At 61.0% G+C, this 45759-nt stretch carries 37 protein-coding genes, 2 rRNA genes and 1 pseudogene (1 of these 40 running past the window's edge); 33 read left to right on the top strand and 7 right to left on the bottom strand.

Going from position 1 to position 45759, the window contains the following annotated elements; translation table 11 throughout:
- A 5S ribosomal RNA gene (gene rrf / locus EIY72_RS30300) occupies positions 1-80 on the top strand; the annotation flags it as partial.
- A 105-nt stretch (positions 81-185) separates the two neighbouring features.
- Positions 186-301: ribosomal RNA gene (gene rrf / locus EIY72_RS03490) — 5S ribosomal RNA — on the top strand.
- A gap of 156 nt (positions 302-457) precedes the next feature.
- On the opposite strand, the gene EIY72_RS03485 is transcribed toward rrf (EIY72_RS03490), so the two are convergent.
- Positions 458-1162, bottom strand: a complete 705-nt coding sequence (locus EIY72_RS03485) for a GntR family transcriptional regulator (RefSeq protein ID WP_093227992.1) — start codon at positions 1160-1162, stop codon at positions 458-460.
- 196 nt (positions 1163-1358) lie between these two features.
- On the opposite strand from EIY72_RS03485, the gene lapG reads away from it, so the two are divergent.
- Together lapG and lapD are read left to right on the top strand one after the other, a co-directional pair.
- The gene (gene lapG / locus EIY72_RS03480) at positions 1359-2051 is read left to right on the top strand and encodes a cysteine protease LapG (protein ID WP_093227989.1); all 693 of its coding nucleotides are present in this window, start codon (positions 1359-1361) and stop codon (positions 2049-2051) included.
- 14 nt (positions 2052-2065) lie between these two features.
- Positions 2066-4012 carry a cyclic di-GMP receptor LapD gene (gene lapD, locus EIY72_RS03475; RefSeq protein ID WP_093227987.1) on the top strand — a complete coding sequence of 649 codons (1947 nt, stop codon included), beginning with the start codon at positions 2066-2068 and terminating at the stop codon, positions 4010-4012.
- 31 nt (positions 4013-4043) lie between these two features.
- On the opposite strand, the gene EIY72_RS03470 is transcribed toward lapD, so the two are convergent.
- Positions 4044-4382, bottom strand: coding sequence for a tryptophan synthase subunit beta (locus EIY72_RS03470; protein WP_093227984.1), 339 nt, complete (start codon positions 4380-4382; stop codon positions 4044-4046).
- Positions 4383-4951: 569 nt separating this feature from the next.
- On the opposite strand from EIY72_RS03470, the gene bcsQ reads away from it, so the two are divergent.
- The 9 genes from bcsQ to EIY72_RS03425 are packed head-to-tail and all read left to right on the top strand — an operon-like array spanning position 4952 to position 19713.
- A complete protein-coding gene (gene bcsQ / locus EIY72_RS03465) occupies positions 4952-6124 on the top strand; it encodes a cellulose biosynthesis protein BcsQ (RefSeq protein WP_093227982.1) in 1173 nt (390 codons plus the stop codon).
- On the top strand, positions 6121-8343 hold the full coding sequence (gene bcsA, locus EIY72_RS03460; RefSeq protein WP_093227980.1) for a UDP-forming cellulose synthase catalytic subunit: 2223 nt from the start codon (positions 6121-6123) through the stop codon (positions 8341-8343). The genes bcsQ and bcsA overlap by 4 nt, the downstream gene beginning before the upstream one ends.
- On the top strand, positions 8343-10613 hold the full coding sequence (bcsB, locus tag EIY72_RS03455) for a cellulose biosynthesis cyclic di-GMP-binding regulatory protein BcsB (protein WP_093227977.1): 2271 nt from the start codon (positions 8343-8345) through the stop codon (positions 10611-10613). The genes bcsA and bcsB overlap by 1 nt, the downstream gene beginning before the upstream one ends.
- Positions 10614-10620: 7 nt before the next feature.
- Positions 10621-11862 carry a cellulose synthase complex periplasmic endoglucanase BcsZ gene (gene bcsZ, locus EIY72_RS03450; RefSeq protein ID WP_093227975.1) on the top strand — a complete coding sequence of 414 codons (1242 nt, stop codon included), beginning with the start codon at positions 10621-10623 and terminating at the stop codon, positions 11860-11862.
- Positions 11838-15776, top strand: coding sequence for a cellulose biosynthesis protein BcsC (locus EIY72_RS03445; RefSeq protein WP_093227972.1), 3939 nt, complete (start codon positions 11838-11840; stop codon positions 15774-15776). The genes bcsZ and EIY72_RS03445 overlap by 25 nt, the downstream gene beginning before the upstream one ends.
- Before the next feature lie 15 nt (positions 15777-15791).
- Positions 15792-16460, top strand: coding sequence for an SGNH/GDSL hydrolase family protein (locus EIY72_RS03440; RefSeq protein WP_093227969.1), 669 nt, complete (start codon positions 15792-15794; stop codon positions 16458-16460).
- Positions 16460-17128 (top strand): alginate O-acetyltransferase AlgF, encoded by a 669-nt coding sequence (locus EIY72_RS03435; RefSeq protein ID WP_093227965.1) that lies wholly within the window; start codon positions 16460-16462, stop codon positions 17126-17128. Before EIY72_RS03440 ends, EIY72_RS03435 begins: the two co-directional genes overlap by 1 nt.
- Positions 17129-17146: 18 nt before the next feature.
- On the top strand, positions 17147-18562 hold the full coding sequence (locus tag EIY72_RS03430) for an MBOAT family O-acyltransferase (RefSeq protein ID WP_093227962.1): 1416 nt from the start codon (positions 17147-17149) through the stop codon (positions 18560-18562).
- 11 nt (positions 18563-18573) lie between these two features.
- On the top strand, positions 18574-19713 hold the full coding sequence (locus EIY72_RS03425; RefSeq protein ID WP_093227959.1) for an alginate O-acetyltransferase AlgX-related protein: 1140 nt from the start codon (positions 18574-18576) through the stop codon (positions 19711-19713).
- 167 nt (positions 19714-19880) lie between these two features.
- Here EIY72_RS03425 and EIY72_RS03420 read toward each other — a convergent pair whose 3' ends face one another.
- Positions 19881-20960: an RHS repeat-associated core domain-containing protein gene (locus EIY72_RS03420; protein ID WP_231985611.1), complete on the bottom strand. Its 1080-nt coding sequence runs from the start codon at positions 20958-20960 to the stop codon at positions 19881-19883.
- Positions 20961-21172: 212 nt separating this feature from the next.
- Here EIY72_RS03420 and EIY72_RS03415 point away from each other — a divergent pair, with 212 nt between their 5' ends.
- The 5 genes from EIY72_RS03415 (at position 21173) to EIY72_RS03395 (ending at position 28139) form a co-directional block, all read left to right on the top strand.
- Positions 21173-22093 carry a LysR family transcriptional regulator gene (locus EIY72_RS03415; protein ID WP_093227952.1) on the top strand — a complete coding sequence of 307 codons (921 nt, stop codon included), beginning with the start codon at positions 21173-21175 and terminating at the stop codon, positions 22091-22093.
- 162 nt (positions 22094-22255) lie between these two features.
- The gene (locus EIY72_RS03410) at positions 22256-23788 is read left to right on the top strand and encodes an MFS transporter (protein WP_093227949.1); all 1533 of its coding nucleotides are present in this window, start codon (positions 22256-22258) and stop codon (positions 23786-23788) included.
- 27 nt (positions 23789-23815) lie between these two features.
- Positions 23816-24886 carry an HlyD family secretion protein gene (locus tag EIY72_RS03405; RefSeq protein WP_093227946.1) on the top strand — a complete coding sequence of 357 codons (1071 nt, stop codon included), beginning with the start codon at positions 23816-23818 and terminating at the stop codon, positions 24884-24886.
- A complete protein-coding gene (locus EIY72_RS03400; RefSeq protein WP_093227944.1) occupies positions 24883-26454 on the top strand; it encodes an efflux transporter outer membrane subunit in 1572 nt (523 codons plus the stop codon). Before EIY72_RS03405 ends, EIY72_RS03400 begins: the two co-directional genes overlap by 4 nt.
- A 191-nt stretch (positions 26455-26645) precedes the next feature.
- Positions 26646-28139, top strand: coding sequence for a glycosyltransferase family 39 protein (locus EIY72_RS03395; RefSeq protein WP_093227941.1), 1494 nt, complete (start codon positions 26646-26648; stop codon positions 28137-28139).
- Positions 28140-28148: 9 nt separating this feature from the next.
- Here the strand turns inward: EIY72_RS03395 and EIY72_RS03390 are convergent, their stop codons facing one another.
- Entirely contained in the window at positions 28149-28907 is a 759-nt protein-coding gene (locus tag EIY72_RS03390) for a slipin family protein (RefSeq protein ID WP_093227940.1), read from the bottom strand.
- 2 nt (positions 28908-28909) lie between these two features.
- Positions 28910-29443: an NfeD family protein gene (locus tag EIY72_RS03385; RefSeq protein WP_093227938.1), complete on the bottom strand. Its 534-nt coding sequence runs from the start codon at positions 29441-29443 to the stop codon at positions 28910-28912.
- Positions 29444-29642: 199 nt separating this feature from the next.
- Between EIY72_RS03385 and EIY72_RS03380 the strand changes: the two genes are divergently transcribed.
- Both EIY72_RS03380 and EIY72_RS03375 read left to right on the top strand, forming a co-directional pair.
- The gene (locus EIY72_RS03380) at positions 29643-30104 is read left to right on the top strand and encodes an aminoacyl-tRNA deacylase (RefSeq protein WP_093227935.1); all 462 of its coding nucleotides are present in this window, start codon (positions 29643-29645) and stop codon (positions 30102-30104) included.
- A gap of 116 nt (positions 30105-30220) precedes the next feature.
- A complete protein-coding gene (locus tag EIY72_RS03375) occupies positions 30221-30466 on the top strand; it encodes a DUF2789 domain-containing protein (protein WP_093227932.1) in 246 nt (81 codons plus the stop codon).
- A gap of 7 nt (positions 30467-30473) precedes the next feature.
- Here EIY72_RS03375 and EIY72_RS03370 read toward each other — a convergent pair whose 3' ends face one another.
- Positions 30474-30752 carry a type II toxin-antitoxin system RelE/ParE family toxin gene (locus tag EIY72_RS03370; protein WP_093227929.1) on the bottom strand — a complete coding sequence of 93 codons (279 nt, stop codon included), beginning with the start codon at positions 30750-30752 and terminating at the stop codon, positions 30474-30476.
- Positions 30749-31027, bottom strand: a complete 279-nt coding sequence (locus EIY72_RS03365) for an antitoxin of toxin-antitoxin stability system (protein WP_093227926.1) — start codon at positions 31025-31027, stop codon at positions 30749-30751. The genes EIY72_RS03370 and EIY72_RS03365 overlap by 4 nt, the downstream gene beginning before the upstream one ends.
- A gap of 199 nt (positions 31028-31226) precedes the next feature.
- Here EIY72_RS03365 and EIY72_RS03360 point away from each other — a divergent pair, with 199 nt between their 5' ends.
- The 13 genes and pseudogenes from EIY72_RS03360 to EIY72_RS30295 all read left to right on the top strand — a co-directional run.
- Entirely contained in the window at positions 31227-31655 is a 429-nt protein-coding gene (locus EIY72_RS03360) for a MarR family winged helix-turn-helix transcriptional regulator (protein ID WP_093230760.1), read from the top strand.
- Entirely contained in the window at positions 31652-33724 is a 2073-nt protein-coding gene (locus EIY72_RS03355) for an FUSC family protein (protein WP_093227923.1), read from the top strand. The genes EIY72_RS03360 and EIY72_RS03355 overlap by 4 nt, the downstream gene beginning before the upstream one ends.
- Positions 33721-33930, top strand: a complete 210-nt coding sequence (locus EIY72_RS03350) for a DUF1656 domain-containing protein (RefSeq protein ID WP_093227920.1) — start codon at positions 33721-33723, stop codon at positions 33928-33930. Before EIY72_RS03355 ends, EIY72_RS03350 begins: the two co-directional genes overlap by 4 nt.
- Positions 33927-34814: an efflux RND transporter periplasmic adaptor subunit gene (locus EIY72_RS03345; RefSeq protein WP_093227917.1), complete on the top strand. Its 888-nt coding sequence runs from the start codon at positions 33927-33929 to the stop codon at positions 34812-34814. The genes EIY72_RS03350 and EIY72_RS03345 overlap by 4 nt, the downstream gene beginning before the upstream one ends.
- A complete protein-coding gene (locus EIY72_RS03340) occupies positions 34811-36259 on the top strand; it encodes an efflux transporter outer membrane subunit (RefSeq protein ID WP_093227914.1) in 1449 nt (482 codons plus the stop codon). Before EIY72_RS03345 ends, EIY72_RS03340 begins: the two co-directional genes overlap by 4 nt.
- A 93-nt stretch (positions 36260-36352) precedes the next feature.
- A complete protein-coding gene (locus EIY72_RS03335; protein WP_093227911.1) occupies positions 36353-36988 on the top strand; it encodes an NADH:ubiquinone oxidoreductase subunit N in 636 nt (211 codons plus the stop codon).
- A 223-nt stretch (positions 36989-37211) separates the two neighbouring features.
- Positions 37212-38717: a YdgA family protein gene (locus EIY72_RS03330; protein ID WP_093227908.1), complete on the top strand. Its 1506-nt coding sequence runs from the start codon at positions 37212-37214 to the stop codon at positions 38715-38717.
- Between the two features lie 183 nt (positions 38718-38900).
- Positions 38901-39461, top strand: coding sequence for a YbhB/YbcL family Raf kinase inhibitor-like protein (locus EIY72_RS03325; protein WP_093227906.1), 561 nt, complete (start codon positions 38901-38903; stop codon positions 39459-39461).
- Positions 39462-39562: 101 nt separating this feature from the next.
- Positions 39563-39775 carry a hypothetical protein gene (locus EIY72_RS03320; RefSeq protein ID WP_093227904.1) on the top strand — a complete coding sequence of 71 codons (213 nt, stop codon included), beginning with the start codon at positions 39563-39565 and terminating at the stop codon, positions 39773-39775.
- Positions 39776-40113: 338 nt separating this feature from the next.
- On the top strand, positions 40114-41682 hold the full coding sequence (locus tag EIY72_RS03315; RefSeq protein WP_093227902.1) for an arylsulfatase: 1569 nt from the start codon (positions 40114-40116) through the stop codon (positions 41680-41682).
- Between the two features lie 153 nt (positions 41683-41835).
- On the top strand, positions 41836-43335 hold the full coding sequence (locus EIY72_RS03310) for an MltF family protein (protein ID WP_093227900.1): 1500 nt from the start codon (positions 41836-41838) through the stop codon (positions 43333-43335).
- Between the two features lie 176 nt (positions 43336-43511).
- Complete coding sequence (locus EIY72_RS03305; RefSeq protein ID WP_093227898.1) at positions 43512-44828, top strand: OmpP1/FadL family transporter; 1317 nt, start codon at positions 43512-43514, stop codon at positions 44826-44828.
- Between the two features lie 324 nt (positions 44829-45152).
- Positions 45153-45759 (top strand): annotated as a pseudogene (locus tag EIY72_RS30295) (HAMP domain-containing protein) (its annotated part continues 425 nt past the right edge of the window); the annotation flags it as partial.

The raw sequence follows: 45759 nt of genomic DNA, 5'->3' as shown, positions 1-45759 counted from the left end.
ATCCCGAACTCAGAAGTGAAACGATGCATCGCCGATGGTAGTGTGGGGTTTCCCCATGTGAGAGTAGGTCATCGTCAAGATTAAATTCCGAAACCCCAATTGCGAAAGCAGTTGGGGTTTTGTTTTTAGTAGAAGTCACCGATTTTGCTGGCACGTTACCGCGTAACGGGCTGGTCACAGAATTTCTTGACGACCATAGAGCGTTGGAACCACCTGATCCCATCCCGAACTCAGAAGTGAAACGATGCATCGCCGATGGTAGTGTGGGGTTTCCCCATGTGAGAGTAGGTCATCGTCAAGATTGAATTCCGAAACCCCAATTGCGAAAGCGGTTGGGGTTTTGTCATTTCAGGGCTGGCAAGAGCCCACGAATGAGCGGCACAAAAAAAGCCCGCCTCTGAATTTGGAGGCGGGCTTTTTGCCGACTTGACAGCAACAAGCCACCGACTGGCTCAATTCAAGAGCGTCTGGCCAGGGCTTCGGGACTGTTGAGGTAGAGCGTGATGACCTCCACCGCCCGGTTGAGGTGATGGGTGAGCAGCGTCACCGATTGCTCGACATCGCGCTCCTGCGCGGCTCGCAGCAATGCACGGTGATCGTCCTGGGACAGTTCGCCCAAGCCCATGGCTTCAAGGTTGAAACGCAGGAAGCGCTCTTCTTCATTCAAGCCGTCTTCGACCAGCCTCAACAACCGTCGATTGGGCGCTCGGGAATACAGCGTCATGTGGAAAAGGCGATTGAGCCGACCAATTTCGCTGTAGTCACGCTCGGATTCCAGTTCATTGATGTAGCGCGTGGCCTCTTCGATGTCGGCGTCCTGGAGCAACGGAATCGAGAGGCGCAGGGCTTCCGACTCGAGCAGAATGCGCAACGCGTAGGTTTCTACCGCATCACCCTGAACCAGCGGAGCGACCACGGCGCCTTTGTGGGCGATCACGTTCAGCAGTGCTTGTGCTTCGAGTTGACGCAAGGCTTCGCGAACAGGCATGCGGCTGACGCCAAACAGGTCTGCCAGGTCTTGCTGACGCAGGGCGGCGCCACAGGGGATGCGCCCATCCAGTATTGCCGAGCGCAGCGTTTCTTCGATCACCGAGCGTGCCAGGTGCGCCGGAATTGGCCCATCGACCATGATACTGCTCAGCGGGTTGGGCTTTTGTGTCACTACTACGCACCCTGATTGACTGAAGAATTTTGGATCCAACGGACACTAGTAACTGCCTGACTGCTTGTCAATCTGCGAATGGGATGTCCTGTTGACAGTTTAGCGCGCCACCCGTGATCTCAGCGTGCCGTTGTCATTTTCCGGGCTAACCTACACCATCAAGTGATTCCCACTGGTCTCTTGCGGATGCCTGGCCTTGGCCGCACGTTTAGCGATTCCCCGAATGTTGCGCTGGCTGTGCAGCGCATTGCTGCTGGCCGGCGTGCTGCTGGGCGGTTTGCATGCCGATTGGGATTTTTCCCAGATCAGCCGTCGGGCGCAGGCATTGTACGGGCCTTTAGGTGAAGGCCAGCAGCGCATAAACGAATGGCAAAACCTGTTGGCTACCCAGAAACAGCTCGGCGAGCTGGAGCAGCTTAATGTGGTCAACCGTTTCTTCAACAAGGAACTGCGCTATGTCGAAGACATCGACCTCTGGCATCAGGAGGACTACTGGGCAACACCCATCGAAGCCTTGTGGAAAGGCGCTGGAGACTGTGAGGACTACGCTATCGCCAAGTACTTCAGCCTGCGTCATCTGGGCGTTGCAAGTGAAAAGCTGCGCATTACCTACGTAAAGGCATTGACCCAAAACCGCGCGCACATGGTGCTGACTTACTACGCGCGCCCGGACGCCATGCCGCTGGTACTGGACAGCCTGGTCGATGCCATCAAACCGGCCAATCAACGAACGGATCTTCTGCCCGTCTACGCTTTCAATGCAGAAGGGCTGTGGCTGCCGGGTGCCAAGGGCAATCAGAAAGTAGGCGATACCAAGCGTCTGTCCCGCTGGCAGGATGTGCTGAAAAAAATGCAGGCCGAAGGATTTCCGGTCGAGACGACTAACTAGGAGCATGCCATCAGATGTCATTGTTCAAGCAGCTATTGATCGCTATCTGTCTGTTCCTGGTCGTCGCCTTCACTGGAAGCTTCATGGTCAGCCTGGAAAGTTCGCGTACCCAGTACGTCAATCAGTTGCGCTCCCATGCACAGGACGCCGCGACGGCGCTGGCGTTGTCCCTGACACCGAATATCGATGACCCGGCAATGGTCGAGTTGTTGGTCAGTTCGATTTTCGACAGTGGTTATTACGCAAGCATTCGCGTGGTGGATCTCAAGACTGACAAGACGCTGGTCGAACGCAGTGGAATTACCGCGGTCACCAGTGTGCCGGACTGGTTCGTCAAACTGATCGGCCTGGAGCCGGCCGGTGGCGATGCGATTGTCAGTCGCGGCTGGGAGCAGGCGGCGCGGGTTGAAGTGGTCAGCCACCCGATGTTTGCGCTGGCCAAATTGTGGCAAAGCGCATTGGGCAGTCTGGGCTGGTTGCTGCTCTGTGGCGCGGTCAGTGCGGCGCTCGGAGCCTTGCTGCTACGGCGGCAACTCAAGCCTCTGGATTACATGGTCCAGCAGTCACACGCCATTGCCCGTCGCGAATTTCTCAGCCTGCCGGATTTGCCCCGCACTCCTGAGCTGCGCCGCGTGGTACTGGCAATGAACCAGATGGTTGAGAAGCTCAAGGCGTTGTTTCAGGAGCAGGCTGAGCGCAGCGAAAAGCTGCGTGCCGAGTCGTATCAGGACAACCTGACCGGGCTGGCTAACCGACGTTATTTCGAGATGCAGTTGAACGCGCGGGTGAGCAATCCGGAGCAAGCCAGTTCAGGTTATCTGTTGTTGCTGCGGATCAAGGACCTGGCCGGTTTGAACCAACGCCTCGGCGGGCAGAACACCGATGCGTTACTGATCGCGGTCGGCCAGCAACTGTCACGGGAATGCGCGAAATACCCGGAAACCCAGAACCTGGTCACCCGCATCCGCGGGGGCGAATTCGCGGTGCTGGCGCCGGGCCTGGTGCGTGAAGAGGCATTGCAACTGGCGCAGCACCTCGATTCCGCGATGGCCAGCTTGCACGCGACCGGTGCCACCGACGTGGCAACGGTTGCGGCCATCGGTCTGGCGCCCTTTGTTCATGGTGACACGCCGCAAACGGTGCTCGCCCTGGCCGATCAGGCGCTGGCCCAGGCTGAAGGCCAGGCCGATGTGAACTGGGTATGCCTGGATCGCGAGGCGATCACCCACGTCGGCGATGATCACCACGCCTGGCACGATTTGCTCGAGCAGGCTTTGGTGAATCGGCAGTTCAAGTTGCATTTTCAGGCCGTCGTCGCCACGCAGGACACTAGCCTGGTGCTGCATTACAAGGTGCTTTCGCGATTGATCGATGACAAGGGCCAGAGCATTCCCGCCGGGCGCTTCCTGCCTTGGCTCGAGCGCTTTGGCTGGGCCGCAAGACTCGACCGGCTGATGCTGGAACTGGTGCTGGAGCAGATGGCTGGCCATCAGGAGTCGCTGGCGCTGAACCTGTCTTCAGCAACGCTGGAGGATCCGCAGGCACTCAATGCACTCTTCGAATTGCTGCGCGCGCATTCTGATCTGGGGCCACGGCTGACCCTGGAAATAGGCGAGGAACAGTTGCCCGAACAGGCCATGCTGGAAACCCTGACGCGGCGGCTGCGTGAGCTCGGGTTCTCCTTGAGCCTGCAGCATTTCGGCGGGCGTTTCAGCATGATCGGCAATCTGTCGCGGCTGGGGCTGGCCTACCTGAAAATCGACGGCAGCTACATCCGCGCGATCGACAAGGAGGGCGACAAGCGCCTGTTCATCGAGGCGGTGCAGCGGGCGGCGCACAGCATCGACCTGCCGTTGATTGCCGAGCGGGTCGAAACCGAAGGGGAGCTGTCGGTCATTCGCGAGATGGGCGTTTACGGTGCCCAGGGTCGGCTGTTCGGTGAGCCCAAGGCATGGGCGTGATCGCAATCGGGCAGGCCTGACAGGCAAGATGTCAGATCAGGCCATCCTCGTCTTCGCCAACCAGTTGGCTAAGGCCGCCCAGCGCTTCCCGCGCCTGTGAGCGGTCCATGAGTTTGGCTTGCGCGGCAGCGGGCAAGTCGGTGACGCGGATCACGCCTTTATCAATCAGCACTTGAATCAAGTCATCGAGTACCCGGATCATTTCCGGGTCGCTTTGCTTGAGGCGTTTCAGGTTGGAGGCCAGTTTCCGTTCGGCCAGCCAATCCTTGATCTCCGGGTGGTCGGCCGGCAGGGTTTCTGTCGCTTCGGCATAGGCCTGAGCTTCCACGCGCAGCAGTTGGCCTTGCGCATCGCGTTGCACGTAGAACATGGCGTCTCCCTCGAACGTTAACCCGCATTTTCCTGTCAGCAGCATAGCCAACGCCGCGTCAGTAAAGCGCATGGCGGGTCGGTCATGCACCGATATTTCCATGGTTTGCATTCAGCTTTTGAAGTGCGTCGCTTTACTTGCAACTAAGATATTGATTTGAAACATATATGTGTTAATTGAGAAATTGCGCCAACTAGGCGTAGTTCAAATGGTCCACTAATTGCTTTGATCGCCAGCACATTTTGCCGGTTGCCGTCCGTCCCCCGAGCTGCCATCTGGCGTAAATCGTGTGCGTCGTTTCAACCCTTGCCGGATAATCCCGCGCCGCTCGCGCAGGCCATATTCTGCGCGGGCTCCAGCGACCCCGGAGTGTGATGAAAACGACCTGCGCCAAATTAAAACAAGTGTGTTATGTCAAAAATATGGCGATAAAAAAGGTTTTTTTAATCGCGTCTAAATATTACACTTGCAGCATTCAAAATATTGACGATATCATTTTGATAGCTCGCTTCGATGGATCCTCTCGAGCTATCTGTTACTCAATGTGCCAGCGCCTCGGATAGTCTCTTATGAATCGTACAGACGATATATCGAACCTATTCAACAGGTTCGGAGCAAGTGCGGACAGTTATCTTGAGTTCAGTAGCCAGTTTGACTACAAGGAAAAACCGTTGACGCTGGTGCCAACGGCTTCCGAGCCTGTGCCTGCGCCCGTTTCCGCACCTGTTTCAGTGATCGAAGCTGAACCGCAGGTGAATGCCGTCAATGAACTGCCGCTCGTAGCATGCACAGACGTTGTCGAAAAGGGCAGCGAACTCAAGCTGTTCAAGCCCGTGCAACCTGCCGCACCGCTTCGCCAGTTGCTGGCTGAAGTCGCCCTTGCACGTCAGGCCGAAGCGCAGGCGCGCAATGAGGTTGCACTGAGCCAGGTGTTGCACCACGACCGCCCGACCAAGACACGTGCGCATGTCATTGCGCTGGTTTCGGCCAAAGGCGGCGTGGGCAAAAGCACCCTGGCGTCGGCGCTGACGACGGTCATGCGCCTGGACGGTGGGCAAACCATCGCCATCGACCTCGATCCGCAAAATGCCCTGCAGCACCACTTGGGCGCCGAGCCCGATGTCGCCGGCATGGGCAACGCCAGCCTCATGGGCGAAAACTGGAAGTCGCTGCTGCTCGACGGTTCCGCCGGCTCATTGCTGCTGCCGTACGGCGCACTGAGCGAAGACGAGCGCCGTACGCTCGAGCGTTATCTGGACAACGATCGCTACTGGCTCGCCCGCCAACTGGCAAGCATGGAGCTGGGCGAAAACGATGTGGTGATCATCGACACGCCGCCAGGTCGTACCCTCTACCTCGACCAGGCGCTGATGGTGGCCGATCAGGTGCTGGTCGTCGCAACGGCCGACGCCGCCTGTTTTGTCACGCTGGATCAGATGGAGCGCGTCTTGGGCGAGCGCATGGCGCAGGGCCAGGCGCCGCTGTGCAGCTACGTGATCAACCAGTTCGACAGCTCCCGTGAGTTCTGCCGCGACATGCAGGAAGTGATCAAGCGTCGCCTGGGTTCGCATTTGCTCGGTGCGGTGGCGCTCGACCACGGGGTTGGCGAAGCGTTGGCTTATGGGCACAACCCGATGCTGGACATGCTGGCCACCCAGGCCTGCCGAGACATGTTGGCGCTGAGTCATACGCTCAAGGCTCAGATGAAATCCATGGTTGTTGCAGAGTCCTACGCGTCGTGATCAATCCATCGACTCCAGAACCGGTCACGCCTACCCGGTTGCAGCGCTGGGCACAGTCGGCTTCCGAGCGCCTGGAGGGCCTGCCGCAGACGTTGCGTCGCGCGCTGAACCTCGGCGTGATGGTGCTGTGCGGCCTGTTGGCACTGTTCATCATTACGGTGCCCTTCGACCTCTACTCTCAGTGCCTTTTCGCCCTGGGCTGCTTTATCACCGCCCTGGTACTGCGCAAGGTTCCCGGGCGCCTGACGGTGCTGATCCTCATCGGATTGTCGCTGACCGCGTCGCTGCGCTACCTGTACTGGCGATTGACCTCCACCCTCGGTTTCGAGGGCTGGGTCGACATGTTGTTCGGCTATGGCCTGGTCCTGGCCGAGCTGTACGCGATGATCGTACTGGTGTTCGGCTACGTACAAACTGCCTGGCCACTGCGGCGCAAACCGGTGCTCATGAGCGGCCCGCCGAGCGAATGGCCGACGGTCGACGTGTTCATTCCGTCGTACAACGAAACCCTCGATATCGTGAAGGTCACCATCTTCGCCGCGCAGGCCATCGACTGGCCGCAGGACAAGTTGCGCGTGCATGTCCTCGATGACGGGCGCCGCGAAGACTTCCGCGAGTTCTGCGAGCAGATCGGCGTGGGCTACATCGTTCGCGACAACAACCGCCACGCCAAGGCCGGCAACCTCAACGAAGCGCTGAAGGTCACCAGCGGCGAATTCGTCACGATCTTCGACGCCGACCACGTACCCACCCGTTCTTTCCTGCAGGTGTGTGTCGGCTGGTTCATCAAGGACCCGAAGCTGGCGATGCTGCAAACGCCGCACTTCTTCTTTTCCCCCGACCCGTTCGAGAAGAACCTCAACACCTTCCGTTCCGTTCCGAACGAAGGCGAATTGTTCTACGGACTGGTGCAGGACGGTAATGACCTGTGGAACGCGACCTTCTTCTGCGGTTCCTGCGCCGTGATCCGCCGCGCGCCATTGCTGGAAATCGGTGGCGTGGCCGTCGAGACCGTGACTGAGGATGCCCACACCGCACTCAAGCTCAACCGCGCCGGCTACAACACCGCGTACCTCGCGATCCCGCAGGCGGCCGGTCTGGCTACCGAAAGCCTGTCGCGACATATCAGCCAGCGGATTCGCTGGGCGCGTGGCATGGCGCAGATTTTCCGTACCGACAATCCGTTCTTCGGTAAGGGCCTGAGCTTCGGTCAGCGCCTGTGCTACGTGAACGCGATGCTGCACTTCTTCTACGGTCTGCCGCGGCTGGCGTTCCTGACCGCGCCACTGGCCTTCCTGTTTTTCGACGCGCAGATCTTCCACGCCTCGGCGTTGATGATCACCGCCTACGTGCTGCCGCACATCCTCCACGCGAGCCTGACCAACTCCAGTATCCAGGGGCGTTTCCGCCACTCGTTCTGGAACGAGGTCTACGAGACCGTGCTGGCCTGGTACATCATGGGGCCGGTGCTGATGGCGCTGGTCAACCCCAAGTTCGGTGGCTTCAACGTGACCGACAAGGGCGGCGTGATCGACAAGAAATACTTCGAGTGGAAACTGGCCCGCCCCTACATCGTGTTGCTGACTCTGAATGCCGCTGGCCTGATCTACGGCATCGTGCGTTTGATGGAAGGCGCCGAAGGTGCGACGACCACCATCCTGATCAACCTGGCGTGGACCGTTTACAACCTCATCATCACCAGCGCCTCGGTGGCGGTGGCCAGCGAGACTCGTCAGGTGCGGTCCGAGCCGCGGGTGGCCGCAGCACTGCCGATGCGCCTGACCCGTGCCGACGGCACTTCGCTCGACGGCGTGACCCAGGACTTCTCGCAAAAAGGCCTGGGTTTCCGTTTGCCGGAAGGGGTGAGCATTCCCAAGGGCGAGCGTGTGCAGATCTCGTTGTTCCGCAACGACCGCCTGAGTGTGTTCCCGGCCGTCGTCGTGTTCAGTCGCGACGGGTTGCTGGGCGCGCAATTCGATCAGCTGACCCTGCGTCAGCAAAGTGAACTGATACGTCTGACGTTCTCCCGCGCCGACACCTGGGCTGCGACCTGGGGCGGTGGGCAGGTCGACACGCCATTGGCCGCTCTGCGCGATGTCAGCGGCATCGGCATGCGCGGTATCTACGAACTCTTCAAAGCCACGGCCATGGAAGTGCGAAACCTGTTTCGCAGTCGCCGCGCCACCCCGTCCACCCTGGATAACGTTCTGGACAAGTGATGAACTCGAAGTCTTTCGCTTTCGGTAACCTGCGCGATTCGCGTCGCACGCTGGCACGCCTGACGTGCGCCTTGCTGGCCGTGGGTGGCAGCGCTGCGGCACTGGCCGAGACCACGGCGGCAGATGTCGCCCCCGGCGCCAACAGCTACAGCGTGACCCTCAAACAGCTGGGTCGGAACTATCCGATGAGCCTGCGCGGAGTGGAGTCCACCGACAGCGTCAACTTCGATGTGCGTGCCGACTCCATCGTCACCGGCGCCAAACTGAAGCTGCAATACACCTATTCGCCGGCGCTGCTGGCGGATCTGTCGCAGATCAACGTCATCGTCAACGATGAAGTCGCGGCGAGCCTGCCGTTGCCCAAGGAAAATGCCGGGCAGTTGCAGACCCAGGAAGTCACCATCCCGCCGCAACTGATCACCGAATTCAACCGCTTGAGCCTGCAGTTTGTTGGTCACTACACCATGAGCTGCGAAGACCCGACGCATTCGAGCCTGTGGGCAAAAATCAGCAATTCGACCGAGCTGAGCATCGACGTGTCGCCGCTGGCCTTGCCCAATGACCTGTCGATCATGCCGCTGCCGTTCTTCGATCGCCGCGATGCGCGGACCTTGAACCTGCCGTTCGTGTTTGCCGCCGCCCCCGACAACGCCACCCTGGAAGCCGCCGGTGCCCTGTCTTCGTGGTTCGGCGCCCAGGCCAGCTATCGCGGTGCGACCTTCTCCACGCGCTTCAACCAGATCCCGGCCCATGGCAACGCCGTTGTCCTGCTCAGCGGCCCTGACGCCCTGCAGATTGGCGGCTTGAGCCTGCCGGCGGCCAAGGGCCCGACCCTGAGCGTGATGGCCAACCCGAACGACGCCAATGGCAAACTGCTGGTGATCACCGGGCGTGACGCGGCTGAACTCAAAACCGCCGCCACGGCATTGGTGCTGGGCAGCCAGGCCATGTCCGGCAGCAGCGTGGTGATCGATCGCCTCGACACCGTGCAGCCGCGTAAACCGTACGATGCGCCGAACTGGTTGCCGAGCGATCGCCCGGTCAAGCTCGGTGAATTGCTGCCGGCCAAGCAATTCAACGTCTCGGGCTACAACCCGGGCGACATTACCGTGCCGCTGAACTTCCCGCCTGACCTGTTCACCTGGCGTGATGAAGGGGCGGCGCTGAACCTGAAGTACCGCTATACGCCGCAGGAAAAATCGAGCAATTCGTCGTTCATCGTCAGCTTCAACGACGGCCTGATTCAGTCGCAGAACCTGCTGTCCCAGGACAAGCTCGACAGCGGCGTGCTCAGTGCCCTGAAACTCAACGACACGCTGAACCGCGAGACCCGGGTGCGCCTGCCGCTGAACTCGGTGGCCCTGCAATCGCGCCTGCAACTGCGCTTCATGTTCGATTACATCAAGCAGGGCGAGTGTGGCGACATCATCATCGACAACATGCGTGGCGCGGTCGATCCGGAATCGACCCTCGACCTGACCGGTTACGACCACTTCATGGCCATGCCGAACCTCGGCGTGTTCAAGGACGCCGGCTTCCCGTTCACCCGTCTGGCCGACCTGTCGCAAACCGCCGTGGTACTGCCGGACAACGCTGGCGCGCCTGAACTGGATGCCTACCTGACCGTGCTCGGTCGCTTCGGTCAGTCCACCGGCTACCCGGCCACGGGCGTGCTGGTTACCCAGGCGGCACAGGTTGCCGCAGCCGCCGACAAGGATTTGCTGGTATTCGCTTCCGGCAACAATCAGCCCTTGCTGACGCAATGGGCCGATCGCCTGCCGGCCACCGACATGGGCAACCAGCAGAGTTTCCACCTGTCCGACCTGCCGATGCGGGTGCGCGACTGGTTCAGCCCCGACCCAGAGGCCAACCAGCGCAAGGCGCGCCTGGCAATGGCGTTCTCCGGCGGTGCGCGCAGCACTTACCTGACCGGTTTCGAATCGCCGCTCAAGGGCGGGCGCAGCGTGGTGGTGATCGCCAGCGGTCACCCTCAAGGTCTGGGGGAAGCGACCGATGCCTTGATCGGCGGCGAGGATTACACCCAGTCAATCCAGGGCAGTCTGGTGGTGGTGCGCGGTAAAACCATCGAGCCGCTGGTGGCGGACGAGCAGTACTACGTCGGCGATCTCGGCCCGTTCCGCTACCTGGAGTGGATGCTGTCGCGTCACGTCGGCCTGACGCTGGTGCTGACCGGCCTGGGCGTGCTGCTGCTCAGTTGTCTGGCGTACTTGTCGCTGCGTTCACGTGCGAAAAAACGGTTGAGCGACTGAGACCATCATGAACCGCCTCGGCATCCATCAAGGTAACTCCTCTGCGGCGCGTCGCTGGCGTCGGGCCGTGCTGTGGCTCGCCGGTTCGCTGGCAAGCCTGAGCCTGACACCGGTCATGGCTGACGAGGCCGCGTGCAAAAGCGCGGACTGGCCATTGTGGCAAAGCTACGCCGCGCGTTTCGTGCAGGACGACGGGCGCATGCTGGAGTCCAGTGTCGAGCCGAATCACAGCACCTCCGAAGGGCAGTCCTACGGCATGCTGTTCGCGCTGATCGGCAACGACCGCGTGCGATTCGATGCTCTGTGGAAGTGGACCGCGTCGAACATGGCCGGCGCCGATATCGGCAGTCGTTTGCCGGGCTGGCTGTGGGGGCAGGGCAAGGACGGCAAGTGGCAATTGCAGGACGCCAATTCGGCCTCCGATTCGGACCTGTGGATCGCTTACGCGCTGCTCGAAGCGGCGCGGTTGTGGCAGCGCCCGGACTACCGCGAAGACGCCTTGCACCTGCTCAAGAACATCGAAGGCAAACTGGTGGTGAGCCTGCCGGGCCTGGGCAAAATGGTTCTGCCCGGGCCGGAAGGTTTTGTTCAGCCCGATCACCTGTGGCGTCTGAACCCGAGCTATTTGCCGTTGCCCTTGCTGCGTCGCCTGGCCAAGGAGGCGCCCACCGGGCCGTGGAAAGAGATCGCCGAAAACACCGTGAAAATGGTCGCTGCCTCCAGCCCCAAAGGCTATGTGGCGGACTGGATCGGCTATCGCGCCACCGCGCCGAAGGCCGGACTGTTCGTGGTCGATCCGGTCAAGGGTGAACTCGGCAGCTACGATGCCATCCGCGTCTACCTGTGGGCCGGCATGACACCTAAAACCGACCCGCTGGCAGCACCGCTGATTGCGCGCCTGGACGGCATGTCGACCAGCACTGCCTCCAGCGGTATTCCACCGGAAAAGGTCCAGGTCATCAGCGGCGCACTCGATGGCCAGGGGCCATTCGGGTACTCTGCGGCGCTGATTCCGTACTTCCAGGCCAAGGGGCAACCCTGGCTGGCCGAACAGCAGCAGCGTCGGGCCGAAACGGCCTTGCACGCCGCGCTGGCCAAAGCAGACGGCGCAAGCGCCGAACCGCTGTACTACAACGCGATGCTCAGCCTGTTTGCCTTGGGCTGGGCCGAAAAACGCTATCAGTTTCGTGATGACGGAACGCTCAAATTGACCTGGGAGACGTCATGCACCCGCGCCGTCACACGCTAGCCATCGGCATCTTCGCCGCCCTGATCGGCACTGCTGTCCACGCTGAAACCAACGATGCCAAGGCGCTGCTGGTCGAGCAGGGCCAGTACTGGCAGGCCCGGGACAACGCTGCGCGTGCGGCCGAGTCGTGGCAGAAGGTCCTGCGTCTGGACCCCAACCAGGTCGATGCCCTTTATGGCATGGGCCTGATCGGCGTCAAACAAAGCAAACCGGCACAGGCGCAAGAATACCTGGCGCGCTTGCAGGCCCTGTCGCCGCGACCGTGGCAGGCCGCGCAACTGGAGCAGGACATCGCCCTGACCGATCCGCAGAATATCGCCTTGCTCGACGAAGCCCGACGCCTGGCCGATGGTGACCAGCGTGACCAGGCCACCGTTGTGTTCCGCAAGCTGTTCGCCGGGCGCACGCCGGAAGGCAAGATCGGGCGCGAGTACTACACCAACCTGGGCTTCAACGACGCCGACTGGCCTGAAGCGCGCAAGGGTCTGGAGCGCTTGTCCCGGGAGATGCCGGACGACTCGATTGTGGCGCTGTTCCTGGCCAAGCATCTGGTGCGTCACGAAGACAGTCGCGCCGAAGGCATTCGTGCCCTGGCCAAACTGACCAAACGCGTCGACATCGCCGGTGATGCCGATCAGAGCTGGCGCCTGGCGCTGGTCTGGATGGGGCCGCCGACGGCCTCTGAAGTGCCGTTGTTCGAAGACTTTCTCAAGGAACACCCCGACGATCAGGAAATCCGTGACCTGATGAGCAAGGGCAAGTCACAGTCGACCACGGCGGCCGCGCCAGTGTGGCAGCAAGACCCGATGGTGGCTCGTGGGCTGGCGGCGCTGGAGAAGGGCGATCAGGCCGGCGCCGAGCAGGCCTTCGCTGCGCGCCTGAAAAACAAACCCGACGATGCCGACGCCCTGGGTGGCCTGGGGGTGGTGCGTCAGCAGCAAAACCGCTTGGGTGAGGCCGAGCAGTTGCTCAACCGCGCCATTGCCAACGGCGGCACGCGCTGGAAACCGGCACTGAACAACGTGCGCTACTGGGCGCTGCTGCAACAGGCGCGTGATCAGGCCAAAACGCAACCGGCCAAGGCGCAAGACAGCGTTGCCCAGGCCATGCGTCTGAATCCCAACGGTGTCGATGCACGCCTGACCCTGGCCGACATTCAGGCACAATCCGGGCAACTGGACGCCGCCCAGGCCAACTATCGTCAGGTGTTGAGCGTACAGCGCGGCAACCCGCAAGCCGTTCAGGGCCTGGTCAATGTGCTGGCGCAAACCGGTCAGGCCGATGAGGCCCTGCGCCTGCTCGACACCCTGACACCGGCCCAGCAAGCCGAGATGGGCGGTGGCGCTCGCCTGCGTGCCTTGCGCTCGACCCAGACGGCCAAGCTGGCCGAGCAGCGCGGCGATAGTCGCGCCGCGCAACAGGCGCTGATGCAAGCCGTGCAGGACGACCCGGACAACGTCTGGACCCGTTTTGACCTGGCACGCCTGTACCTCAAGGCTGGCGAATCGCAGAAAGCCCGTGACCTGATCGACAGTTACCTGAAGGCCCATCCGAGCAACATCGATGCGCTGTACACCAGCACCTTGCTTTCGGTGGAAATGGAGCAATGGAATGCTGCACAGGCGACGATGAGCCGTATTCCGGCCGAGCGCCGCACCGCGGACATGAACCAGTTGGCCGACCAGATCACCCTCACGGTGCAAATCAAACTGGCGGCCACCATCGCCAAGCGCGGTCAGCGCCAGGACGCGCTGGCTCTGCTTGATCGCTTGCAACCGGCTGCCAGCCGCAGCCCTGACGGCATGGCCACCCTGGCCGCGGCCTACGTGGACGCTGGCGATTCGGCCCATGCGCAGCAGATGATGCGTGATGTGATTGCCCAGTCGCGTACGCCTTCGGCCGACCTGATGCTGCAATACGCCAACCTGCTGCTCAAGACTGGCGACGATGCACAGGTCAACTCGATCCTGCGCGGCTTGCAGAACCAGCCGATGAGCGTGGCCACGCGCAAGCGCTTCGATGATGTGCTGTATCAGTACCGCATTCGTCAGGCCGATATTCTGCGCGAGAACGGCGACCTGGCTGGGGCCTATGACACCCTCGCACCGGCATTGGCCGCACGCCCGGGAGACGCCGGTGCGGTCTCGGCGCTGGCGCGGATGTACGCCAGCAGCGGCGACAATGCCAAGGCGTTCGAACTGTACAAACCCTTGCTGCAGCGCCAGCCCAACGATCCGCAGATGCTGCTCAATGCTGCGGATGCGGCGGTTCAGGCCCATGACAACGGTTATGCCGAACGGGCGCTGGACCAGTTCCAGAAGCTGCAGAACTACGACCCGCAATCGCTGACCGAGGCGGCGCGGATCTACCGCGCCATGGGCAAGTCGAGCCAGGCCACCGAGTTGCTGCGCAAGGCCGTCGCCATTGAGCAGGACGAGCAGAAACGCAGCCTGACGGCTCAGGCCAACAGCCTGAACGTCGCGCCCAACCCGTTCGTGGGCAAGGCGGGTCAACGCAATCAGGTCAGCCGCGTGCCGGTGGACAGCATTCCCGCACCGGCCCAGGCGCAGCTTGAAGCGCAGGCGCCGGTTCTGGTTGCCAGCAATGATGTGCTGCCGCCGGATGCTTATCCAGGTCAGCCGCTGCCGCGAGTGGCCGCGGCAGGTGCCGCGCGACAGCCACTGCCGGCCGGGCGTTATGCCGGTGTGGCGGGTAATCCGTTTGCACCGCAGGCGCCGCAGGGCACTGTCAACGTGGCTGTCGATCAAGCCAGCTCGGCCCAGCGTGCCCTGGACAACATCCTTCAGGAACGCAGCGCCTACGTAACCCAGGGCGTGACCATCCGCAGCAACGACAGCGAGTCGGGCCTGAGCAAGATGACCGACACCGAGACGCCGCTGGAGATCAATATTCCCTCCGGCGAAAACCGCTACGCCGTGCGCGTAACCCCGGTGTCGTTGAATGCCGGCAGTGTCGGCAGCGATTCCGCCGCGCGTTTCGGCGGTGGAGGCTCTGCCGATGGTGCCGGTTCCCAGCGCGACTCCGGCGTCGGCCTGAGTGTGGCTTATGCCCGTCCGGACGAAGGCATCAAGGCTGACCTGGGCACCACGCCCATCGGCTTCAAGTACAGCACGGCCGCCGGTGGCGTCAGTGTCGACCGGCCGCTGGCCGATAACTCCAACGTGCGCTACGGCGTCAACGTGTCCCGGCGCCCGGTCACCGACAGCGTGACCTCGTTCGCCGGCACCACCGACGACCGCACCGGCCAGTCGTGGGGCGGCGTGACAGCCAATGGCGCCCGCGCCCAGCTCAGCTATGACGATCAGCAGGTCGGCACCTACGGCTACGGTTCGTGGCACAAGCTGCTGGGCCACAACGTCGAATCCAACAGCCGTACCGAACTCGGCGGTGGCGTCTACTGGTACCTGCACAATGCCGAGGACAGCAAGCTGACGCTGGGCCTGAGTGCGACCGGCATGAGCTTCGAGAACAACCAGGACTTCTTCACCTACGGTCATGGCGGCTACTTCAGCCCGCAAAGCTACTTCGCCCTGGGTGTGCCGGTGGCCTGGTCGCAGCGCACCGACCGCTTCTCCTATCAGGTCAAGGGCTCGGTGGGCGTGCAGTACTTCGACCAGGATGCAGCGGACTACTTCCCCAACGACAAAGACCTGCAGGCGGCCAGCAACCAGCGTTACAGCGGCCAGACCAAGACTGGCGTGGGCTACAGCCTCAGCGGCGCGGGTGAGTACAAGTTCGGTTCGAACTTCTTCCTGGGCGCCAACCTGGGCGTGGACAACGCTCAGGATTACAAGCAATTCACCGGGGCCATGTACCTGCGCTACATGTTCGAAGACATGAATGGCTCGATGGAGCTGCCGGTCAGCCCTTACCGTTCCCCTTATTCAAACTGATTTCTGGAGACTTAGATGCCTGCTTCCGTTCTTGCCGGTATGACCCTTCTGGTGCTTGGCGAAAGCCACATGAGCCTGGCGGACCACTTGATGGAACCGCTGCAAGCCAACCTGACCCAGCAGGGCGCGAAAGTGCATTCGATCGGTGCCTGCGGCGCCAGCGCCGGCGACTGGCTGATCACCAAGAAAGTCGACTGCGGTGCCGAGCAGAAGGGTGATGGCAAGATCGTCATCAAGGGCCGCGAAGCCACCACGACGCCGATCAAGGACCTGATTGCCGCCGACAAGCCTGACCTGGTGGTCCTGGTCATCGGTGACACCATGGCTTCCTACGACAAGCCGGTGTTCCCGAAAGCCTGGGCCTGGCAGAACGTCACCGCCCTGGCCAAGGAAATCACCGCCAACGGTGCCAAGTGCGCCTGGGTCGGCCCGGCGTGGGGCAAGGAAGGCGGCATGTACAAGAAGAACGACACGCGCACCAAGCTGATGTCGGCGTTCCTGGCGAGCAACGTGGCGCCGTGCACCTACATCGACTCGCTGACGTTCTCCAAGCCGGGCGAGTGGGTGACCACTGACGGTCAGCACTTCACCGTGGCCGGCTACAAATCCTGGGCCACCGCCATTGGCGGTGCGCTGGCCAAGCTGCCGGCCGATGCGGTCAGCAACAAGGGAGCCAAGCAGTGATGCGCACGCGTTCTATCGTCTCTGCCGTGGTGGCGCTGATCTGCAGCACCAACGTCCTGGCTGCCGAGTTTGCCCTGTACCCCACCGGCCCGAGCGAAGACGCGGCGTTCATCCGCTTCGTCAACGCCAGCAGCGCGCCACTGGACGTCGTTGCCCAGGCAGGCCAACCACCGATGCGCCTGGAAACCGCGCAGCCGGTGTCGCTGTTTTTCCCGGTGCAATCGACTAGCCCGGTCAAGGGCACCCTGGTCAGTGGCGCACAGAAACTGGCCATGGACCTGAAGATCGAGCCGGGTGAATTTGCCACCGTGGTGGCAGTGGCGGATGGCGCCGGTATCAAGCAAGTTGCCGTGCGCGAGCAGCCGGACGACTTCAACGGCTTGAAAGCCTCGCTGGCGTTCTTCAACGTCGACGCGTCCTGCGCCGACGCCAGCCTGCGTCCGGCCGGACGTACCGCGGACCTGTTCAAGGCCGTACCGGTGGACAACCTGCAACGTCGCTCGATCAACCCGGTGAGCCTGTCGGTGCAACTGGTGTGTGCGAATGCCAATGTCGGCGAGCCGCTGAACCTGGGCGACCTGAAAGCGGGCGAGCGTTACAGCGTGCTGCTGGTGCCGTCGGCCACCGGTCCGCGACTCCTGAACGCCACGGATACTCTGTCCCACTGATCGGATTCTGCCGCCGCCATGGTCTTCGCCTCACTCGAGTTCCTGACGCTGTTCCTGCCTGCGTTTTTGCTGGTGTATGCCTTGGGCAAACCAGCCTGGCGCAACGTCATCCTGCTGATCGGCAGCTGGCTGTTCTATGGCTGGCTGAGCCCGCTGTTCCTGACCCTGCACGTGGTGTTGACCATAGTCGCGTGGGTTGGCGGCCTGATGGTCGACCGTGCCCCGGTGGGCTCGAAAGGGCGGGTGAGGTTGTTGATCGCGTTGATCGTGTTCAACACGGCGGTGCTGTGCTGGTACAAGTACGCCAACATCCTCGCCGGAACCTTGAGTGACCTGATCAGCTACTACGGCGCCATGCCGCTGGAATGGCAGCGTGTGGCGCTGCCGGCGGGTCTGTCGTTCATCGTGTTGCAGGCGATTTCCTACTTGGTGGACGTGCACCGGCACACGGTGCCGGTGGAGCGCAGTTTCATCAATTACGCGACCTACATTTCGATGTTCGGCCACTCGATCGCCGGGCCGATCATCCGGTATGACTGGGTGCGCCGTGAGCTGACCCAGCGTTATTTCAACTGGCAGAATTTCTCCCTCGGTGCGCGCCGCTTCATGATCGGCATGTGCATGAAGGTACTGGTGGCGGACACCCTGTCGCCGCTGGTGGACGTGGCCTTCCACCTGGACAACCCGTCCTTCGTCGATGCGTGGATCGGCTGCCTGGCTTACTCGCTGCAACTGTTCTTCGACTTCGCCGGCTACAGCGCCATGGCCATCGGCCTGGGCCTGATGCTGGGTTTCCACTTTCCGGAAAACTTCAACCGGCCGTACCTGGCCAGCAGCATCCAGGACTTCTGGCGGCGCTGGCACCTGTCGCTGTCGAGCTGGCTGCGCGATTACCTGTACATCGCCCTCGGTGGTAACCGTAATGGCGTCTGGAAGACCTATCGCAACCTGTTCCTGACCATGGCCATCGCCGGCTTGTGGCACGGCGGCGACAGCTGGAACTATCTGCTGTGGGGCGCGGCCCACGGTATTGCCCTGTGCGTCGACCGACTGTGGTCGCGCTCGAACCTGCCGAGCATTCCGCCGCTGTTGTCCCACAGCCTGACGCTGCTGTTCGTGTTCCTCGCCTGGACCCTGTTCCGTTCGCCGGACTTCCACACGGCGCTGACCATGTATGCCGGCCAGTTCGGCCTGCATGGCTTTGCCCTGGGTGATGCGCTGGCCGTGACCCTGCGTCCGGTGCACGGCCTGGCGGCGTTGCTCGGCGTGCTGTGCGTCGTTGCGCCGTTGTTGCACGAGCGCTGCGAGCAGCGGTTCGGTGGCTACGCCTGGTATGCACCGATGGCGGCCTTGTGGCCGGTGGCGGGCTTCCTGCTTTCGTTCGCGTTGATCGCGAGCCGTGAAGCAGTGCCTTTCCTGTACTTCCAGTTCTGACGGCGGCGCTCATGTCTTCTTCTCACGTACCGGCTCCACCGAGTGAATTCAACGCCCGCATCAGCAAGCTCGCGGGCGTGGTGTTTGTCACCTTCCTGAGCGTCGGCTTTGTCTCCTGCGCCTGGCTGCTGCTCAGTGGCAAGGTCGAGCTGCTGCCGGTCAAACTGACGACGGATGACGTGCTGCACGGCGAGGTGACCCACAAGATCGCCAAGCAATTGTCCAAGGGTGTGGTGCCCGAGCAGGCGGCGAACCTGGAGCGTGGCGCAAGCTGGCTGGCACTGAGCGATACCGGGCCACGGGTGCGTTCCGGTTGCCCGGGCTGGCTGTTCCTGACCGATGAAATGCGCATCAACCGTCACGCTCAGGCCAACGCCGACACCAAGGCCGGCGTGGTCCGCGATGTTCAGCAGCGCTTGGCCAGGCAGGGCATCACCCTGCTGGTGGCGGTGGTGCCGGACAAGAGCCGTATTGTCAGCGCGCAACTGTGCGATCTGCGTCGCCCTGTGCAATTGCAGGAGCGTGCCGTGAACTGGGTCGCGGGTTTGAACAAGGCTGGCGTCGCCGCGATTGATCTGGCGCCGACCCTGCAACCGCTGGGCGCCGAGGCCTATCTGCGCACCGACACTCACTGGAGCGAAAGCGGCTCGGCCGCCGCCGCCAAAGCAGTGGCCCGGCAGGTGCAGGCCATGGGCATCAGGGCCACCCCGCACAAGGATTTCGAGGTCAAGGTGCAAGACCCGGCGCGCCGCCCTGGCGACCTCGTGCGTCTGGCCGGCCTTGAGTGGCTGCCGGTGAGCTGGCAACCCACCCCGGAAACCGTGGCCGCCACCCAGATCAGCGAAAAGGCTGCCGAAGTGCAAAGCGGCGGCGACAACCTCGACGACCTGTTCGGCGACGACAACCTGCCGAACGTCGCGTTGATCGGTACATCCTTCTCGCGCAACTCCAACTTCGCCGGCTTCCTGCAACAGGCGCTGGGCGCACCGATCGGCAACTTTGGCAAGGACGGCGGCGAGTTCTCCGGCGGCGCCAATGGCTACTTCAACAACCCGGCGTTCAAGCAGACACCGCCCAAGCTGGTGATCTGGGAGATCCCGGAGCGGGATTTGCAGACGCCTTATAGTGAAATGATTGAGTGGGGCAAGTAAGCTGCGAATGGGGTCGGCTGATGGCGATAGCGATCACAAAGACGAGCATCTCGGGACAGCCATTCCCTTTCGTATAGGCCAGCCAATGGGTGCTCCAAAGTTTTCAGATCGCGCGCTGCACATCGACATGGTTGAGTGCAGCAGCGCCTACAACCCGCTCACTTTCATTACTTACGACGTACGGTCCAAGGGTTTACTTCCCAGGACAATGTGCTGCTCCTGCCCCAAAAGGGAGGATCTCCGCTGGATCGGCGAGAGCGTGGGGGAGTCGAATCTCTCGAGGACGGCGGGCTTGGACTTGGGCTTGGCGGCGGCGGAGCCTGGGGTTGAGGCGGTGCCTGGAACGGGGTGCTATGCGGTGCCCCCCCCAAATGTGTCATATGTTCGACTGACCAATCGTCTGGTATTTTGCCTTCATGTACGATCCGAGGGTCATAAAAGCTGCCCTTTTTTTGAGGTTTAGGTTTAGGTTTAGGTTTAGGTTTGCCTGCGTTTTTGGTGCCAGGGGAGCTATGACCGGCATAGAATGTTCCCGGTTGGCGTGGTGTATCGAGGGAGTGGTTGGTCAACCCATCACGTGCTGCGCCACCAACATAGCCCGGAAAGTTTTTTGCCGGCGTCACGCCATATCCGACTGCCGGCGAACTGGTCCCCCTGGGGCCTGGCGCGCCAGAGACGGTAGCCCCGATTGTTTTAAATGCACGGATCATCCCGTCTTTTTGGGGTGTCATGGGGACTCCAGTCTGATCGACAAAGTGGGTTGTGGCTCCCAGAGCCTTGCTGTGGCTCGAGCCTGTACGTTGGGAACCGCCAAAGAAAAAGTCGAAGACGCCCCTAAAGAACCTTTTCACGTCCCGATCAATCCAGGGTGTTACCCCCGGTCGATGCCCGGTCGGATCAAACCGATTCACCGGATCCCCCACGCAATACATATACGCATTCAACCCACCCCCACCAAACGGGCTCCAACTGTCCGGGCTGTGAAAGCGCATCAACCGCGGGTTATAGGCGCGGTAGCCATTGCCCAGCAAATACCAGCCGATGGTCGATTCGCGTAGTTGGCCGTTGAAGCCCAGGCTCCCCGCTACTTCCTGCTGCGCCGACTGCTCGCCATAGGCGGAATAAGCGATGGCGTTCAGCTTGCCATCGACGATTTCGCCGATGACTGACTGGCCTCTGTCGGTTGCCACCAATACTGTGCGTCGCCAGGTTTGGCTGTTTTGATCGGGGGATTTTCGAGGGGGCATATCGTTATCTCTGCACATACGGAAAACTTTCAGTCCGGCTTTGTTTTACTCCGGCGGATCGAGGTTTAGAACTATCAGAACTGATAGTACTTAGGGTCAATTGGCAGATCCCCAGCAGGAGCGAGCCGGTTTGCGACGGGGGCGACACCCAGCTCAGGGATGTTTGCTAGCATTGCGTTCAGATCAACCCAGACCAATCACGAGTGCTCACGATGCAACTCCCGGACATGAACCTGCTGGTCGCCCTCGACGCCTTGCTGGACGAAGGCAGCGTGGTCGGTGCGGCACGTCGGATGAACCTCAGCCCGGCGGCCATGAGCCGGACCTTGACGCGCATTCGCGAGGCCGTTGGTGATCCGATTCTGGTGAGGGCAGGGCGCGGACTGGTGCCGACGCCCAAGGCGCTGGCGTTGCGCGATCAGGTGCGTGATGTGGTCGAACAGGCGGCTTTGCTGTTTCGTTCGGCCGATACCGTGGACCTGGGTTCGTTGCGCCGGCGCTTCAGCATTCGCGCCAATGACTTCTTTATCGGCGTTTACGGCGGCAAGCTGTTCGACACCATGGACCGCCAGGCACCGCACTGCGAATTGCGCTTTGTGCCCGAGGGCGATGGTGACGATGAGGCGCTGCGGGAAGGGCGGATCGACCTGAACATCAGCAACACCCGCCCGCAAACGCCGGAAGTGAAAGTCCAGAATCTGTTTTCCACCCACTTTGTCGGTCTGGTTCGCGAGGACCATCCGCTGTTCGACGAAGAGATCACCGCCGAGCGTTACGCCGGTTTTTCCCATATCAGCATGTCCCGGCGAGGCATCGCCCGCGGGCCGATCGATACCGCGCTCAATGCGCTTGGGCTGGAGCGAAGGGTGGCGGTGATTGCGCCGAGTTTTCACGCGGCCATGTTCGCCTTGCCCGATTCAGACCTGATCCTGCAGGTGCCGAAGGAAGCGTTGCTGAGCGTGCGGCGGCTGGGCTTAAAGTTGCGTTCGTTCACCTTACCCGTACCCTTGCCGACCCTGATGCTGACCCAGGCCTGGCACCCGCGTTTCGACAAGGACCCGGCGCACCGCTGGTTGCGCGAAACGCTCAAGGCCTGTTGCGACGAGACCTGGCTGGCGGCGCAACCGACCTAGGCGAGCTCAATTCTCCCTCCTTGTGGGAGCGAGCTTGGTCCCACAGGGATCAGGGGCGCTATCGTTGTGTCTGGCGCACTTATAAGCTGTCGATAAGTTGATTTTCGTCAGGTATCTGCCTTTTTAGAATGCTCCGCAAACCCCATGCGGAGCACGCAGCACATGACTTCCCTCACGGTCCCGACGCCCGTCGCCGCGACTATCCCGACCACCGCACCACCGGTGTTCGGCCTGCGGATCATCGTCGGTCTGGTGGGCGTGCTGGTGGCGGTGCTGGTCTCGGGCCTGAACGAAACGGTAACCAAGGTTGCCCTGGCCGACATTCGCGGGGCGCTCGGCATCGGCTACGACGAAGGCACCTGGCTGGTGGCCAGTTACACGGCAACGTCGGTGGCCGCCATGGCCTTCGCACCCTGGTGTTCGGTGACCTTCTCGTTGCGGCGTTTCACGCTGTGGGCCATCAGCCTGTTCACCCTGCTGGGTATGTTGTGCCCGTTCGCCCCGAACTACGAAAGCCTGTTGCTCCTGCGCACCTTGCAGGGCCTGGCGGGCGGGGCCTTGCCGCCGATGCTGATGACCGTCGCCCTGCGCTTCCTGCCGGCCAATGTGAAGCTCTATGGCCTGGCCGGTTATGCCCTGACCGCCACCTTCGGCCCGGGGCTGGGCACGCCCCTGGCCGGGTTGTGGACTGAATACGTCGGCTGGCAATGGACTTTCTGGCAAATCGTCGTGCCCTGCCTGATCGCCATGCTCGCGGTGGCGTACGGCTTGCCTCAGGACCCGCTGCGACTGGAGCGCCTCAAATCATTCAACTGGCGTGGCGTGTTGCTGGGCTTCCCGGCCATTTGCATGCTGGTGATCGGCATCCTTCAGGGCAACCGACTGGACTGGTTCGAATCGAACCTGATCTGCGCGCTGCTCGGCGGCGGGGCGCTGCTGCTGGTGGCGTTCCTGATCAACGAATGGTCGCAGCCAATCCCGTTTTTCAAGCTGCAGATGCTCGGCATCCGCAACCTGTCGTTCGCCTTGCTGACCCTGGCCGGGGTGCTGGTGATTTTGCAGGCGGTGATCATTCTGCCCTCCGGTTATCTGGCGCAGGTTCAGGGTTATCGCCCGGTGCAGACCGCGCCCATCATGCTGCTGGCAGCGGTACCGCAGCTGATTGCACTGCCGTTGGTGGCGGCCCTGTGCAACTTTCGCTGGGTCGATTGCCGCTGGGTGCTGGGGATCGGATTGAGCATGCTGGCGCTGTCGTGCGTGGGCGGTTCGCAGCTGACATCGGCATGGATTCGTGACGACTTCTACGTGCTGCAATGGCTGCAAATCTTCGGTCAGCCCATGGCCGTGCTGCCCTTGCTGATGCTCGCTACAGGCAGTATCCACCCGACGGAGGGGCCCTTCGCTTCGGCCTGGTTCAACACCGTGCGGGGCCTGGCGGCGGTAATGGCCACCGGTGTGATCGACGTGTTGACCACCAGACGCCTGCATTTTCACTCGACCATGCTGGTCGACAGCCTCGGCAACTCGCCCCTGGCCGAGCGCGACAGCACAGGCCTTGCCCATCGTCTGCATGAACAGGCGCTGGTGCTGACCTCCTCAGATCTTTACCTGTGCATGGCGGCGATCGCCGTTGTGCTGATCCTGCTGATTTTCTGGCTGCCGACGCGAATGTTCCCGCCGCGGGCGCCGACCTGATTGCTCCACTGACCCCCGAAGGTTTTCATGACGACTCAAGCAAAGCAAAAAATCGCGGTGGCAGTGGCCGTCGCATTGGCCATCGGCGTGCTGGTGTACCTGGCCGCGCCGAATCTGTTCGGCAAACGCACCCGCCAGGTGACCAACGACGCCTACGTTGCGGCGGACATCACCCTGGTGGTGCCGCGCGTCGCCGGGTTCATCAAGCAGGTGCTGGTCGAAGACAACCAGCAGGTCAGGGCCGGGCAGTTGCTGGCGTTGATCGATGACCGCGACCTGCGTGCCGCTGCCGAGAAAGCCGCGGCCGAAACCCTGGTGGCCCAGGCGCAACTGCAGAATGCCAAGGCGACCCTTGAGCGTCAGGCGTCGGTGATTGCCCAGGCACAATCGTCGGTGGTTTCGGCCAAAGCCGAAGTGGCCTTTGCCGAGCATGAGCTGGAACGCTATAACCACCTCGCCGGAGTCGGTGCCGGTACGGTGCAGAACGCGCAGCAGGCACGTACGCGTATCGATCAGGCGATGGCGCGCTTGGCCAATGCCACGGCAGTGCTGGCGGCGGAGCGCAAGCAAGTGGACATTCTCACCGCCCAGGGTAATGCCGCCGAAGGCGGGCTGAAGCGGGCGCAAGCAGCGCTGGAAATCGCCAGTTTCGAGTTGTCCTACACGCGAATCGTCGCGCCGCAGGACGGCATGGTCGGTGAGCGCGCGGTGCGGGTCGGTGCCTATGTCTCGCCGGGCAGCAAGCTGCTGGCGGTGGTGCCGCTGGCGCAGTCCTATGTGGTGGCCAATTTTCAGGAAACCCAACTGACCGATGTGCAGCCGGGGCAGGCCGTGCAGGTCAGTGTCGACAGCCTGGGCGGTGCAACGTTGAACGGCCGGGTCGAAAGCATTGCGCCGGCCACCGGTGTGACCTTCGCCCAGGTCAAGCCGGACAACGCCACCGGCAACTTCACCAAGGTGGTCCAGCGAATCCCGGTGAAGATCGTGCTGGAGCCGGGCCAGTCGCTGGCCGAGCGTTTGCGGGTGGGGATGTCGGTGGAGGCGCGGGTTGATACCGGCCGTTCGGCGGCGTTGGTGCGTGAGGTGACCGAGCGATGAGATTCCCTGTCGTCTGGTCTGACGCCATCGCGAGCAAGCTCGCTCCCACAAGGGGGCTGCGCGATGTTCCATATGCGGGGCGCCGCAAATCAAACCTGTGGGAGCGAGCTTGCTCGCGAAGAGGCCGGTGGCCGCAGCTCACATTTAATGCACTGCTCGTTATGAGCTTAAGCGCCTGCACAGTCGGCCCGGACTTCCAGAAACCCGAGGCCACACCCATCAGCGAATGGGCGAAACCCGCACAAACCACCGCCAGCCAGGTCGTCAGTGAAACCCTGAACGAGCGCTGGTGGGACGTGTTCAACGACGCCAAGCTATCGGCCCTGAGCCGACGCGCCCTGACGGACAACCTCGACCTGCAACTGGCCGGTAGCCGCTTGCAGCAAAGCCGCGCGGTGCGCCAGGTGACCACGGCCGACCGCTACCCCAATACGGCATTCACTGGCAGTTATGGCCGTGAGCGCAACAGTGGCAAAGGCTTGCTCGATCCCTCGGGGCTCAATGGTGGCTCGGCGTTCAACCTCTGGGACGCAGGTTTTTCTGCTTCCTGGGAGATGGACTTCTGGGGGCGCGTGCACCGGGAAACCGAAGCTGCGGACGCTACCCTCGAAGTCGTGGAAAACGACCGCCGCGGGGTGTTGCTGTCCGTGCTGGCCGAAACCGCCCAGGACTATATCCAGTTGCGTGGCGTGCAGAACACCCGGGGCGTGACCGAGCAAAATCTCGAAGTCGCGCGCCACAGCCTGAAGCTCTCGCAATTGCGCCTGGGCGAGGGGGTTGCGACGGACCTGGACGTCGCCGAAGCCGCTGCGCAGGTGGCCGCCATCGAATCGCGCCTGCCAGCACTGGAGCAACGTCAGGCACAGTTGATCAATGCCTTGAGCCTATTGATGGGCCTGCCGCCGCAAGCGCTGGCGGCCGAGTTATCCACAGACGCGCCGGTGCCGCAAACACCCAGTCAGGTCGCCATCGGCTTGCCCTCAGAACTGGCCGAGCGTCGCCCGGATATCCGTCAGGCTGAAGCCCGTTTGCACGCCGCCACCGCGAGCATCGGCGTGGCCAAGGGCGATTTTTATCCGCGCATCACGCTGTCCGGCAATATCGCGTCCCAAGCCACGCAGCTCAGCAATTTCGGCTCGTGGGGCTCACGTGCGTTTGGGATCGGCCCGCAATTGAGCCTGCCGCTGTTCGACGGCGGCCGTTTGCGTGGCGTATTGCAACTGCGCGAAGCCCAGCAGCAGGAAGCGGCCATCGCCTATCAGCAAACCGTGTTGCGTGCCTGGCATGAAATCGACGATCAGCTGACGGCCTACAACGCCAGCCAGTTACGGCGCGACAGCCTGGCCGAGGCGGTGCACCAGAACCGGATCGCTCTGCAAGCCGCGCAGCAGCAATACAGCGAAGGCGCAGTGGATTTCGTCAACGTGCTCACGGTGCAATCGGCATTGCTGGCCACCCAGGAGCAGTGGGTGGAGAGTTCCACCGGTGTCTCCCTGGCCGCTGTCGGGTTGTACAAGGCACTGGGCGGTGGATGGCAGTCGGTGTATCCGCTGACGGCCAAACGCTGAGCCTGTACTGCTCACTTCATCGGCTCACAGCAGCGGGCATCGACGTTGCATCAGGCAGTAGCCTAGAGTGAGCAGATTGTTTGAGCAGCGCAGGTGCGGAAGTGGGTATAGAGGTGCATAGCAAAGAGCCATTGGTTGGACTTCAGCGATCCAGGGTGGACCTCAGGTCGAGCGAGGAAAAACCGTGGCAGATGTGGGGCGCCATGCTGCTGGTCCTGACGCTGGCGATCCTGACACGGTTCTACGGCCTGACCGCCTCCGCCATCTGGGGTGACGAAGGCTCCAGCCTGTTGATGGCCCGCTACGACCTGACCGATATCTGGAGCCACGCCGCTCACGACGTGCATCCGCCACTGTATTTCATGCTGCTGCATGGCTGGATCGAATGGTTTGGCGAGGGCATTTTCTCGATACGCAGCCTGAGTGCGCTGCCGGGCATCGCGGCGGTCATGTTGGGCATGTGGCTGGTCCGGTTGATCGCCAATCCGCGTGCGGCCTTGCTCGCCGGGGTGATGCTGGCGCTGCTGCCGACGGCGGTGCGCTACAGCCAGGAAGTGCGGATGTACGCGTGGCTGGGCCTGTGGCTGCTGGGCGCAACGATTGCGCTGGTGTATTGGGTTCGGCAGCCGAACAACACACGGGCGTTGGTGACCTACGCGCTGCTGATGACCGCCGGGTTCTACACCCACTATTTCACGGCCCTGTGCGTGCTGGTGCATTGGGCGTACTTGCTGGTACTGCGCCTGCAGCCAACACATCCCCTTAAGCTCATCAACCGCCCGGCCTGGTGGCTGACGAATATTGCCATTGTCCTGCTGTTCGCCCCATGGCTACCGGCGCTGTTTGATCTGCTGCAGCACATGGACCAGCTCAAGGCCAACGGCGATGTCGGCTGGGAGTTGCCGGTCACGCTCAGTTCCTTGCCGTCGATGGTCTGGGATTTTCTGATTCAGGACGATGGTGACAACCTGCACTGGCTGCTGTTTGGCGCCGTGCCCATCCTGCTGCTGGCGGTGATCGTGATGACGGTTGCCGTTGACCGCAGTCGCTATCGCTGGAGCGCCTTGCTGGCGCTCTACACGCTGCTGCCGCTGTTTCTGGTTTACGGGGTGTCGTTCATTTCGCCGGTGTTCATCGAGCGTTATCTGAACGCTTATGCCTTGGGCCTACCACTGATCATGGCGCTGGCCATTGACCGCTTGCTGCAGGGTTTTCGCCTGTTGGCTGTCGGGTTGCTGGTGCTGTTTATCGGCATCGAATGCGTCGGGTTGAAAACCAATGCCACGGTCGACGTGAATGACCAGACCAGTGTGATGGTCGAGTTCGTCAATCAGCGTTACCAGGCGGGGGACCGGATCGTCATCAGCGACATGCTCTGGTACATGCCCTATGTCTATTACAACCGCACCGATGCGTTGCCGCAGTTGTTCACCCCGCCATTGGCCAATGGCAATTCCAGCCGGCCGAACGATTATGGCTTCGGCACGCTGGTCAATGGCGATGCGCAGCGGATCTACCTCGACCACCTCAGTCAACTGCCCAGAGGTACGGGGCGCGTGTGGTTGATCAGCACGGCCGACCAGCCCGACGAATTCGCACCGTTGCCGGCTGGCTGGCAAAAGGTCAGTGAAACCGTGGCCGGCAACAATCGGGCGCGGCTATTCGTCATGGGCCCCGAGCAGTGACGCTCGCGCTCAGGTTTTCGACGACAAGTCCGCCATGCCCTTGAGCAGCTCGATCGGCAATGGAAAGACAATGGTCGAGCTCTTGTCCCCGGCGATTGAATTGAGCGTCTGCATGTACCGCAACTGCATGGCGCCGGGTTGGCGACCGAGCATTTCGGCGGCTTGCATGAGTTTCTCCGAGGCCTGCAATTCGCCCTCGGCGTGAATCACCTTGGCCCGCCGCTCGCGCTCTGCTTCGGCCTGTTTGGCGATGGCACGGATCATCGACTCATTGAGGTCGACGTGCTTGATCTCGACGTTGGCGACCTTGATGCCCCAGGCATCGGTCTGGGCGTCGAGCACCTGCTGGATATCGATGTTCATGCGCTCGCGTTCGGCGAGCAACTCGTCGAGTTCGTGTTTACCGAGTACCGCACGCAGGGTGGTTTGTGCCAGTTGGCTGGTCGCGGCGAAGAAGTCTTCGACCTGGATGATCGCTTTTTGCGGGTCGAGTACACGGAAATACAGCACGGCATTGACCTTGACCGACACGTTGTCGCGGGTGATCACGTCTTGCGAGGGTACATCCAGCACCACGGTGCGCAGGTCGACCCGGACCATTTGCTGAACCACCGGAATCAGCAGGATCAGGCCGGGGCCCTTGACCTGCCAGAAACGTCCGAGCTGGAACACCACCCCGCGTTCGTATTCGCGCAGGATGCGAAACGTCGACCCCGCCAGTGCGATCAGCAATAACAGCAGCGCGACCAGACCCAGTTGCACACCCATGACTATTCTCCATTCGGCGCCGCATCAGCCGCGGCCACTTGTAGCAGTACACCTTTGCGCGCCAGCACCCGCACCCGTTGTCCGGGTTGAAGCGGTGTCGCGCTGAGTACCTGCCATTGTTCTCCTTGCAAATGAACCCAACCGCCATGGGCGTTGCCGGCTTGCAATGAGGTGATTGGCGTCACGCTGCCGACCAGCCCGGCGTCACCGCTGACGGTGTGTCGTGGGCGGGTTTTCAGTGCGCGAATCACCAGGTAAATCAGCAACAGCGCGCTGATCAGGCCCAGGCCGACCATCAACGGGATGGGTACTTCGGTGTTGCTCAGGATGAGCGCCCCGATCACGAACATGACGATACCGCCCAGGCCAATCACACCGTAATTGGGCAATGCGGCCTCTGCGATCAGGAAGGCGATGCCAAAGGTGATCAGCCAGAGGCCGACGGGATTCGGGCCCAGCAGCACGACTGTGTCTGCGGCAAACACCGATCCGCTCAATGCCAGGAGCAAGGCGAGGGCACAACAACGCGTGTTCACTTGACCCTCCGGGAGCGTCGGGGAATGACTGTGTATACAGTTTAGTTGACGCGCAGCCTGGATGAATTTTGCTCAGGGTTTGCTTGCGTCCGATGGGCGGATTTCCCGCCGGACTACGCCGCCCGGCCTAGACTTTGAGTACTGAAAGATTGCGTCAATCATCGTCTGCCAGCGATCAGGGCGGACACCGAGGTGCATCATGCGTATGGCAAGAACCGTGCTACGCAGCCTGGAAAAGGCTCAGTGCGAATATGACATCGTCAGCCATCCCCACTCCGCCAGCAGCCTGGAAACGGCACGGGTTGCCGGCATTCCCGCCGAACGGATGGCCAAATCGGTGATCCTCGACGATCACCATGGGCATTACCTGATGGCCGTGCTGCCCGCCAGCCGTCATCTGGACTTGAGCAAGGTGCGCAGCAGTGGTGAATGGCAGGTGTCCCGGGAAAGCAACTTGCCGCACCTTTTCGACGATTGCGAGCGTGGGGCGGTGCCCGCACTGGGTGAAGCCTATGGGCTGGAGGTGGTCATCGATCCGCTGTTGACCCGGCAGAAAGATATTTACCTGGAGGCCGGCAACCACACCAATCTGCTGCACATGGACATGCCGCAGTTCCTGAAAATGCTGCCCCATGCGGAGGTGCGGGAGTTGAGTCATTGAGTTTTATGGTGGTCATGACATAGCCATCGCGAGCAGGCTCACCATCGGTTTTGTGGGAGCGAGCTTGCTCGCGATTGATCGCGTAGCGATCCGAAGAAATCTTCAGTGGAGTTCATATGGAAAAGCCAAACCACAACCTCCCGGCCCTGTTCAAACAACTCGGCCTGCCCGACGACGCCGAAAGTATCGACAAATTCATCGCCACCCACTCACCGCTCAAGCCTGAACTGCACCTGGCGGACGCGTTTTTCTGGAGCCCGAGTCAGGCGGATCTGTTGCGCAATGAAGTGCTAGAGGATGCGGATTGGGCAGAGGTGGTGGATCAGTTGGATGTGCTGTTGAGGAAGGGGCGAGGGGTGTAGGGGGCGATCATCCTGATGGCCACTGTCGGGAGGTATGGACCAGGGCAAGTATCCAGATAGCCTCAGATTCAAGTTGATAGACCATGCGGTAGCTAGAGTGCGGAATGATTTCGCGAGTGCCTGAAATGATTCCGGCAGGACCGCTTTCCGGATATTGGGCAAGCAGCGCCGCCGCATCACTGAAGCGACTGTCCATGTCTATGGCCGCCTTCGGGTTAACGGCATTCAGGTAGTCCCAGATATCTGCACGGTCCTGTGCGGCTTCTTTCGTCCAGATTATTTTCATTGTTGTATGTCAGCCCGCCTGCGCCTGGCGGCGAATTCTGCTTCAACTTCATCGTTTGTCAGCCCATTACCTGAACTCATTGAGGCGCGCGCAGCGTCCACTTTGCGCTGGAGAAAATCTTCGTATTCGCGTGATTGCTGCTGGGTCTGAACAAACTGGCGCATCATTTCCCGGACAATTTGTGAGGCAGGACGATGTGCGGCCTCTGCTTCGGCCATGAATTGCTCGCGCAATTCAGGCTCAAGTTTCATTGTAAACACGGCTTGTTTTGACATGACGTCCTCCTTGGTTGAGATACTGAAAAAGTATATACATCGTCAGTATGCACCTGATCTTATCCTGAATGTCTTCACGACCGATGGAAGGCAAAGTGTTTCAAAACTTGACGATAAATCCCCTTCAATGCCATATTGATAGTTAGCAAACTAACAGTGTGTGAAGCCCTTCGTGCCGAAGAATCTCGACCTGCTCCAGATGAACATCAGCAGCGCCATGGTGGTGGCCGCCAGGCATTGGCGCAAAATCTGCCAGACCACCCTGGTGAACTATGGAATCTCCGAAGCCTGTGCCGTTCCGCTGCTGATGATCGGCCGCCTCGGCGAGGGCGTGCGGCAGGTGACGGTGGCGCAGGCGGCGGGGATGGAAAGCCCTTCGCTGGTGCGCCTGCTCGATCAGCTGTGCCACGCCGGCTACGTATGCCGCACTGAAGACGCGCAGGATCGCCGCGCCAAATGCCTGAGCCTGACCGACGCCGGTCGCGAGCTGGTGCAGACGGTCGAAATCGAGCTGGTGCGCTTGCGCCATGAAGTGCTCGAAGGCATTGACCAGAGTGATCTGGAAGCTACGCTGCGGGTACTGAGAGCTTTCGAAGCGGCCACGCCGCCAGCGGTGGTCAACTCTTGAACGGATTTTTTGCCGGCATGCCGCCGGCCCGCGACTGGTTCTACGGGGTGCGCACTTTTGCAGCGTCCATGATCGCGCTGTACATCGCCCTGCTCATGCAAATGCCGCGTCCGTACTGGGCGATGGCGACCGTGTATATCGTTTCCAGCCCTTTCCTTGGCCCGACCAGTTCCAAGGCGCTGTATCGGGCGATCGGCACTTTTGTCGGCGCCGCAGCGGCCGTGCTGTTCGTGCCGATGTTCGTGCAAAGTCCTTATGTGCTGGTGGTGGTGATTGCCCTGTGGACCGGAACGCTGCTGTTCCTGTCGCTGCACCTGCGCACGGCCAACAACTACGCCTTGATGCTCGCCGGTTACACCTTGCCCCTGATCGCCCTGCCAGTGGTCAATAACCCGCTGGGCGTGTGGGACGTGGCCGAGGCGCGGACGGAAGAAATCTTCCTCGGCATCGCCGTGGCGGCGGTGGTCGGCGCGATGTTCTGGCCACGACGGCTGGCGCCGGTGTTCAACGATGCGGTGGGCAAGTGGTTCAGCGATGCATCCGTCTACAGCCAGCGTTTTCTCGAACGTAACGTGCAGCCTGATGAGGTCAGTGCGTTGCGCTCGTCGATGGTCGGCACCTTCAACTCCCTGGAACTGATGATCGGCCAGTTGCCCCACGAAGGTTCGCGGCCGCAAACGGTGCGCAATACCAAGGAACTGCGCGGGCGGATGATCCACCTGTTGCCGGTGATCGATGCCCTCGACGACGCGCTCTACGCCCTGGAGCGGCGTACGCCGGAATTGGTCGACAAGTTCGCCCCGTTGCTAACGGCTGCCACCGAATGGCTGAGCCATAAAGACGCCTATCTCGAGCGCTGGCAAGCCCTCAAGGCGCAGCTCGAAGCCCTGCAACCGAGCCCGGAAGCGCTGGACGACCGCAAGCAATTGCTGTTTTCCAACGCGATCTACCGCCTCGGCGAGTGGATTGATCTGTGGCAGGACTGCCGCAGCTTGCAGCACGCCATCCAGTGTGAAAGCCAGGACAACTGGCGCGCGGTGTATCGCCATTGGCGACTGGGACGCCTGACGCCGTTTCTTGACCGTGGCCTGATGTTTTACTCGGCGGCTTCCACCGTCACAGCCATCATCGTCGCTTCGGTATTGTGGATTCTGCTGGGCTGGACCGATGGCGGCAGCGCGGTGATCCTGGCGGCGGTGGCCTGCAGTTTCTTCGCCTCGATGGACGACCCGGCGCCGCAGATCTACCGGTTCTTTTTCTGGACCGCGATGTCGGTGCTGCTGGCCAGCCTCTATCTGTTTCTGGTCCTGCCCAACCTGCATGACTTTCCGATGCTGGTGCTGGCGTTTGCCGTGCCGTTCATTTGCATCGGCACCTTGACGGTCAAACCGCAGTTCTACCTGGGCATGCTGCTGACGCTGGTGAACACCTCGTCCTTCATCAGTATTCAGGGCGCCTACGACGCGGACTTCCTCAGCTTTGCCAACTCCAACCTGGCCGGGCCCATGGGCTTGCTGTTCGCGTTCATCTGGACCCTGATCGCCCGGCCGTTCGGTGCGGAGCTGGCGGCCAAGCGCCTGACCCGTTTCAGCTGGCGCGATATCGTCGGCCTCAGCGAACCGGCCACCTTGTCCGAACACCGATTGCTGGGCATCCAGATGCTCGACCGCCTGATGCAGCACCTGCCGCGCCTGGCCATGACCGGCCAGGACTCGGGCGTCGCCTTGCGTGAAGTGCGGGTGGCGTTGAACCTGTTGGACCTGCTCGCCTATACGCCGCGGGTCACTGGCCTGCCGCAGGTGTTGCTGCGTCAGGTGGTGGCCGAGGTTGGCGAGTACTTCAAGGCGTGCCTCAAGGCCGGTGAGCGCTTGCCGGCACCGAGTCCGCTGCTGATGACCCTCGACCGTACCCGCCGATCCCTCAGCGGAGCAGGCGATGACGAAACCCGCCGCCACTTGCTGCACGCCTTGAGTGGCTTGCGCCTGGCCTTGCTGCCGGGTGTTGAATTCCTCGGTTCGCCCGAGCTCGAAGAACCGTTCCCGCAAGGCATCGATGGAGCGCCCCTATGATCGGTGATCTGGATATCAGCGGGGTGTTCCTGCCCACGCTGCTGGTGCTGATGGGCATTACTTACGTGGTGTACCTGTTGGTGCACGGGGTGCTGACGCGCCTGCACTTTTACCGCCTGGTCTGGCACCGGGCATTGTTCAACGTGGCTCTCTACGCCTTGCTGCTTGGCGCCGTGGACTCACTCAGTCGATACCTCATGACATGAAAAAACCGTTTCTGACCCTGGGTCGCGTCGTGCTGACCCTGCTGATTGTGAGCTTCGCCGTTGTCGTGGTGTGGCGCATGGTCATGTATTACATGTTCGCGCCTTGGACCCGCGACGGGCACATTCGTGCCGACGTCGTGCAAATCGCCCCGGACGTTTCCGGGCTGATCCAGCAAGTGGAGGTGCGCGACAACCAGTTGGTCAAGCGTGGCCAGGTGCTGTTCAGCATTGACCAGGACCGTTTCAAACTGGCCCTGCGCCAAGCAAAAGCGGCAGTCGCCGACCGTGAGGAAACCCTCGCCCAGGCCCAGCGTGAAGCCAAGCGGAACAAGGGCCTGGGCAATCTGGTGCCGGGTGAGCAACTGGAAGAAAGCCAGTCGAAAGTCGCCCGTGCGCAAGTGGCCTTGATGGAGGCCCAGGTCGCGGTGGACAGTGCCCAGCTCAACCTCGACCGCTCGGTGATCCGCAGCCCGGTGGACGGCTACGTCAACGACCGTGCACCGCGTGTGCAGGAATTCGTCAGTGCCGGGCGGCCGGTGTTGTCGGTGGTCGACAGCAACTCGTTCCACATCGATGGCTATTTCGAAGAAACCAAACTGGACGGCATCCATGTCGGCCAGAGCGTCGACATTCGTGTGATCGGCGACCGTGCGCGCCTGCGTGGGCACGTAGAAAGCATCGTCGCCGGTATCGAAGACCGCGACCGTACCAGCGGCAACAACCTGCTGCCCAACGTCAACCCGGCCTTCAGCTGGGTGCGTCTGGCCCAGCGAATTCCGGTGCGGATTGCTTTCGATGATGTGCCGGATGACTTCCGCATGATCGCCGGGCGTACTGCTACGGTCTCGATCATCGACGACAAGCCGCAGGAGCCCGGGCAATGAGCAAGGCCTCGGGATTGGCGGTTGCCGGGCTGGGCCTGATGCTGTCGGCCTGCCAGATGGTCGGCCCGGATTACCACCTGCCGGAGGAAGCCGCGGTCAAGCGTCCGGACCTTCAGGGCGAGTTGGCGGTCAATGGCAAACCCGTGGTTTCGGCCCCGGTACCGGCTGATTGGTGGCGTCTGTACAAGGACCCGCGGCTTGATCAACTGGTCCAGCAGGCCATGGCCTCAAATACCGATTTGCGCGTGGCGGCGGCCAGTTTGTCGCGCTCACGCGCGCAGGTTGATGAGGCCGAAGCCGCCGGTGGCTGGAGCGGCGGTGTGAAGATGGGCGCGCAGCGCTTGCAGGAGTCCGGTCAGGCCTTCCTGCTGCCGGAAAAAGTCCCGGTCGCCAACATTGGTGATATCGGCATCAGCGCTTCGTATCAATTCGATTTGTTCGGCACCCTGCAACGCGGCATCGAAGCGGCCAAGGCCAACGCCGATGCGACCCAGGCTGCCGCCGATACAGCACGCATCACCGTCGTCGCCGATGTGGTCCGTGCCTACACCCAGGTTTGTGCAGCGAACGAAGAGCGGGAGATTGCCCAGCATTCCCTCGACCTGCAATCCCAGAGCACCACGCTGATCCAGCGCCTGCGTGATGCCGGGCGTGGCGACGAAACCCAGGTCACCCGTTCGCAAACCCAATTCAAGTCCCTGCGCGCCGAGATGCCGCGTTATGAAGCGGCGCGTCAGGCCGGGCTGTATCGCTTGTCGATGCTGCTGGCCAAACCGGTGGATCAACTGCCGGCCGGCACCGCGACCTGTCATGAACTGCCAAAAATCGCCCAGTTGATCCCGGTGGGTGATGGCGCGGCATTGCTCAAACGCCGGCCCGATGTGCGCCAGGCCGAACGCCGACTGGCGGCTGCGACGGCTGGCATCGGTGTGGCCACCGGTGAGCTGTACCCGAACATCAGCATCGGCGCGACGATCGGCACCGTGGGTATCCTCGACGACCTGGGCGAGCCGTCCACCAATCGTTGGGGCTTCGGACCGTCGTTGAGCTGGACCGTGCCGACCAACGGTGCCCGCGCGCGCATCCGCGAAGCAGAAGCGGTCACACAAGGGACGCTGGCACACTTCGATGGCGTGGTGCTCAACGCCATTCGCGAAACCCAGACCAGCCTGGCCCAGTACACGGCGCAGTTGCAGCGTCGTGACGCCCTGGCCGACGCCGAGCAATCGGCGAAACTGGCGGCGGATCAGACGCACCGCTTCTTCCAGGCCGGCCGTGCGTCGTTCCTCGCGGACCTGCAAGCGACGCGCACCTATATCGACGTCACCGCGCAATTGGCGGCGGCCAACACCCAGGTGGCCGCGAGTCAGATCGATCTGTTCCTCGCCCTGGGCGGTGGTTGGGAAAGCGGACGAACGCAAGCGTCGAACTCCGGCAAACCCTGAAGCCGTTGCTATGCTTTGAAATGTTGGAAGGGCGCCCCGTGCAAAGCGTCCTTTCTTCGCACAAGGCTCGCGCAGGTCAGGGGGAAACCAATAATGAAAAAACCTTATGCTCTCGGCTTCTGGTGTGCCGTGGTGGCGTTGGTGCTGCTCTCGGCAACCTACTTCTACGGCATCATGCTGGCCCACCAGATCGACAAGGCCCTGGCCTTTCTCGACAGTGCCGTCGCGTTGATCGCCGTGATGTCCGTCGCGGTGGTGGCCTGGGCCTCGGTCCAGACCCAGCGCATCAAGAAAAGACAACTCGAACAAGGCAAGACCCTGGTGCTGATCTGGGACACCAAGGTCGCGCTGCGTCGCGTCGAAACCGTGTTCGACCGGTATTTCTGGGGCAGCTACTGGCAGCCTGGGCGGACCTTTCAGGAAGTCATGGGCGAACTGACCGGCACACCACTGGAAAAGAGCCTGGAAACCCTGAAAAAGCAATGCCTGGCACTGGATCGGCAAGTGGCTGATGACGGCCGCCACTGGCTCAACAACGCCCGGGAACTGGCCGACGTCGCCACGGCCATGGCCCGTGAGCGCTATCAACTGGACTTCTGCGACCCGCGCGCAGACGTCACGGGCGGGGCGGTGATCAACCGGGATTTCGAGGTGCTGGTGTACACCTGGACGGCGCGGCTGAAAAGTTTTGATCATCAACTGGATGAGATTGAAGTCCAGTATTCCTGATTTTTCCTGGCAGGTTTATGCCATCGCTGGCTTGTCAGCGATGGCGATTTCGCGAGCACAGAAACATCCTCTGCCACAGGACACTCTTTAACCTTTAATCGTTGGGCCGTTCGTCGTGCCTGATGCTAATCTCATCGCACTTTCAGCGCGGTCGAGCTGCAACCCGCCACGGGTTCAGGGAAGACGACCACACCTCCAGCAACGGAAATTGAACGGGTCATACATGAATAAATCAGCAGGCGTGCTCCTTGGTATTGTTGTCGCCATCGGCGCGATCAGCGTCGGCGGGGCCTGGTTCACCGGCACCAGGATCGAAGGTGTGCTCAACAACTCGATCGCCGACGCCAACAAGGAACTGCAAGCCGCCATGGTCGGCTCCAACGGCACGGCGTCGCTGGAGCTGATCTCGCTGGAGCGTCATGTATTCAGCAGCACGGCGCATTACCGCCTGAAGGGCGAAGGTGAAATGTTCGGGGAAACGCCGATCGAATTGCTCTTCGTCGATCACATCGAACATGGCCCGTTGCCGTTCTCGCGGCTGATGTCGCTCAAGTGGCTGCCGGTCATGGCCACCAGTCACTACGAACTGGAGCGCACGCCGCTGACCGAGAAGTGGTTCGCCGCCGCCAAGGACCAATCGCCGCTGACCGGCGTGGTCAATATCGGCTACGACAACGCGGTCAACGGCAACGTCCAGTTGCAACCCCTGGAAATGGCACTGGATGAAAAATCCAGCATGAAGTTCTCCGGCTTGAGCATGGACGTCTCGGCGAGCGCCCAGGCACAGAAGGTCAAGGCCGATGGCTACATGGACAGCCTGAAGGTGACTACCGTTTCCGAAGACCAGGCACCGGTGCAGATCGAGTTGAGCGGCCTGACCCTGGCCAGCAACCTGAAAAAAAGTACCTACGGTTTCTACACCGGCGAAAACGTCCTCGAACTGGCCAGTGGCAAGTCGACCTTTGGCGTCAAGCAGTCGGTGCTGGACTTCAAGAAATTCGAAATGAAAAACCTCACGGAAGAGAAGGGCACCAGCGCCTCCGGACGTGCCGACTACAAAGTCGCTGAGGTGGCGCTGAACGGCAAGACCGTCGGCTCCGCCGCCTTGGCCATGAGCGTGAAGAACCTCGATATCCCGGCCACCCTGTCGCTGATGCAGGTCTACCAGACCAAGCTGCAACCGTACGAAAGGGCGGCAGCCGAAGCGACCGCTGCTGGTCTGCCGGCACCGGAGTTGAAGCTGACCGAAGCCGAAGAAGCGCTGCTTAAATCCAGCCTGGAAAAACTGTTGGCAGGCGGGCCGCAAGTCGCCCTGGAAAACCTGTCGTTCAACACCACCAATGGCGAAAGTCGCGCCAACCTGGTGCTGGACCTGACCAAGCCGCAGGCCATCGACCTGCCGACCGATCAGTTGGTCCGGCAACTGATCGCATTGCTGGATTTCAACCTGCAAGTGTCCAAGCCCATGCTGGTCGACGTGCTGACCGCGCAGGCGCAAATCGATGGGCAGACTGACGCCAAGCAGATTGCAGATCAGGCCACCGCCACCGCTGACATGTTCAGCAGCATGGCCGTCGGCTCGCAGCTGGCGAAACTGGACGGCAACAATGTCGTCACCAAACTGCATTACGCCAACAACCAGGTGGAATTCAACGGCCAGAAAATGACCGTCGAAGAGTTCGCCGGGTTCGTGATGAGCAAATTCGCAGGGGCTGGCACCGTCCAGTAAAACGCGGGGCTGACTGCAACAGCCGGCCTCTGCGCAACGCAGACGCCGGGCGTTTTGCTGTGTGACACAAGCGCTCGCAGCGTGCTTATCGCAATGTTCACTGAAATCCTGCTGCCACGGCGTGAAAGGTCCGGCTATAGTTTGCACGCCGACGACGGCCCAACACGCACAAGGTGCTCCGGAATGACCCGATTGACCTCATTGAACCCTTGGCTCGCGGCCCTGGCAGTGGCCCTTTGCGTGCAGTTCCCGGCGCAGGCCCAGGAACGCTTCACCCTGAACATCCCCGGTGTCACCGATGACCGTTTGTTCACCTCCGGCGCCGCGAGCGACGGCGCTGGTTGTGGCGGGCACAACATTTCCCCGGCGCTGAACTGGAACGCCGGCCCGGCGGCCACACAAAGCTATGCCATCGTCATGCACGATCCTGATGGCCAGAAAGGCCAGGGTGTCGATCACTGGGTGCATTACGGTATCAAGGCCAGCACCCACCAGATTGCGTCCGGCGCCGGTTCAAAACCCGGGCTGGAAGGTGTTGGCGGCACCAACAGCAAGAAAACCACCGGTTACGTCGGCCCGTGCCCACCGGTTGGCGACAGCGCGCACCACTACATCATCCAGATCTACGCCCTGGACCTGGCCCCCGATGCATTGCCGGCCGGCTTGACCCGTGCGCAGCTGCTGGAAAAAATCAAAGGTCATGTGCTGCGCAACAGCAGTGTTGTGCGCCGCTACCATCGTTGATTGTTTTCACGAAAGACTGAAGTGCGCGGCCTTCGGCAGATTTGGCATCCTGAGCCGAAAGCGCGCACTATCAGGTCATAGCCGATGCGTTGGAGGATGCCGTGGCAAAAAAGATCGACCGCATCGCCCAAATGCTCAACTGCCCGCAGAAGGGCGAAGAACTACGGCGAGCCATCACCGAGAGCCGTAAGGACTTTCTGCTCAACCAGCCGGAAGAAGATGTCGTTGAAGACGAAGACCTGGAGGAGCCATTCCTCGAGGACGACGAAGCTGATGACGATGAGTACGACGAGTTCGACTGGACCACAGAGTAATCATCCACACCCGGTGATTGCTCCCTGCCCGGGCTGAGTCCCTTCAGCCTGAACACCCAGATCCCATACGGCACTTGCGCACCTTGAGCGCTCAAGGCTGGCCATTTGCTGCCTGATCCATCTATCGCGTCCGGCACCACTGATCGTGAATTGACGCTCAATTTCGGTCATGCGTCCTACAAAAAACCCTGATTGAACTATCGTCGATAAGGTTGCCGATTTGTGCCGAGACGCCTGACTACATTTTTGCACTTTGGCCGGCAATGGTTAACGCGGGAGGAAGCGCTGCAAAAAAGTTAAGTCGCGCCAAGCGACCCACCGGCAAAGGAGCCAGTCGAATGACTCGCAAACGCAAGTGGTTACCCAAACTCGCCCTCGTGGCGGCCTCACTCATAACGTTATCAGGCGCCGCCACCGCGGCGGATAAACCCAACATTCTGGTGATCTTCGGCGACGACATCGGCCAGACCAACATCAGTGCCTACGGTGATGGCGTGGTGGGTTACCAAACGCCGAACATTGATCGAATTGCCCACGAGGGCATGAAGTTCACCGATTACTACGCGGAGAACAGTTGCACGGCCGGACGCTCGACTTTCATCACCGGGCAATCGCCGCTGCGCACGGGGCTGTCCAAAGTGGGGATGCCGGGCGCTCCGGTTGGTTTGCAGGCCAGGGATGTGACGATCGCCCAGGCACTCAAGGCCCGTGGTTATGCCACGGGGCAATTCGGTAAAAACCATTTGGGCGACAAGGACGAATACCTTCCCACCAATCACGGGTTCGATGAGTTCTTCGGCAACCTTTACCACCTCAACGCCGAAGAGGAACCTGAACGCCCTTACTGGCCGAAAAATAACGAAGCCTTCCTCAAGGCTGCCTCGCCTCGCGGGGTGATCCACAGTTTCGCCGATGGCAAGATCGAAGACACCGGCGCACTGACCAGCAAGCGCATGGAAACCATCGATGACGAAACCACCCAGGCCGCCATCGGTTTTATGGAAAAACAAGTCAAGGCTGACAAACCGTTCTTCGTGTGGATGAACACCACGCGCATGCACGCCTTCACCCATGTTCGCGACTCGATGAAAGGCCAAAGCGGCATGCCGGGCAACGACTATGCCGACGGCATGATCGAGCACGACGGAGACGTGGGCAAGCTGCTGAAAAGCGTCGATGACCTCAAGATCGGCGACAACACCATCGTGATCTACACCACCGACAACGGTCCGAACCAGTGGTCCTGGCCGGATGCGGCAACCACTCCGTTCCGCAACGAGAAAAACTCCAACTGGGAAGGCGCTTACCGTGTACCGGCGATGATCCGCTGGCCCGGCAAGGTCAAACCAGGCAGCGTTTCCACGCAAATGTTCTCCGGGCTGGACTGGTTCCCAACCTTGCTGGCGGCAGCGGGCGACACCGATATCAAGGATCGTCTGCTCAAAGGCACGGACGTCGGCGGCAAGAACTTCAAGGTCCATCTGGACGGTTATAACCAGCTGGATTACCTGACCGGCAAGAGCGACAAGAGTGCACGTACCGAGTTCTACTACTTCAGCGATGACGGCGACCTGGTCGGCATGCGCTACGACAACTGGAAACTCGTCTACTGCGAACAACGGGCGCCGGGTGGCTTGAAGGTGTGGAGTGAACCGTTCACCTGCCTGCGTGTACCGAAACTGTTCAACTTGCGCATGGACCCTTACGAGCGGGCTGACGTCGTGTCTGACCAGTATTACGACTGGCTGACCAAAAACGACTACCTGATCTTCGAGGGTACGCAAAAAGCCGCCGCCTTCCTGCAGACCTTTGTTGATTACCCGCCAAGCCAACGCCCGGCGAGCTTCAGCATCGATCAGATCCGCGAGGAAGTTGACAAGAAAATCGCAGAGAAAATGAAACAGTAAGATCAGCAGAAAACGCTTACCAGCGTCCGCCTTCGGGCGGACGCTTTTTTATGCCTTCTCCTTTGCAACTTCCCGCTCTTCGAAGCAGCAAACGGCCAACGATTAGCCATACTCAAATGCACCCCGATCTCTCTGCCTTGTCGGTGAGTGAACATGAACCCTGTATGGCGTCACTGTCATAAATCAGTCCTGCTGCTGATGTTGTGCTGGCTCAACGCAGCCCTCGCCACCCCGCAACCCGAGTTGCCCGCCGTCGAACTGACACCCGCTGAAGAAGCCGAAGTGCAAAGCCTGGTGCTGCCTATCCCGGAAAACTGGACCGGGGATTTCGAAGGCATGCGCGAGCGCCGGCTGATCCGCGTTCTGGTGCCCTACAGCAAAACCTTTTTCGAACTGGATCGCGGTCGTCAGCGAGGTCTGACCTACGAGCTCGGCAAGGGCCTCGAAGCCTGGCTGAACAAGACCCAGCCCTACGAAAAAAAATCCATGCAATGGCGGATCATGTTCATCCCCACCGCCCGTAATGAACTGATGCCCAAACTGAATCAGGGTGTCGGTGACATCGCCGCCGGTGGGCTTACCGTGACCGAAGAGCGCCTCAAGGATGTCGATTTTTCCGATCCGTTTGCGGTGAACATCCCGGAAATCCTGGTGACCAGTCCCGGCAGCAAACCCATAGAAAAACTGGAAGACCTCTCCGGCCAGGAAATCACCGTGCGAGCTTCCAGCAGTTACTACGAGCATCTGCAGGCGTTGAACGCCTCCTTCAAGGAAAAAGGCCTGGCGCCCATCGACCTGAAAGCCGCCGATGAAAACCTGGAGTCCGAAGACCTGCTGCAAATGGTCAACGCCGGGTTGCTCAAGGCAACAGTGGTGGACCGTTATCTCGCGATCATCTGGGCGCCGCTCTACAAGGACATGAAGATTCACGAAAAGATTGTTCTGCATGATGACTCCGAGTTCGCCTGGGCAATTCGCAAAGACAGCCCGCAACTGAAAAGCCAACTGGCAGAGTTCGTCAAAACCCACAAGGTCGGCACCGCCTTCGGCAACAGCCTGAAGAACAAGTACGTCACTAACAGCAGCACGCGGGTGCTCAACGCCACTTCCGAAGCCGAGATGAAGAAGTTTCAGGAAATGGTGGAAGTCTTCACCCGCCACGCCAGCACCTACGGTTTCGATCACCTGATGCTCATGGCCCAGGGTTTTCAGGAGTCGCAGCTCGATCAGAAAGCACGCAGCCCCAGGGGCGCCGTCGGCGTGATGCAGATGCTGCCAAAAACCGCCAAGGACCCGACCGTGGACATCGGTGGTATCGACAAGAGCGCCGACAAGAATATCGAAGCCGGCAGCAAGTACATGCGCCTGCTCGCGGACAAGTACCTGAACGATCCGCAATTGACGCAGATGAACAAGACCCTGATGACCTTCGCCGCCTACAACGCTGGCCCTGGCAACTTGCGCAAGTTCCGCGCACTGGCGGAAAAGTCCGGATTGGACAAGAACATCTGGTTCGGCAATGTCGAACAGGCCGCGGCGCAAGTGGTTGGCCGGGAGACTGTGGATTATGTCGGCAACATCTATAAGTACTACGTGGCCTACAAACTGGTGGAAGAAAAGTCGGCGGCAAGCCCGACGAAAACCGAGCCGTGAAGAGTTCGAATCTTCAACTAACCTGTAGCAGTGCAGCGTCTGGACCGGTTTAACCGTTCAGGCTCGCATTATTTTATTCAACCCTCCCATTGTCGCTTGGGGGGCGTTTGCAATGCCTCGCTTATTTGCCTGCATAACCTGTCAGTTCGATGCTTGATCAATCAGGAATCCACTCCATGACTGTGCATGAAAAAAACGTTCCTCACGCCAGAAAGGTGCCCCAATGGCTGACGTTGCTCGGCGTCCTGGGCTGTACGACCTTGCCTCATTCGGCCTGGGCGGGTGGCATCCTGCTGTATGAGGCCGGCCAGGAAGGTGCCGGGTTGGCCAACGCCGGGGCCGCGGTGCTGGCTACCGACCCGAGTGTCCTGATGAATAACCCCGCAGGGATCAGTCAGCTCAAGGGCACGCAAGTCAACGTCGATGGCCAGTTGATGCTGGGGGACATCACCTTTTCCCGGGACAGCAACAATACTTTTAGCGGCGGCAACGGCGGCAATCCGCTGCCTTATTTTCCCGGCACCAGTTTTTTCGTCAGCCACCAGGTCGACGATCGCAACAGCATCGGTTTCGGCATGTACGGCAACTTTGGCCTGTCCCTGGACTACGACGACGATTGGGCGGGTCGTTATTTCACCCAGGAGTCGGCGATTGTCGGTGTGTCGTTTCAGCCCACTTATGCCTTCAAGGTCACCGATGACTTATCCATCGGCGGCGGCCCGCGCTTCATGTACGGGTACTACCGCACAGAAGTGGCGGTCAACAACAACGTGCTGGGCCTGGGAAATGCCCCCGACGGGCAACTGAGATACAAGGATGGCGACTGGGGCACAGGCTACAACCTCGGCATCCTCTATCGACTCAACGAACGCACCCAGCTCGGCCTGGCCTACACCAGCAAGATCGACTTGAAATTCAAAGACAGCCCCGAGCTCAAGCACATCACCAACCCGCTGCTCAACGTCGCGCTCAATCGTCTGGATGTCGACCAGTTGAAGGTCGACATGACCGTGCCGCAAACCGTCCTCGCCAGCGCCTCCTATCGACTCGATGACCACTGGACCCTGCTGGGCAGCTTGAACTGGCAAGACTGGAGCGAATTCGGAAAAATCGGTGTGGAAGTCGACACCAATAACGCAGGGACGTCGACCAGCGTCGACCGCTCCTACAAAGACACCTACCACGTCTCCATCGGCGCGCAGAACCAGATCGACAACAAATGGCGCTGGAACGTCGGTGTCGCTTACGACACCTCGGCAGTGGACGACAAGGATCGCACTGTCGACAACCCGATGGACTCGGCATGGCGCTTCGCAACCGGCGTCAACTACGCACTGGAAAAAGACCTCGACCTGCACATGAGCTATACGCTGATCTACATGGGCGACATGGACGATCAACAAACCAAGGCGCGCTCGGGGGACACCGTTTCCGGCACCTACCGCAACTCGATGATTCACGTGTTTGGTGGCGGTGCGGTGTGGCGGTTTTAGCCAGGAAAAACCAGCGTATCAAGCCTTCATGGCAATTGCGGCACCCCAATCTTTGCTCGAACAAAAAGCCTCGGATCTGATGATCTGAGGCTTTTTCATTGCAACAGGCGAGATTCGAATCTGCATTTCCCTGACTCCGCATTTCTGAGCGCCGACGTTTTAAGGCGCGTTCGAAATCAGCGGAAATACATCTGCGTATAGAAAAACGAACAAAAATGTTCAGTATTTCATTCGGACGGTCGATACAGTAACGCAGCATGGTGGCCTTTTAGTTGCTCATGCGCGTGCCAATCAACAATAACGCCTTCGTGGACACGACCCGTTATGAATAAAACCCTCCGATTCAGCCACAAGATCCTGCTTGTGGCGTCGCTGATCGTGGTAGTCGCCTTCGCGCTATTCACGCTGTACAACGACTACCTCCAGCGCAACGCCATCCGCAAGGACCTGGAAAGCAATCTCCGTGAAATGGGCGAAGTCACTGCGGCCAACATCAAGAACTGGTTCGACGGCCGCACCTTGCTGATTGAAAACCTGGCGCAGAACGCGGCGTTGAACCCGGAGATGCCCAGCATCACCACGTTGATGGCACAGAAAACCCTGGTGTCGAGCTTCCCCAGCACCTACGTCGCGACCGCCAAAGGCGAGTTCGCCATCCTGCCGGATGCGAAGATGCCCGACGGCTACGATGCGCGCACTCGCCCCTGGTACAAGCTGGCCGAGGGCAGCAGTAATCTCGCCATGACCGAGCCCTACGTCGAAATGGCCACCAACACGCTGGTGGTCTCGATGGTCTCAGCCATCCGCAAGTCGGGGCAGACCCTCGGGGTGATCGGCGGTGACGTGAGTTTCGGTGCGCTGGTCGACATCATCAACAAGCTCGATCTCGGTGGCGCGGGTTACGCCTTCATGGTCAGTTCCGATGGCAAGG

Source organism: Pseudomonas vancouverensis (genome assembly GCF_004348895.1).
Classification (GTDB): Bacteria; Pseudomonadota; Gammaproteobacteria; order Pseudomonadales; family Pseudomonadaceae; genus Aquipseudomonas; species Aquipseudomonas vancouverensis.
Note: the sequence above shows the minus strand (reverse complement) of the source record. Positions and strands in the feature narration are given on the sequence as shown.

Bases quoted from the DNA above. Each gene is read 5' to 3' on its own strand.
- lapD (WP_093227987.1), top strand. From the start codon at position 2,066: ATGTCATTGTTCAAGCAGCTATTGATCGCTATCTGTCTGTTCCTGGTC.
- EIY72_RS03470 (WP_093227984.1), bottom strand. From the start codon at position 4,382: ATGTTCTACGTGCAACGCGATGCGCAAGGCCAACTGCTGCGCGTGGAA.
- bcsQ (WP_093227982.1), top strand. From the start codon at position 4,952: ATGAATCGTACAGACGATATATCGAACCTATTCAACAGGTTCGGAGCA.
- bcsB (WP_093227977.1), top strand. From the start codon at position 8,343: ATGAACTCGAAGTCTTTCGCTTTCGGTAACCTGCGCGATTCGCGTCGC.
- bcsZ (WP_093227975.1), top strand. From the start codon at position 10,621: ATGAACCGCCTCGGCATCCATCAAGGTAACTCCTCTGCGGCGCGTCGC.
- EIY72_RS03445 (WP_093227972.1), top strand. From the start codon at position 11,838: ATGCACCCGCGCCGTCACACGCTAGCCATCGGCATCTTCGCCGCCCTG.
- EIY72_RS03440 (WP_093227969.1), top strand. From the start codon at position 15,792: ATGCCTGCTTCCGTTCTTGCCGGTATGACCCTTCTGGTGCTTGGCGAA.
- EIY72_RS03435 (WP_093227965.1), top strand. From the start codon at position 16,460: ATGCGCACGCGTTCTATCGTCTCTGCCGTGGTGGCGCTGATCTGCAGC.
- EIY72_RS03430 (WP_093227962.1), top strand. From the start codon at position 17,147: ATGGTCTTCGCCTCACTCGAGTTCCTGACGCTGTTCCTGCCTGCGTTT.
- EIY72_RS03425 (WP_093227959.1), top strand. From the start codon at position 18,574: ATGTCTTCTTCTCACGTACCGGCTCCACCGAGTGAATTCAACGCCCGC.
- EIY72_RS03420 (WP_231985611.1), bottom strand. From the start codon at position 20,960: ATGCCCCCTCGAAAATCCCCCGATCAAAACAGCCAAACCTGGCGACGC.
- EIY72_RS03415 (WP_093227952.1), top strand. From the start codon at position 21,173: ATGCAACTCCCGGACATGAACCTGCTGGTCGCCCTCGACGCCTTGCTG.
- EIY72_RS03410 (WP_093227949.1), top strand. From the start codon at position 22,256: ATGACTTCCCTCACGGTCCCGACGCCCGTCGCCGCGACTATCCCGACC.
- EIY72_RS03405 (WP_093227946.1), top strand. From the start codon at position 23,816: ATGACGACTCAAGCAAAGCAAAAAATCGCGGTGGCAGTGGCCGTCGCA.
- EIY72_RS03400 (WP_093227944.1), top strand. From the start codon at position 24,883: ATGAGATTCCCTGTCGTCTGGTCTGACGCCATCGCGAGCAAGCTCGCT.
- EIY72_RS03395 (WP_093227941.1), top strand. From the start codon at position 26,646: ATGTGGGGCGCCATGCTGCTGGTCCTGACGCTGGCGATCCTGACACGG.
- EIY72_RS03390 (WP_093227940.1), bottom strand. From the start codon at position 28,907: ATGGGTGTGCAACTGGGTCTGGTCGCGCTGCTGTTATTGCTGATCGCA.
- EIY72_RS03380 (WP_093227935.1), top strand. From the start codon at position 29,643: ATGCGTATGGCAAGAACCGTGCTACGCAGCCTGGAAAAGGCTCAGTGC.
- EIY72_RS03375 (WP_093227932.1), top strand. From the start codon at position 30,221: ATGGAAAAGCCAAACCACAACCTCCCGGCCCTGTTCAAACAACTCGGC.
- EIY72_RS03370 (WP_093227929.1), bottom strand. From the start codon at position 30,752: ATGAAAATAATCTGGACGAAAGAAGCCGCACAGGACCGTGCAGATATC.
- EIY72_RS03365 (WP_093227926.1), bottom strand. From the start codon at position 31,027: ATGTCAAAACAAGCCGTGTTTACAATGAAACTTGAGCCTGAATTGCGC.
- EIY72_RS03360 (WP_093230760.1), top strand. From the start codon at position 31,227: ATGAACATCAGCAGCGCCATGGTGGTGGCCGCCAGGCATTGGCGCAAA.
- EIY72_RS03350 (WP_093227920.1), top strand. From the start codon at position 33,721: ATGATCGGTGATCTGGATATCAGCGGGGTGTTCCTGCCCACGCTGCTG.
- EIY72_RS03345 (WP_093227917.1), top strand. From the start codon at position 33,927: ATGAAAAAACCGTTTCTGACCCTGGGTCGCGTCGTGCTGACCCTGCTG.
- EIY72_RS03340 (WP_093227914.1), top strand. From the start codon at position 34,811: ATGAGCAAGGCCTCGGGATTGGCGGTTGCCGGGCTGGGCCTGATGCTG.
- EIY72_RS03335 (WP_093227911.1), top strand. From the start codon at position 36,353: ATGAAAAAACCTTATGCTCTCGGCTTCTGGTGTGCCGTGGTGGCGTTG.
- EIY72_RS03330 (WP_093227908.1), top strand. From the start codon at position 37,212: ATGAATAAATCAGCAGGCGTGCTCCTTGGTATTGTTGTCGCCATCGGC.
- EIY72_RS03325 (WP_093227906.1), top strand. From the start codon at position 38,901: ATGACCCGATTGACCTCATTGAACCCTTGGCTCGCGGCCCTGGCAGTG.
- EIY72_RS03315 (WP_093227902.1), top strand. From the start codon at position 40,114: ATGACTCGCAAACGCAAGTGGTTACCCAAACTCGCCCTCGTGGCGGCC.
- EIY72_RS03310 (WP_093227900.1), top strand. From the start codon at position 41,836: ATGAACCCTGTATGGCGTCACTGTCATAAATCAGTCCTGCTGCTGATG.
- EIY72_RS03305 (WP_093227898.1), top strand. From the start codon at position 43,512: ATGACTGTGCATGAAAAAAACGTTCCTCACGCCAGAAAGGTGCCCCAA.